The 57,553-nt window shown below is 66.9% G+C and carries 47 protein-coding genes and 1 pseudogene (2 of these 48 running past the window's edge); 31 read left to right on the top strand and 17 right to left on the bottom strand.

What is annotated here, in order from left to right:
• Window positions 1-177 carry the 5' end (the start) of a C40 family peptidase gene (locus tag A7X97_RS00565; protein WP_053497133.1) on the bottom strand. Its footprint begins 597 nt before the window's first position, so only the first 177 of its 774 coding nucleotides appear in the window; the start codon lies at window positions 175-177; the stop codon falls past the left edge of the window.
• Between the two features lie 131 nt (window positions 178-308).
• On the bottom strand, window positions 309-848 hold the full coding sequence (locus A7X97_RS00560; protein WP_005418044.1) for a C40 family peptidase: 540 nt from the start codon (window positions 846-848) through the stop codon (window positions 309-311).
• Between the two features lie 111 nt (window positions 849-959).
• On the opposite strand from A7X97_RS00560, the gene A7X97_RS00555 reads away from it, so the two are divergent.
• The 7 genes and pseudogenes from A7X97_RS00555 (at window position 960) to A7X97_RS00525 (ending at window position 6,512) form a co-directional block, all read left to right on the top strand.
• A complete protein-coding gene (locus A7X97_RS00555; protein WP_005418041.1) occupies window positions 960-1,442 on the top strand; it encodes an FKBP-type peptidyl-prolyl cis-trans isomerase in 483 nt (160 codons plus the stop codon).
• Window positions 1,443-1,541: 99 nt separating this feature from the next.
• Window positions 1,542-2,786, top strand: coding sequence for a DUF418 domain-containing protein (locus tag A7X97_RS00550; RefSeq protein WP_088497841.1), 1,245 nt, complete (start codon window positions 1,542-1,544; stop codon window positions 2,784-2,786).
• Between the two features lie 26 nt (window positions 2,787-2,812).
• Window positions 2,813-2,974 (top strand): annotated as a pseudogene (locus tag A7X97_RS00545) (amino acid dehydrogenase); the annotation flags it as partial.
• A complete protein-coding gene (gorA, locus tag A7X97_RS00540) occupies window positions 2,971-4,329 on the top strand; it encodes a glutathione-disulfide reductase (RefSeq protein WP_072168518.1) in 1,359 nt (452 codons plus the stop codon). The pseudogene A7X97_RS00545 and the gene gorA, both read left to right, overlap by 4 nt.
• 159 nt (window positions 4,330-4,488) lie before the next feature.
• A complete protein-coding gene (locus A7X97_RS00535) occupies window positions 4,489-5,409 on the top strand; it encodes a DMT family transporter (protein WP_061479639.1) in 921 nt (306 codons plus the stop codon).
• Window positions 5,316-5,744, top strand: a complete 429-nt coding sequence (locus A7X97_RS00530; RefSeq protein WP_404830527.1) for an MGMT family protein — start codon at window positions 5,316-5,318, stop codon at window positions 5,742-5,744. Before A7X97_RS00535 ends, A7X97_RS00530 begins: the two co-directional genes overlap by 94 nt.
• Window positions 5,745-5,837: 93 nt before the next feature.
• Complete coding sequence (locus A7X97_RS00525) at window positions 5,838-6,512, top strand: rhomboid family intramembrane serine protease (protein ID WP_005410509.1); 675 nt, start codon at window positions 5,838-5,840, stop codon at window positions 6,510-6,512.
• A gap of 90 nt (window positions 6,513-6,602) precedes the next feature.
• Here the strand turns inward: A7X97_RS00525 and A7X97_RS00520 are convergent, their stop codons facing one another.
• The 7 genes from A7X97_RS00520 to A7X97_RS00490 all read right to left on the bottom strand — a co-directional run bounded on the left by A7X97_RS00520 (window position 6,603) and on the right by A7X97_RS00490 (window position 21,648).
• Window positions 6,603-8,186 carry a phytoene desaturase family protein gene (locus tag A7X97_RS00520; RefSeq protein WP_088497840.1) on the bottom strand — a complete coding sequence of 528 codons (1,584 nt, stop codon included), beginning with the start codon at window positions 8,184-8,186 and terminating at the stop codon, window positions 6,603-6,605.
• Between the two features lie 73 nt (window positions 8,187-8,259).
• Window positions 8,260-8,754, bottom strand: a complete 495-nt coding sequence (locus tag A7X97_RS00515; RefSeq protein WP_088497839.1) for a VOC family protein — start codon at window positions 8,752-8,754, stop codon at window positions 8,260-8,262.
• Between the two features lie 123 nt (window positions 8,755-8,877).
• A complete protein-coding gene (locus A7X97_RS00510; protein ID WP_088497838.1) occupies window positions 8,878-10,887 on the bottom strand; it encodes a M13 family metallopeptidase in 2,010 nt (669 codons plus the stop codon).
• A 215-nt stretch (window positions 10,888-11,102) separates the two neighbouring features.
• Window positions 11,103-13,205 carry a M13 family metallopeptidase gene (locus tag A7X97_RS00505; RefSeq protein WP_072168541.1) on the bottom strand — a complete coding sequence of 701 codons (2,103 nt, stop codon included), beginning with the start codon at window positions 13,203-13,205 and terminating at the stop codon, window positions 11,103-11,105.
• Window positions 13,206-13,374: 169 nt separating this feature from the next.
• Window positions 13,375-15,402 (bottom strand): alpha/beta hydrolase family protein, encoded by a 2,028-nt coding sequence (locus A7X97_RS00500; protein ID WP_072168515.1) that lies wholly within the window; start codon window positions 15,400-15,402, stop codon window positions 13,375-13,377.
• Between the two features lie 94 nt (window positions 15,403-15,496).
• Window positions 15,497-18,472: a TonB-dependent receptor plug domain-containing protein gene (locus tag A7X97_RS00495; protein ID WP_005418015.1), complete on the bottom strand. Its 2,976-nt coding sequence runs from the start codon at window positions 18,470-18,472 to the stop codon at window positions 15,497-15,499.
• Window positions 18,473-18,858: 386 nt separating this feature from the next.
• Window positions 18,859-21,648, bottom strand: a complete 2,790-nt coding sequence (locus A7X97_RS00490; RefSeq protein WP_065185504.1) for a TonB-dependent receptor plug domain-containing protein — start codon at window positions 21,646-21,648, stop codon at window positions 18,859-18,861.
• Window positions 21,649-21,862: 214 nt separating this feature from the next.
• Here A7X97_RS00490 and apbC point away from each other — a divergent pair, with 214 nt between their 5' ends.
• Both apbC and dcd read left to right on the top strand, forming a co-directional pair.
• Window positions 21,863-22,717 (top strand): iron-sulfur cluster carrier protein ApbC, encoded by an 855-nt coding sequence (gene apbC / locus A7X97_RS00485; protein ID WP_005418013.1) that lies wholly within the window; start codon window positions 21,863-21,865, stop codon window positions 22,715-22,717.
• Window positions 22,718-22,795: 78 nt separating this feature from the next.
• The gene (dcd, locus tag A7X97_RS00480) at window positions 22,796-23,368 is read left to right on the top strand and encodes a dCTP deaminase (protein ID WP_005418012.1); all 573 of its coding nucleotides are present in this window, start codon (window positions 22,796-22,798) and stop codon (window positions 23,366-23,368) included.
• A gap of 106 nt (window positions 23,369-23,474) precedes the next feature.
• Here the strand turns inward: dcd and A7X97_RS21810 are convergent, their stop codons facing one another.
• The 3 genes from A7X97_RS21810 to A7X97_RS00470 are packed head-to-tail and all read right to left on the bottom strand — an operon-like array spanning window position 23,475 to window position 24,748.
• Complete coding sequence (locus A7X97_RS21810) at window positions 23,475-23,642, bottom strand: LiaI-LiaF-like domain-containing protein (RefSeq protein ID WP_005418011.1); 168 nt, start codon at window positions 23,640-23,642, stop codon at window positions 23,475-23,477.
• A 15-nt stretch (window positions 23,643-23,657) separates the two neighbouring features.
• Window positions 23,658-24,080 (bottom strand): HIT domain-containing protein, encoded by a 423-nt coding sequence (locus A7X97_RS00475; RefSeq protein ID WP_049414742.1) that lies wholly within the window; start codon window positions 24,078-24,080, stop codon window positions 23,658-23,660.
• A complete protein-coding gene (locus A7X97_RS00470; RefSeq protein ID WP_065179170.1) occupies window positions 24,077-24,748 on the bottom strand; it encodes a dienelactone hydrolase family protein in 672 nt (223 codons plus the stop codon). The genes A7X97_RS00475 and A7X97_RS00470 overlap by 4 nt, the downstream gene beginning before the upstream one ends.
• A 205-nt stretch (window positions 24,749-24,953) precedes the next feature.
• Between A7X97_RS00470 and rimO the strand changes: the two genes are divergently transcribed.
• Both rimO and A7X97_RS00460 read left to right on the top strand, forming a co-directional pair.
• Complete coding sequence (gene rimO, locus A7X97_RS00465; protein ID WP_072168513.1) at window positions 24,954-26,315, top strand: 30S ribosomal protein S12 methylthiotransferase RimO; 1,362 nt, start codon at window positions 24,954-24,956, stop codon at window positions 26,313-26,315.
• Window positions 26,312-27,136: a DUF3025 domain-containing protein gene (locus A7X97_RS00460; RefSeq protein ID WP_088497836.1), complete on the top strand. Its 825-nt coding sequence runs from the start codon at window positions 26,312-26,314 to the stop codon at window positions 27,134-27,136. The genes rimO and A7X97_RS00460 overlap by 4 nt, the downstream gene beginning before the upstream one ends.
• Before the next feature lie 86 nt (window positions 27,137-27,222).
• Here A7X97_RS00460 and greB read toward each other — a convergent pair whose 3' ends face one another.
• Window positions 27,223-27,729 (bottom strand): transcription elongation factor GreB, encoded by a 507-nt coding sequence (gene greB / locus A7X97_RS00455; protein ID WP_005418006.1) that lies wholly within the window; start codon window positions 27,727-27,729, stop codon window positions 27,223-27,225.
• An 86-nt stretch (window positions 27,730-27,815) separates the two neighbouring features.
• Window positions 27,816-29,321, bottom strand: a complete 1,506-nt coding sequence (locus tag A7X97_RS00450; protein ID WP_088497835.1) for a helicase HerA-like domain-containing protein — start codon at window positions 29,319-29,321, stop codon at window positions 27,816-27,818.
• A gap of 122 nt (window positions 29,322-29,443) precedes the next feature.
• On the opposite strand from A7X97_RS00450, the gene A7X97_RS00445 reads away from it, so the two are divergent.
• A complete protein-coding gene (locus A7X97_RS00445) occupies window positions 29,444-31,054 on the top strand; it encodes a transglycosylase SLT domain-containing protein (RefSeq protein ID WP_088497834.1) in 1,611 nt (536 codons plus the stop codon).
• A 23-nt stretch (window positions 31,055-31,077) separates the two neighbouring features.
• The gene (locus A7X97_RS00440) at window positions 31,078-31,425 is read left to right on the top strand and encodes a ribonuclease E inhibitor RraB (protein WP_111007446.1); all 348 of its coding nucleotides are present in this window, start codon (window positions 31,078-31,080) and stop codon (window positions 31,423-31,425) included.
• A 111-nt stretch (window positions 31,426-31,536) separates the two neighbouring features.
• Here the strand turns inward: A7X97_RS00440 and asd are convergent, their stop codons facing one another.
• Window positions 31,537-32,379, bottom strand: coding sequence for an archaetidylserine decarboxylase (gene asd / locus A7X97_RS00435; RefSeq protein ID WP_053501139.1), 843 nt, complete (start codon window positions 32,377-32,379; stop codon window positions 31,537-31,539).
• Window positions 32,376-33,026: an SCO family protein gene (locus tag A7X97_RS00430; RefSeq protein WP_072168509.1), complete on the bottom strand. Its 651-nt coding sequence runs from the start codon at window positions 33,024-33,026 to the stop codon at window positions 32,376-32,378. Before A7X97_RS00430 ends, asd begins: the two co-directional genes overlap by 4 nt.
• Window positions 33,027-33,148: 122 nt before the next feature.
• On the opposite strand from A7X97_RS00430, the gene prmB reads away from it, so the two are divergent.
• The 13 genes from prmB to A7X97_RS00365 all read left to right on the top strand — a co-directional run bounded on the left by prmB (window position 33,149) and on the right by A7X97_RS00365 (window position 51,537).
• A complete protein-coding gene (gene prmB, locus A7X97_RS00425; protein WP_069139585.1) occupies window positions 33,149-34,078 on the top strand; it encodes a 50S ribosomal protein L3 N(5)-glutamine methyltransferase in 930 nt (309 codons plus the stop codon).
• On the top strand, window positions 34,075-35,178 hold the full coding sequence (gene aroC, locus A7X97_RS00420) for a chorismate synthase (protein ID WP_088497832.1): 1,104 nt from the start codon (window positions 34,075-34,077) through the stop codon (window positions 35,176-35,178). The genes prmB and aroC overlap by 4 nt, the downstream gene beginning before the upstream one ends.
• The gene (locus tag A7X97_RS00415; RefSeq protein WP_088497831.1) at window positions 35,171-36,208 is read left to right on the top strand and encodes a 2-hydroxyacid dehydrogenase; all 1,038 of its coding nucleotides are present in this window, start codon (window positions 35,171-35,173) and stop codon (window positions 36,206-36,208) included. Before aroC ends, A7X97_RS00415 begins: the two co-directional genes overlap by 8 nt.
• Before the next feature lie 89 nt (window positions 36,209-36,297).
• Window positions 36,298-37,326 (top strand): aspartate-semialdehyde dehydrogenase, encoded by a 1,029-nt coding sequence (locus A7X97_RS00410; protein ID WP_019660602.1) that lies wholly within the window; start codon window positions 36,298-36,300, stop codon window positions 37,324-37,326.
• Between the two features lie 148 nt (window positions 37,327-37,474).
• A complete protein-coding gene (locus A7X97_RS00405; protein ID WP_088497830.1) occupies window positions 37,475-39,502 on the top strand; it encodes a FimV/HubP family polar landmark protein in 2,028 nt (675 codons plus the stop codon).
• Window positions 39,503-39,528: 26 nt separating this feature from the next.
• The gene (locus A7X97_RS00400) at window positions 39,529-39,891 is read left to right on the top strand and encodes a VOC family protein (RefSeq protein ID WP_049414720.1); all 363 of its coding nucleotides are present in this window, start codon (window positions 39,529-39,531) and stop codon (window positions 39,889-39,891) included.
• Between the two features lie 33 nt (window positions 39,892-39,924).
• Entirely contained in the window at window positions 39,925-40,695 is a 771-nt protein-coding gene (gene truA, locus A7X97_RS00395) for a tRNA pseudouridine(38-40) synthase TruA (protein ID WP_088497829.1), read from the top strand.
• Window positions 40,692-41,348: a phosphoribosylanthranilate isomerase gene (locus A7X97_RS00390; protein ID WP_072168503.1), complete on the top strand. Its 657-nt coding sequence runs from the start codon at window positions 40,692-40,694 to the stop codon at window positions 41,346-41,348. Before truA ends, A7X97_RS00390 begins: the two co-directional genes overlap by 4 nt.
• 168 nt (window positions 41,349-41,516) lie before the next feature.
• Complete coding sequence (locus A7X97_RS00385; protein ID WP_072168502.1) at window positions 41,517-42,191, top strand: DUF1449 family protein; 675 nt, start codon at window positions 41,517-41,519, stop codon at window positions 42,189-42,191.
• Window positions 42,191-44,209, top strand: coding sequence for a hypothetical protein (locus A7X97_RS00380; protein ID WP_005417967.1), 2,019 nt, complete (start codon window positions 42,191-42,193; stop codon window positions 44,207-44,209). Before A7X97_RS00385 ends, A7X97_RS00380 begins: the two co-directional genes overlap by 1 nt.
• Window positions 44,210-44,291: 82 nt before the next feature.
• Window positions 44,292-49,679, top strand: a complete 5,388-nt coding sequence (locus tag A7X97_RS00375; protein ID WP_111007445.1) for a DNA repair ATPase — start codon at window positions 44,292-44,294, stop codon at window positions 49,677-49,679.
• On the top strand, window positions 49,676-50,383 hold the full coding sequence (locus A7X97_RS00370; RefSeq protein WP_088497827.1) for a cell division protein FtsY: 708 nt from the start codon (window positions 49,676-49,678) through the stop codon (window positions 50,381-50,383). The genes A7X97_RS00375 and A7X97_RS00370 overlap by 4 nt, the downstream gene beginning before the upstream one ends.
• Window positions 50,384-50,427: 44 nt before the next feature.
• Complete coding sequence (locus A7X97_RS00365; RefSeq protein WP_088497826.1) at window positions 50,428-51,537, top strand: toxic anion resistance protein; 1,110 nt, start codon at window positions 50,428-50,430, stop codon at window positions 51,535-51,537.
• 71 nt (window positions 51,538-51,608) lie between these two features.
• On the opposite strand, the gene A7X97_RS00360 is transcribed toward A7X97_RS00365, so the two are convergent.
• Window positions 51,609-52,496 (bottom strand): LysR family transcriptional regulator, encoded by an 888-nt coding sequence (locus tag A7X97_RS00360; protein ID WP_072168498.1) that lies wholly within the window; start codon window positions 52,494-52,496, stop codon window positions 51,609-51,611.
• A gap of 97 nt (window positions 52,497-52,593) precedes the next feature.
• On the opposite strand from A7X97_RS00360, the gene trpB reads away from it, so the two are divergent.
• The 5 genes from trpB to glmM form a co-directional block, all read left to right on the top strand.
• Window positions 52,594-53,811 (top strand): tryptophan synthase subunit beta, encoded by a 1,218-nt coding sequence (gene trpB, locus A7X97_RS00355; protein ID WP_072168497.1) that lies wholly within the window; start codon window positions 52,594-52,596, stop codon window positions 53,809-53,811.
• Window positions 53,808-54,488, top strand: coding sequence for a hypothetical protein (locus tag A7X97_RS00350; RefSeq protein ID WP_072168496.1), 681 nt, complete (start codon window positions 53,808-53,810; stop codon window positions 54,486-54,488). Before trpB ends, A7X97_RS00350 begins: the two co-directional genes overlap by 4 nt.
• A 1-nt stretch (window position 54,489) precedes the next feature.
• Window positions 54,490-55,299 (top strand): tryptophan synthase subunit alpha, encoded by an 810-nt coding sequence (gene trpA, locus A7X97_RS00345; RefSeq protein ID WP_005417949.1) that lies wholly within the window; start codon window positions 54,490-54,492, stop codon window positions 55,297-55,299.
• Window positions 55,300-55,514: 215 nt separating this feature from the next.
• Window positions 55,515-56,390, top strand: a complete 876-nt coding sequence (gene accD, locus A7X97_RS00340) for an acetyl-CoA carboxylase, carboxyltransferase subunit beta (protein WP_005417947.1) — start codon at window positions 55,515-55,517, stop codon at window positions 56,388-56,390.
• Window positions 56,390-57,553, top strand: the 5' portion of a protein-coding gene (glmM, locus tag A7X97_RS00335) for a phosphoglucosamine mutase (RefSeq protein WP_072168494.1). Its footprint extends 198 nt past the window's final position; the window shows 1,164 of its 1,362 coding nt (coding positions 1-1,164); its start codon is at window positions 56,390-56,392; the stop codon falls past the right edge of the window. The genes accD and glmM overlap by 1 nt, the downstream gene beginning before the upstream one ends.

The following is a 57,553-nucleotide window of genomic DNA, read 5'->3' as shown; positions in this document are numbered from 1 at the left end:
GGCCGGTCGGGCGGCGCTCTCGGCCACCGGGGCCGGGGGCACATCGGAACGGTTCGGAGCAGTCTGCGACCAGGCCGGAAGGCTGGTCAGGCACAGTGCCAGGCCAAGCAACAACGGGCGGGCACTGCGTGAAGATACGGAAGTCTGGCCTTCGCTTTTCAGGTCGTCAGTCGTCACGCGTCGGTCACAGGAAAAAAACGATGGGGCATCATGCCCTGTAAAACCGCCGATAAGTTAAAAATTCCGTTAGTAAAACGTTATTTCAGTAGTGATTTACGTCACAGTTTTGAACATATCGCCTGTTCATTTTAGCGAAGGACGCGTTTCGCCCCTGTGTAGTGGTCTTTCCAGTAGGGGCCGCTGAGCGAGTCGAGGCGTACCGTCCCGCCGGTACTCGGCGCGTGCACGAAACGCCCCTCACCTACATAGATGCCGACATGGGTGACGCTGCCTCGGCTGCCAAAGAACACCAGATCGCCGGTGGCCAGGCGCTGCGGATCGATCTTCGGGCCCTGTACGGCGGCCAGGTCGCGCGAGGTGCGCGGCAGTCGCAGGTCCAGCATTTCGCGATAGACATAGGCGACCAGGCCGCTGCAGTCGAAGCCCGAATCCGGGGTGTTGCCGCCATAGCGGTAGGGCGTGCCGACCAGGCTGATGGCCCGCATCAGCACCGAGTTGGCGGCCTCGGGGTTGTCCGGCACGGTCTTCGGCCAGTTCGCCGTCGGCGGGGGCGGCGCCGGGCGGGTGGCCTTGCCGCCGCCACAGGCGGTCATCAACACGGGCAGGGCCAGCAGCAGGGCCGGGGCGAGAAACCGGCGCGGGCCGGACGAAACTGGCGTGATGTGCATGATCTCCGGATAATGCGCCACCTTGGATTGGCCGTCATGATGGCGGCGTCCCCGCCGGGCGACAACCCGCCCCAACCCGCCTGCCTCCGGCAGATCCAGACAGAGTTGCGCATGAAGATCGAAAAAGACCGCGTTGTCCGCTTCCACTACACCGTTTCCGAAGTCGGCCAGGAGCCGATCGAGTCGTCCAAGGACCGCGGCGAGCCGCTGGCGATCCTGATCGGCCACGGCAACATCATCCCGGGCCTGGAAAACGCCATGATGGACAAGGAAGCCGGCGCGACCTTCAACGTCGACGTCAAGGCGGCCGATGCCTACGGCGAGCGTCGTGAAGGTCTGTCCCAGCGCGTGCCGAAGAAGCACTTCGGCAACACCAAGCTGGCCCCGGGCCAGCAGGTCGTGCTGCAGACCAACTTCGGCCCGCGTGCGGTGACCGTGCAGAAGGTCGGCATGAGCGTCGTCGACGTCGACCTGAACCACCCGATGGCCGGCAAGGACCTGCACTTCGACGTCGAGATCGTCGACGTGCGCGAAGCCGGCAAGGAAGAGATCGACCACGGCCACGTCCACGGCGACGGTGGTCACCAGCACTGATCGCAGCGCGATCGTGATGGATGCAGCGGCCCGCTTCGGCGGGCCGTTGCGTTTCTGGAACACGGCGCGGCCATCCATGGCGTACGGGCCGGCGGCATAATGGCGGACCTGCCTGACGGACGCCCCGTGAACGCCGCTTCTCCTTCCCTGCAGCCGGTCGCTTCCGGCGAACGCATCGCCGTGCTGGACGTGCTGCGCGGTGCCGCGCTGCTGGGCATCCTGCTGATGAACATCGAGGCCTTCAGCGGACCGCTGGACCTGGCCTTCACCGGCATCGACGTACATTGGCAGGGCATCGACTACTGGGCCGATGCCTTTGTGTACGTGTTCGTGCAGGGCAAGTTCTTCACCCTGTTCTCGCTGCTGTTCGGCGCCGGCTTCGCGGTGATGGCGCAGCGCGCTGAGGCCGCCGGGCGCGACTTCACCCCGTTCTACCTGCGCCGCAGTGCTGGCTTGCTGCTGATCGGCCTGTGCCACGCGCTGCTGGTCTGGTCCGGCGACATCCTGGTGATGTACGCGTTGGTCTCGTTGCCGTTGCTGGCCTGCCGCGAGGCGCCGCGCAGCTGGCTGCCGTGGATGGGCGTAATCGTCTATCTGGGCGGCGTTGCGCTGATGCTGCTGGTGGGCGCGATGGTGTCGATGGCTTCGGCCGAAGAGGTGCGGGGCATGCTTGCCGAGGCGCAGCAGAGCATCGACCTGCAGCGGCAGGTGTACGGGCAGGGCAGCTGGGCGCAGGCCACTGTGCAGCGCCTGAGCGAGTTCGGCACCTCGATGGGCGCGCTGCTGATCACCGGCCCGGAAGTGCTGGGCATGTTCCTGATCGGCAGCTGGTTCGCCGCCAGCGGCGCGTTGGCGACGCCGGAGCGCTTTCCGCGGCTGTACGCGGTGCTGCGTTGGGGGGCACTGCCGCTGGGCCTCGTGGTCACGCTGCTGGGTATTGCCTGGAAGCCCTACCTGGCGCCGGGTGCCTACGGCCTGCCGGTGACAGCGGCGATGGCGCTGGTGACGATCGGTGGCCTGCCGATGTGCCTGGGTTACCTCGCGTGGATCGTGCATTGGCGTGCGCGGTTGGCCTGGCTGGCACCGGTCGGGCGCATGGCGCTGACCCACTATCTTGGTCAGTCGCTGCTGTGTACCTGGACCTTCTACCACTATGGCCTGGGCAGGTTCGAGATGATGCCGCGCAGCGTGCAGCTGTTGTTCGCGCTGCTGCTGTTTGCCGCGCAGGTGGTCTTCTCGCACCTGTGGCTGCGCCATTTCCGCTTCGGCCCGATCGAGTGGATATGGCGTGCGATGACCTATCGGCAGTGGCCACCGATGCGGCGCAGCACGGAGCAGGGGTGAGCGATGGGCACGCATGCGCTGTGCCGATCGGCCGCGCGCCCGCGCATCCTCACGTCTGGCTTGCAGCGGGGCATGGCATGCTCGGCATCAGCATGAGCGCCGGCACCGGCCAGCTGATCGCCGATCTCGTCTGCGGCCGCACGCCAGCGATCGATCCTGCCCCTTACCGACCCGAGCGATTCCGATGAGCACTGCACCTTATGATTACGACCTGATCGTCCTTGGCGGCGGTTCCGCCGGCCTGGCCGGTGCCATCCGTGCAGCGCAGCATGGCAAGCGCGTGGCGATGCTGGAACCGGGCGAACTGGGCGGTACCTGTGTCAATGTTGGCTGCGTGCCGAAGAAGGCGATGTGGCTGGCGGCCGACCTGCACGAGCGCATCGGCCTGGCCAATGCGATGGGCTTCGATGTCGAGGCACGCCCGGCGCTGTCGTGGAAGGAGCTGGTGATCCATCGCCAGGCCTACATCACCAACATCCACACCAGCTACCACAAGCGCCTGGATGAAACCGGCGTGGTGCGCATCCCTGCGCGCGGCCGTCTGCTTGATGCGCATACCGTGGCCTGCAGTGACGGCGTGCATTACAGCGCCGAGCACATCCTGATCGCCACCGGCGCGCATCCGCTGCGTCCGGATATTCCCGGCGCGGAACTGGGCCTGGTTTCCGATGACTTCTTCGATCTGCGTGCGGCACCGGCCGAGGTGGCGATCATTGGTGGCGGCTACATCGCGGTGGAACTGGCCGGGTTGCTGCAGGCGCTGGGCAGCAAGGTGAGCCTGCTGGTGCGGGGCAAGCGGTTGCTGGAGCGCTTCGACTACGAGCTGACCGACCAGCTGGCCGAGAACCTGAAGCAGCAGGGCGTGCGGATCCACTTCGACTATCGCCTGCGCGAACTGCAGCGCGATGGCGAGCGCGTGCGTGCGTTCGGCCATGACGGCCCGATCGACAGCGTGTTCGATGCGGTGTTCTTTGCCACCGGCCGCCGCGGCAACAGCCGTGATCTGGGCCTGGAAGCGCTCGGCATCGGCATTGGCGAGCACCAGCAGGTGCAGGTGGACGAATGGCAGACCACCTCTGTGCCGAGCGTGCACGCGGTCGGCGACATCGCTGGCAAGGTCGGCCTGACCCCGGTGGCGGTGGCCGCTTCACGGCGGCTGATGGACCGCCTGTTCGGTGGACGTCCGCAATCGAAGATGGATTACGAGAACGTGGCCAGCGTGGTGTTCTCGCATCCGCCGCTGGGTGCAGTGGGCATGAGCGAAGAGGAAGCGCGCGCGCGTTTTGACCAGGTGAGCGTTTACCACAGCCGTTTCCGCCCGATGCTGCAGGCGCTGGCCAACGGCACCCAGCGCAGCCTGTTCAAGATGGTCTGCGCGGGCCCGGAGGAGCGCGTGGTGGGTATCCACCTGCTGGGCGAAGCGGCCGACGAGATCCTGCAGGGCTTCGCGGTGGCGGTGAAGATGGGCGCAACCAAGGCCCAGTTCGACGACACCGTGGCGATCCACCCGACCTCGGCCGAGGAAGTGGTGCTGATGCGCTGAGCCCGCAGTTGTAGAGCCGAGCCCACGCTCGGCTGCTTTTCGCCCAGGCTTGGCGAAGCCGAGCGCAGGCTCGGCTCTACAGGGCACCGGGGGCGCCCGTGCGACAATGGGCGCCCCCACGCCTTACCGGGCCGCTCTGCGCGGCCCGCCGTCGTCCTGATGTCCACGCCCGCTTCCCGCATCGCTACGGCTTCCCCCCGCATCGCGCTGGGGGGTATCGGCCTGGCTGCGATCGGCGCCATTGCTGCTTCCGGCAAGGCCATCATCGTCAAGCTCGGCCTGCGCCACGGCGTGGATGCCACCACGCTGCTCGCCCTGCGCATGCTGATGGCGCTGCCCTTGTTCGCGTTGATGGCCTTGTGGGCCGCGCGCCGGGCCACACCGCTGTCCTGGGCCGACCGCGCCCGCGTGCTGTGGCTGGGCTTCACCGGCTATTACCTGTCCAGCCTGCTCGATTTCCAGGGCCTGCAGTACATCAGCGTGACGCTGGAACGGCTGATCCTGTACTTGAACCCGACCCTGGTGCTGCTGATCAACGTGCTGCTGGCGCGCCAGCGGCCGGGACGCTGGCAGATCGGCGCGCTGGTGCTGAGTTACCTCGGCGTGCTGCTGGCCTTCGGGCACGACCTGCAGCGCGAGGGCGGCCAGATCATCGTCGGCAGCCTGCTGGTGCTGGGCAGTGCGCTCAGCTACGCGCTGTACCTGTTCGGCAGCGGGCAGGTGGTCGCGCGCATCGGTGCAGTGCGGCTGACGGCCTATGCCAGCTGCGTGGCCAGCGTGCTGGTGCTGCTGCATTTCGCGGTGACCCATCCGCTGCCACTGCTGTGGCAGGCACCGGCGCCGGTACAGTGGCTGTCGCTGGTCAATGCCACTGTCTGCACGGTGCTGCCGGTGCTGGCGATCATGTTGGCGGTGCAGCGCGTGGGTTCGTCGCTGGCCGCACAGGTCGGTATGCTGGGCCCTGTTTCCACCATCGTGATGAGCCTATGGCTGCTCGACGAACCGATGGGGCCGGCACAGATCGCCGGCACCGTGCTGGTGCTGATCGGCGTTCTGCTGGTGACCCGCCTGCGGCGCTGACGCCGGAGCAGGCGCGTGCGCGCATCCTGGCGGTGATCCGCGCGATCCCGGCGGGGCAGGTGATGGGCTACGGCCAGGTGGCGATGCGCGCGGGCCTGCCCGGGCGTGCACGCCTGACCGCGCGCATCCTGGGCCAGAACGACGACCCGGACCTGCCCTGGCACCGCGTGCTGCGCTCGGATGGGCGCATCGCCATGGAAGAAGGGTCGGCGGGCTGGCGCGAGCAGTCGCAGCGGCTGCGTGCCGAGGGCGTGGTGGTTGAGAACGGCCGGGTGCAGATGCCCACGACCGATCCGGCGGTAGCGCTGGATGCTGCCGTATGGGGGCCGGGCTGAGCGCCGCTGGCGACTGAACAGGCCGGACCTGCGGGTCGCCAACAAGGCGCGGTGCTGCGGCTATGATGGAGGTCGTTCCATGCCGGTGCTCCCATGTTCCCGCGACTGCCAACCGTCACCAAGGCCCTGCTGATCGCCAACGCGATCCTGTTCCTGCTGCAGCAGCCGTTCCTGCTCGGCATGCAGACCTTTGAGCCGTTCATGCTGCAACCGCTGCAGCAGGGCTTCGATGCGTTCTCGCCGGGCGGCAACTTCCAGCCTTGGCAGCTGCTGACCTATGGCTTCCTGCATGGCAGCTTCGGCCACCTGTTCTTCAACATGCTGGCGGTCTTCATGTTCGGTGCGCCACTGGAGCAGACCTGGGGCGAGAAGCGCTTCCTGCTGTATTACCTGGTCTGCGTGGCCGGTGCCGGTGTCTGCCAGCTGCTGGTGGGTACGCTGCTGGAGAACCCGGCCACGGTGCTGGGTGCCTCTGGCGGCGTGTTCGGCCTGCTGCTGGCCTACGGCATGCTGTTCCCGAACCAGCGGGTGATGCTGCTGTTCCCACCAATCCCGATGAAGGCGCGCACCTTCGTGATCCTGTTCGGCGTGGGCGAACTGGTGCTGGGCATGACCGGCTGGCAGCCGGGCGTGGCCCACTTCGCGCACCTCGGCGGCATGCTGTTCGGCTGGTTGCTGATTCGCTACTGGCGCGGGCAGCCGCCGTTCAACAAGCGCCGACCGCCCGGCCCACCGAAGCGCCCGAACCATCTGCGCAGCGTCAAATGATCCGAAGGATCATTTGACGCTGTAGGTGCCGACCGTTGGTCGGCACGCCTTCTCCCACGCGGGTAGGTGCCGACCTTGGTCGGCACGCCCTCACAGATCCTGCAACACCACCTGCGCCGCATTGTGACCTGGCGCGCCGGTCACGCCACCGCCGGGATGCGTACCCGACCCGCACAGGTAAAGGCCGGGCAGGGCACCACGATAGCCAGCCTGGCCAACCATCGGCCGTGCCGAGAACAACTGGTTGGCACTGAGCGCTCCGTGGAAGATGTCGCCGCCGATCAGGCCGAAGGTGCGCTCCAGATCCAGCGGTGACAGCACCTGGCGGCCCAGTACGCTGCCAGCGAAACCCGGCGCATACCGTTCAACGGTGGCGATCATCAGATCGGCCACCGTTTCACGATGATCATCCCAGTGACGCCCGCCGGGCAGCACGGGCGCCACGTGCTGGCAGAACAGGCTGGCGACGTGCTTCCCCGGCGGCGCCAGCGAATCGTCCAGCGTGCTGGGAATGAGCATTTCCACGATTGGTTCGCGTGACCAGCCATTGCGACGCGCATCCAGCCAGGCACGGTCCATGTAATCCAGGCTTGGGGCCATGATGATGCCGGCGCTGAGGTGATCGCCGGGACCGGGCAGAGCGCGGAAGTCCGGCAGCTGCGACAGCGCGACATTCATCCGGAACGTGCCGGAACCGCAGCGCCAGTTCGCCATGCGTTCGCGCGTTGCGTCCGGTACCTGCTCCGGTGCCAGCATCTGCTCGTACAGCAGCTTTGGATTGACGTTGGCGATCATCGCGCGTGCGCGCAGGATTTCGCCGTTGGCCAGCGCCACGCCCACGACACGACCCTGCTCGATCAGCAGGCGTTGCACACCGGCATCCACGCGCAGCTCAGCCCCGGCCTCCCGCGCGGCAGTGGCGATGGCCTGGCTGATCGCGCCCATGCCACCGATCGCATGGCCCCACGCACCTTTCATGCCATTGCACTGGCCGAACACGTGGTGCAGCAGTACGTAGGCACTGCCCGGTGTATAGGGGCTTGCGTAGTTGCCGACGATGCCATCGAAGCCGAACAGCGCCTTGATCGGCTCGCTTTCGAACCAGCGGTCCAGGTACTCGGCCGCCGACAGCGTGAAAAGGTCCAGCAGCTCCTGCCGCAGCGAGGCATCCAGCGTGGCCAGTTCACGACCGAGGCGGCCCATCTGCCACAGGGCGGGCAGCGCACGCCAACCGCCTGCTGCACCCAGGTCCGGCGGCGCGCGCAGGGCCCAGGCGCGCAGCACATCAGCGAAGATCTCCAGGCGCGCTTCGTATTCGGGTAGCCGCTGTGCATCCCGCTCGGAGAACTTCGCGACCCCGGCCTGGGTGCGGCCCGGTGCGGACAGCAGGTAGCGGCCGTCCGGCAATGGCAGGAAGTTGTTGGCCGGGCGATTGATGATGCGCAGCCCATGCGCATGCAGCTGCAGGTCGTCGATCACCTTCGGCTGCAGCAATGACACCGTGTAGGACGCCACTGAGTTGCGGAACCCGGGGTGGAATTCCTCGGTGACCGCCGCGCCGCCGAGAACGCCACGACGTTCCAGCACCAGCACCTTCTTGCCAGCGCGTGCGAGATAGGCCGCGCAGACCAGGCCGTTGTGGCCGCCACCGATGATGATCGCATCCCAGGACATCAGCACCTCGGAAAAAGGGGACGGAGGGGATTAAGTCGCAATCCGCATCTGCGCACAGGGGGGAAGAAACGACTTAATCCCCTCCGTCCCCTTTTTTGATTGCCGCTTCGATGGTGGCGATGTCGATCTTCTTCATCGGCATCATCGCGTTGAAGGCGCGCTTGGCCAGTGCCTTGTCCTGGCTGGTCACCGCTTCGATCAACATGCGTGGGCTGATCTGCCAGGAAATGCCCCATCGGTCCTTGCACCAACCGCACTGGCTCTCCTGTCCGCCGTTGCTGACGATGGCGTCCCACAAGCGGTCAGTCTCGGCCTGGTCCTCGGTCTGGATCTGGAAGGAGAAGGCTTCGCTGTGCTTGAACGCGGTGCCGCCGTTGAGGCCGACGCAGGGGATGCCGCAGACCGTGAATTCGACCGTCAGTACGTTGCCTTCCTTGCCGTCCGGGTAGTCGCCCGGGGCGTGGTGGACAGCGGTCACCGCGCTGTCTGGCAGGAGGCTGGCATAGAAGGTGGCGGCCTCGAGCGCGCCGTTGTCGTACCAGATACAGATCGTGTTCTTGTGTGCCATGTCCGGCTCCGCGTTGGACGAAGCCGCAGCGATAGCACGCGCAGTGTTAACCCGGGATCGTGCTGCACCCGCAAAAAAAGAGCGCCCGAAGGCGCCCTTTGTACTACCAGTGCGGCCGCGGGCTCAGCGCCAGACCTTGATCTGGTCGGCTTCGCTGCGCTGCATCGGCTGCCCGGCCTTGCAACTGAAGGTGGCACCGAACGCCGGCAGGTTGGCCAGCGTGCCGTTGCTGCGCCACAGGCCCGGTGCGCGGATGTCGGCGGTCAGGCGGCGCGCGGCCTCGTTCGGCGACAGCTGCTGTGCCCACAGTGCCGACCAGGCGCGGAAGAAGCCCTGCTGCTGTGCCTGCTTGGCCTTCGGTTCCTGCGCGGTATACGCCGCCCAGGCCAGTTCCAGGCCGGCGATGTCGGCCAGGTTCTCTTCCTGGGTCAGCGTGCCATTGACCTTGGCACCCTTTACGCCCGGGAAGTCGTAGGCGCTGTACTGCGCGGCCACGCGATTGCCGAGCAGGGTCCAGGCGGTCTTGTCGGCCGGGGTCCACCAGCTGCGCAGCTCACCCTTGGCATCGACCAGCGCGCCCTTCGCATCGATCGCACGGGTCAGCTCATGGCCGACCAGGCCCCCGAAGCTGCCGAACTTGTCGGCGGTGTCGGCCTTGGCGTTGAACACCGGGCCCTGCAGGATCGCGGCGGTGACGATCAGGCGGTTCTGCGCCAGGTCGTAGGCCAGCGACGGCTGCTGCGGCAGCACGTCCCAGCGGCGGTCGGCATTGCCCTTGCCGATGCGCTTCATTTCCTCGCGGTGGCGCCAGGTCGATGCAATCAGCATGTTGCCACCAAACGAGCCGCGCCCCATCGGCTGCACGCTGTAGTCCAGGTCGCGCAGTGGCGTGCCGATCTCGATCTTCAGCGCAGCCAGCTTGGCCTGCGCTTCGGTCTTGGCTTCGGCACTCATCCAGCTGCTGTTCTTTACCGCCTCGATCTGTACTTCGCGCACCTTGTCGACGATCCATGCGGCCTGGCGACGATCTTCGGCCGACAGGTAGCGGGCGGCGTACTCGCGGCCGACCATCGGGCCGGCGGCCACATTGATTGCATCCAGCACGGATTCCCAGCGCTGCGGCGGCAGGGTCTGGCCACGCAGCACACGGCCACGGAATTCGAACTCGGCGTCGCGGTAGGCCTTGGACAGGTACGGCGCCATCGAGTCGCCCACGCGCCAGCGCAGGTAGGCTTTCCACTGGTCCGGCTTGAGCTTGGTGACCATGCCATCGAGCTGCTTGAACAGGCCCGGATCGGCCAGCGAGACCAGGTCGTCATCCACGCCCTGTGCCTTCAGGAACGCGTCCAGCTGCAGGTTGCGGTAGCGGCTGTTGAGCTCCTTTGTGGAGATCGGCGCGTAGTTGTTGAACGGGTTGTTGATGCCGGCCAGCGACTGCGCGTTGCGCGCCAGCTCGGTCTCCAGCGCGATCACCGCCTGCGATTCGGCATCCAGCTTGGCCGCCGGGGTGCCGGTCAGCGCCAGGATCTGCTTGACGTAGTTGCGGTAGCGGCCCATCAGCGCCACGGTATCGGCGTCGGTGCGGGTATAGAACGCCGGATCCGGCAGGCCCATGCCGCCCTGCATGAAGTAACCGATGTGGCGGTCCAGTGCCTTCAGGTCGACGTCAGGGCCAAAGTTGAAGGCGACCGGGATGCCCACCTGGTGCAGCGCGGCGATCGAGGCCGGCACATCCTTGGCCTTCTTGATGGCGTTGATGCGGGTCAGCAGCGGGGCGATTGGATTGGAACCGTCCGCTTCCACGGCGGCTTCGTCAAGGCCGCTGGCCCAGAAGTCACCCAGCAGCTTCTGCACGTTGCCCTGCGGCGACTTCATCGCGGCATCGAGCAGGTCGCGCTGCTGCTGGCGGCTGCGGTCGACCAGCTGGCCCAGTGCGGTAGTGGCGCCGGTCTGCGGAACCGGGTTGGCCTTCAGCCAGCCTGCATTGGTGGTGTTGTAGAAGTCGCTGCACTGGGCGCTGACGGCCGGGGCGCGTGCGGCCTTCTTCTTGGCGGCGGCAAACGCATCGTGGGTCGGGACCAGAGTCGCCAGGCTGATGCCCAGGGCGATGGCAAGCGGACGGAAGTTGGGCATGTGGAACGAATCCGTGATGGATTGAGGGCGCGCGCACTATAGCAAGCCGGGCATGGGCGCGGCATGCACGCATCACGGTGGTCCGCCGAGCCGTGCGCCGACCAAGGTCGGCATCTTCCAACGGCGTGGGCCATGCGTGGATGACGGGCGCTGTGAAAAACAAGGGCCCGGGAATTCCCGGGCCCTTGCAGGTACGCCGCAACGTCAGCCGTTGCTTACCAGATCACCACCTGCTGCTCGCCGGTGCGGGCCATCGGCGAACCGGCCTTGCACTGGAACGCGGCGGCGAAGGTCGGCAGGTTCGACGGCGCACCCATGGCACGGAACTGCGCCGGGGCGTGCGGGTCGGTGGCCAGGCGGACCTTGGCGTTTTCCGGGGTGTACTTGGTGCGCCACACGGTGGCCCAGTTGAAGAAGAAGCGCTGGTCTCGGGTGAAGCCATCGACCTTCGCATCTTCCTTGCCGGCGGAGGCCTTCTGCAGGGCGTCGTAGGCGGTGGCCAGGCCACCCAGGTCGGCGATGTTCTCGCCCAGGGTCAGGTGGCCGTTCACCGCCTGGCCGTCCACCTTGTACTGGTCGAACTGCTTGACCAGCTTGCCGGTCAGGCCTTCGAAGTTCTTCTTGTCGGCCGGGGTCCACCAGTCTTCCATGTTGCCGGTCGGCCCGAAGCGCGCACCCTGGTCGTCGTAGCCGTGGGTCATCTCATGACCGATCACCGCACCGATGCCGCCGTAGTTCAGCGCGTCGTCGGCCTTCGGATCGAAGAACGGCGGCTGCAGGATGGCGGCCGGGAACACGATCTCGTTCTGCAGCGGGTTGTAGTAGGCGTTGACGGTCTGCGGGGTCATGCCCCACTCGGTCTTGTCCACCGGCTTGCCGATCTTGGACAGGTTGAACTTGTAGTTGAACTCGTTGGCCGCGCGCACGTTGCCGAGGAAGCTGTCGCGCTGGGTCTGCAGGCCCGACCAGTCGCGCCACTTGTCCGGGTAACCGATCTTCGGGGTGAAGGTCTCCCACTTGGCGATGGCCTTGGCCTTGGTTTCCTCGCTCATCCAGCTCAGGCCCTGGATGCGGTCCTTCAGCGCGGCGGCCAGGTTCTTCACCAGTTCTTCCATCTTCGCCTTGGCTTCCGGCGAGAAGGCAACCTTCACGTACAGCTGGCCGAAGGCTTCACCGGCATCATTCTCGATGGTGCCCAGCACGCGCTTCCAGCGCGGCTTCTGTTCCTTCTGGCCGTTGAGGGTCTTGCCGTAGAACTCGTAGTTCTCCTGCACGAAGGCGTCAGCCAGGTACGGCGAGGCACTGTCCACGGTGTGGAAGCGCAGGTAGGCGCGCCACACCGACGGGTCGGTATCGCCCAGCGCCTTGCTCACTTCCTCATGGAAAGCCGGCATGGCCAGCGAGAACTTCTCCGGTGCGGCCACGCCCTGCGACTTGAAGAACTCGGTCCAGCTGAAGTTCGGGGTCAGCTTGTCGGCGTCGGCCAGGGTGACCGGGTTGTAGTACAGCTCGACGTTGCGCGACAGCTCGACGCGCGACTTGGAAGCCTTGGCCAGGCGGGTTTCGAACTTGACCACGTCCTCGGCCTGCTTGGCCGCGTCGGCCGCGGCGACGCCGGACAGCTCCAGCACCTTGGCGACGTGCGCCTGGTAGGCCTTCAGCTTGTCGGCGTTCTTGGCATCGGTGTAATAGGTGGTATCCGGCAGGCCCAGGCCGCCCTGGCTGGCGTAGGCCATGTTCATGGCCGAGTTCTTGAAGTCCGCTTCGGCACCGAAGCCGAACAGGACGTTGTCACCCTTGGCGGCGCTGGTGCGCAGGTAATTGGCGATCGCTGCCTTGTCCTGCAGGCCGTCGATCGCCGCCAGGTCCGCCTTCAGCGGCTCGATGCCCTGCGCGTTGATCTTCGCTTCGTCCATGCCGGTCGCCCACAGGTCGCCGACGATCTTCTCGATGTGGTTCGGGTTCTTGACCTGCGCGACCTGTTCGGCCAGCTGGTGCTGCACGGCCACCGAACGCTCGTCGAGGATGGTGAACGCGCCCCAGCTGGTGCGGTCGCCCGGGATTTCGTTGGCGGCCAGCCACTTGCTGTTGACGTAGTCGCCAAAGGCGGTGCAGGCGTCCTTGGTGGTGTCCAGGTCGCTCGGCTGGAAGGCGTTGTAGGCCGGCAGCTTGCTCTCGTCCAGCTTATAGGTGGTGGCTTCGGCGGTGGCCGGGGCGGAGGCGGCGGCGTCCTTGGCCGGGGTTTCAGTCTTGCCGCAGCCGACCAGCGCGGCCGAAACGGCCAGGGTCAGCAGCACGATCTTGGGAGTACGGGTCACTTGAATGGCCTCCGGGCCGAGTGAGTCAGGGAGTGGCCGCAGGTGCGACCGTGGGCCGAACGATACGCCGCCGGCCAGACCTGCAAGGGTGTCGAAGGTCATGTCCCCGCGCAAGGGCCAGAACGTGCAAGGGCGCCCGCCGGGCGCCCCTGCTGTAGGCCGGTAACGCTTACAGGCCGCCGCCGCCGCAGCCTTTGCCCAGGTAGTCGTCTATCAGCTGCAACTGGTCGGCCATGATGCGGCGCGTCCAGGCCGGCCCGTGGGCGTAGTCGGCGATGGCGTGGAACTCGACCGGCTGGCCGGAACCTTTCGCCTTGTTCACGAACCACTCCGACTGTTCGATCGGCACCGTGCGGTCGCGATCGCCGTGGTAGACCATCAACGGGATCTTCATCTCGCCGGCCTTGTCCACCGGGTTCAGGCCGGCCACCGTGGGGGCCTGGGCCTGGCGGAAGAATGGGTTGGTATAGAAGCGCGACCAGATCTTCTTGATATCCGAGACGCCGGCGCCGGCAATGGCGCATTTGTACAGGCCGTTGGGGCGCACCGAGGCCGCAAACGCCGAATAGCCGCCATAGGAGAAGCCGAACATGGCGATGTGGCCGGGGCGGGCGATCTTCTGGTCGATCATCCACTGCGCGCCGTCGTCCTTGTCATCCTGCATCTTCTGGCCCCACTCGGCGTCACCGGCCATCCACAGCTTGCGGCCCCAGTCGGCCGAGCCACGGAACTGCGGGCGCAGCACCGCCATGCAGCGCGATGCCATCAGCGGGACCCACATCGAGCCATCGAAGTCCATGCCATCGCGCGCCCAGGGCCCGCCGTGCGGATGCACGACCGCCTTCCAGGGGCCGGCGCCGCACAGCTCGGTGCTGGGCGTGGTGAGGAATGCAGGAATGTCCAGCCCGTCGCGTGCCTTGTAGTAGACCAGCCGGGTCTGGCCCAGCGCGGCAGGCTGGATCTGCGGGTAGGTCTTCGCCAGCAGGGTCAGCTTGCCGTCGTGCAGCAGGTGGTATTCGGGCGGATTGGAAGGCCCGGAGGTAACGACCAGCACGTTGGAAAGGTCCGCCGTGTAGTCGACGATGCGCAGGCTCACGCCGGTATCGTAGTTGGCGGTGAAGCGCTGGCCGTTGGCGGTATCGACCATCGCCAGCGGTTCCTGGGTGATGCCCAGGGCCTGGCGCAGGCCCTGGTCCAGCGCCTTCATGCGCGGCGAGGTCCACTGCATGTCGTCACCGCGCGGACCGGCGTAGCCGATGCCCATGATCTCGCCGAACGGCACCGCACCCTTGCGGAAGCGGTTGATCAGCATCGAACCGGCGTTGAACAGCTTGTGCTCGAACAGCACTTCCTTCTGCTTGCGCGCGCTGATGTCGTACTCATACACGATCGCCTTGTCGCGGCCGACATTGCTGAGCACGAAGGCGATGTTCGGGTCGTCGGCAAAGCCGATCACCTGGTTGACGTCGCGGTTCTTCACATAGGAGCGAAAGTGCTCTTCCCAGGTACCGGTGGCGGGCGACCGGAACTCGGTGGCGACGTAGGCACCGGTGCCGTCGACATCCTGGCGCAGGCGTGCGCGCAGCTCGCTGTCGAGGTCGGTGATGTAGCCGGCCACGCGCTCTTCGGTCTTCTGGATGCGCTGCGAGGTGAAGTTGCGCAGGTCGACCTTGTAGACGTCACCGGAGCTGCTGCCACTGCCGTTGACCACCAGGATGTGGTCCGGATCGTTGGGCAGGGTGTCCAGTACCGTGGCGTTGGCCAGGGCCTGCTCGAGCTCCTCGCTGCGGCTGCTGGCACGTGGCGGCGTGATCGGCTCCTTCCATTGCTTGCCTTCGATGTCGGTGATGAAGAACTTGCTGACGAAGGTCTTGGTCACCCGGTCCGCGCGCAGGTCGTAGGGCTGCCACAGCACCACCGCCAGCTGCCCGTTCTTGATGAACGACACGCTCTGGAACTTCATGCGGTTGGCGCCGATCACCGTTGGCGGCTTGTCCAGTGCATCGGTGCGCCACACCACGATCACGCGCTCTTCGCCATTGGCGCGCAGGCCGGCGATGTGCTGGCCATCCGGCGATAGCGACAGGCTGGAGATGGCGGGGAAGGCCGCCATCTGCTCAATGGTCGGAGCTTCGGGCTTGGCGTGCAGGGACGGGGAAACACTGGCCAGGGCCGCCAGCAACAGGGTTCGCTTCATTGCAACCTCGGAATGCAGCGGCAGCTGCCTGTGGAAAAGGCAGTGCCTGAAATGGAACCGCCGCCCCGAAGGGCGGCGGTTGCAGGGAGCAGGATCAGAACGAACGCGTGATGTTCAGGAAGTAGCTGCGACCGAAGTAGTCAAAGCCGCTGTACAACAGCGCGTTGCCGACGGTGCTGTAGACACCCTGGGAGATGGTCGGCGGCTTGCGGTCGGCGAAGTTGCGCACGCCACCGGTGACCGACCACTTATCCGCTTCATACTTCACCGAGATGGCCTGCAGGAAGTAGTTCGGGGTGTACAGCTTGTACGCCGAGGTAGCCGGATCGAAGTCACCCGGGTTGCGCTCCTCGTAGTACGCGTAGCTGTCCATCTTGTCGATCCAGTCCAGGCCGTAACGCACCTGCCAGTTCTTCCACTTGTAGCTCAGGTCCAGCGAGGCGGTGTTTTCCGGACGCGACAGCATGCCGTTGTAGTCCACCAGCGGATCGTCGGAGAAGACCTTGCTGGCCTGTTCCAGGTAGTGGGTGAACTGCAGCGTGGTGCGCAGGGTGCCCGGGCCGATTTCGCGGACATAGCGGGTGGTGAAGTCCAGGCCACGGACCTTGTCGGTGGACAGGTTGATGAAGCCGTTGGTCACCACCAGCTGGTTGTTGACCGGGTTGCGGGCCACCAGGCGGCACAGACCCGAACCGGAGGAGAAGTCGGCACTGCCGCTGTCATAGCAGCGCGACAGGATGTTCGCGCCGCCCGCGCTGTCGACGCCGTTCTTCACTTCGATGTCGAAGTAGTCGGCGGCGAAGGACAGGTCACCGAAGCCGCTGCCGAATTCTGGCTGGATCACCACGCCCAGGGTCTTGGCCTTGGAGGTTTCGGCTTCCAGGCCGGCCTCGGCACCACCCTGGGTGACCACGGTCACGCCCTGGGTGGCTAGGTAGTCCGGTGCCAGGCCCAGCGATGCGCAGTTCTGGTAGCGCGGCGAGCTCGGGTTGCGATCACCATACTCGTTGCAGGGGTCGGCACTGCTGCTCAGGAAGCCGGTGGTGCCGCCCAGGAACTGTTCGAACAGCGCCGGTGCGCGGTAGGAGGTGCCGTACGAAGCACGGAACGACAGCCACTTCACCGGCGTCCACAGCGCGCCGATCTTGTAGGTCTCATCCGAGCCGTAGGACTTGTAGTCGGTGTAGCGGCCGGACAGGTTGACCGTCAGTTCCTCGGCAGCGGTGACGCCGGACAGCAGCGGCAGTTCCAGTTCGCCGTAGGCCTCGAGCACCGAGTCCGAACCGCGGGTCGGGGTGGCGTTGGTCAGGTTGTACAGGTCGGCATTGATCGAGTACGGCGACGGGGTGTCGTCGATCCGTGCCTTGCGGTACTCGACGCCGAACGCGCCGCCGGCCGAGCCGTAGGGCATGTCGAACAGCGGGCCGTTGACGTTGAAGTTGACCGTGGTTTCCTTGTACAGCGTGTTGCCGGTGACCGGCACGAACACCCAGTCCTTCCAGTCTTGCGGCAGCTTGCCGCCGATGGTGTTGGTGTTCAGCGCCGGCGCGGCGATGCAGCCGTTGGAAGCGTCGCGGCAGACATAGCCACCCGCACCGTTGGAGACCACGTCCAGGCTCTGGCGCAGGCGGCTGGTCAGGAAGCTTTCAAAGGTGTAGTCGGCGTCGCTGCGGGCGTGCATGACGTTGAAGTCATAGTTCCACTCCGAGCTCAGGTGGCCACGCAGGCCGGCATTGAAGCGCAGGAAGTCGACGTTCTGCTTGTTGGTGTCGTTGCCGAAGCCGATGAACGCACGCACGCCCAGGTTCCTGCCGCTGGTCTGGTCGGTCGGGGCGCCGGCTACGCTGTCACGCAGGTTGGCCGGGATCAGCGGGCTGCCCACGGCGTAGTCCAGGGTCAGCTGGCGGTAACCGGTCTGGGTCGACTTGCGCTTGTTGCCCAGGAACTCGTAGTACAGCTCGGCATCACCCAGTGCATTGAGGTCGAAGCCGCCCTGGAAGTACAGGGTGTGGGTCTTGGTCGGCGAGATCAGCGACTCGTTGCGCATGGCCGGGTCGAAGGTGTCGCGGGTGTTCAGGTCCACGCCTTCGTAGCCGACCAGGCCGGTGGTGATCGCCGCGTTCGGGCGCCAGCGGTTGAAGCGGGTGCCGACGCCGCCCGGAGCGGCCACACCGGTACGGGTGTTGGTGCCGATGGTGTTCAGGGTGGTGCCGCCGGCATCGAGCGACCAGCACTTGGGCTTGCCGGTCAGCGGATCGATGAAGTCACCGCTGCCCCAGGAGTCGCCGGCCTCGATGTCACGGTACATGTCGGTCGGGCAGCCGCCTGCCCAACTGCGGTCGGCCAGGGTCAGTTCGTTGCGGGTGTAGTACTCATACGAACCGGAGAAGTGCGAGCGCTCGCCGGTGGAACCGAACATGATCGAGTAACGGCGCTCTTCACCGCCGCCACCGTCGGTGGCGTTGTGCTGCGCTTCGAAGGTGACACCGTCGACCTTGGTCTTGGTGATGATGTTGATCACGCCGGCCACGGCGTCGGAGCCGTAGATGGACGAGGCGCCGTCCTTCAGGATCTCGACGCGGTCGACGATCGAGTTCGGCAGCACGTTCAGGTCGGTCGAGCCGACCGAGCCGCGGGTACCGGCCGGCGATACGCGGCGGCCGTTGAGCAGGATCAGGGTGCGGGTCGGGCCGAGGCCGCGCAGGCCCAGGGTGTTGGCGCCCGGGCCGCCGTCGGTGACGTAGCCGCCGTAGGCGTTGTTGATCTGTGCCGCACCGGCGGTGACCGCCGTGCTCTGCAGGGCGGCGGTGGTCGAGTTGAAGCCGGCCAGGGTGGTTTCTTCACGGGTGACGACCTGCACCGGCGAAACCGAGTTGAACACGTCGCGGCTGATGCGCGAACCGGTGACGGTCACCGTGTCCAGGTTGGTGGCCTTCGACTTGGGCGCTTCCTCGGTCTGCGTCGTGCTGGAGGCGTCTTGGGCGATCGCCGGGGCGGCTGCGGCGAGCAGCACGGCAGAGGCGAGGGCGAAGCTCAGCGGATGCTTGCTGAGCGACTTGCGATTGATCATCTGAAATCCCCTTGAATCGAATGATTGCGTCGTACACCGGGACTGGTCCTTGTCGACGTCTCCGTGTGTCCCTTGCCCAGTGTCGGCAGCGTGCCGCCGCCCGGCGCTGGTACCGGCTTCACGTGCCGATGACTCGAGATTAACATCACATTAACCAAGGCTGTCAAGCATTCATGATGCAGTCATGGAGGTGTGATTCGTCAGCCGCGCTGACTGCGAGAACGCGCGTCGAAATCAACGTATCTGGTTGATCTGTATCGCATTGTCACCATTCCGTTCGAAAGTGACTTTTTTCTGAACGGGACGGTTCGGCCTGATCGTAGGCAAAAAAAAGGCCCCGCCGAAGCGGGGCCTGGTCCAGACACGCGGTCCGGAATACGACGGGATCAGAAGTCGTACTTGACCTGGGCCGAGATCTGACGGCCGTAGACGCTGTAGAAGCCGTCGTTGAACGGGGTCGATTCGTTGCCCGGGTAGTTGTAGCGCTGGCCTTCCGGCAGCTTGTTGAACACGTTGTTGACCATCAGCGACAGGGTCAGATCGTCCTGTGCCTGGTAGTTCAGGCTCATGTTGTACGTGGTGTACGAGCCCCACTTGCCGGCCTTGGCGCCGGAGGAGTGGACGTAGTCATAGCTGCGGCCGGTGTAGGCCAGGTAGTTCGGGGTGCTGCCGACGTAGTTGGCGTACACGGTGGTGGTGAACTTGGAGATGGCCCAGCCCACCGACACGTCGCCGCGTACCTTGGCGAAGTTGTCGTAGTACCACATGTTGTACGGATCGCTCAGCAGGTCCAGCTTCTGCGCACCCGGCAGGGCCACCACTTCACGCTTGAGCATGTTGGTGTAGTTGCCGGAGAACATCAGCGAACCGAAGCGGCCCAGGTCCTGCTGGTACTTGGCACCGACGGTCACCGCTTCCAGGTTCTGGCTGGCCACGTTGAGCTTCGGGGTGTACACGCGGGTCAGGTTGCCACCGGCGTCGCGGGTCACCCAGTCGGTCACGTTCTGGCAGCTGGCCGAGGTGTTGTTCGGCAGGCCGTTGTGGCACTGGTACTCGGCCAGCAGCAGCTGGTCGGTGCTCAGGGTCTTGACCTCGTTCTTGATCTTCCAGTTGTAGTAGTCGACCGACAGCGAGAAGTTGCTCACCGGGGCCCACACCACGCCTGCGCTCCACACGTCGGCGGTGATCGGCTTCAGGTCCGGGTTGCCGGACTTTTCGCTGTACACCGAGGTGGTCTTGTAGAACGAGCAGGCTTCGTCACGCAGCGCGTAACCCATCTGGCTGCAGCGGTAGTAGTCGTTCTGGCCGGAGGCGAACGAGCCGCTCATGCCCTGGAAGGCATCGGACAGGGTCGGCGCGCGGAACGCGGTGCCGTACTTGCCGCGCAGCAGCAGGCTTTCCACCGGACGGTATTCCAGGCCGATGCTGTAGGTGGCCTTGTCGACGGTCTTGTCGGCGATCTTGAAGGCGTCATAGCGGCCCGAGGCGCTGATGGTCAGCGACTCGAACACCGGCATGCGCAGTTCGCTGGTCACCGCGTAGTTGCTGCGGTGGCCGGCACCGGCCACGGCGCTGGCGCCCCACGCGTTGCCATCGACGAAGGCCTGGTCGGGCGAGTAGTCCCAACCTTCGCTGCCGCCTTCCAGCACGACGGCCAGGCCGGCGTCGCCGCCCGGCAGGGAGAACAGCGAACCGTTGGTCACCTGCACGCGACCGAGGTTCTGCCAGGTCTTGCTGCGGTGGGTGCCATAGCCGGTGAAGCTGGCGAACTGGTCCGGGGTGATCGGCGAGTAGAAGGCGGTGTAGTTCGGGTTGTAGATGCCGAAGCCATCAGCAGTGGTGCCCAGGCGCGGGCCCAGCACGGTGTCGCCGAAGAAGCCTTCGATCTTGTCCTTCCAGCGCGCGAAGCGGTTCTGGTCCAGACGGTATTCGCCGCGGGTGAAGCTGGCGCTGTAGTCCCAGTCGCCGACCATGCCCTTGCCGCCCAGGGTGACCTGGTAGGAACGGCTCTCATCGGAGTTCAGGATGTTGTTGTAGTGGCCCGGGCCGATTTCTTCCGGCGCGAAGGCGCGCTGCAGGTTCACGACCTTGCCCAGGCCCTGGTCGTAGAAGCCGCCCATCACCGACTTGGTGCCCCACCACAAGGCGCTGGAGCCGGAGGTGAATTCGGTCTTTTCCTTGCTGTACAGCACGTCGGCGAACAGCTGGAAGTTGTCGTTCACGTCGAAGGTCATCGACGAGTAGAACTGGCCGCTGTTCTTGCCGTTCTTCAGGGTCTTGTAGCCGGCGCTGTACACCGAGCCGCACGATTCGCCCGATGCACGCTTGCCGACGGTGGTGGTGCCGTCGTACAGGCCTGCCACGTTGGCGCAGCGGGTCGGGTCCATCATGTACAGCTTGTTGTCGGCGTTGCCGATGACAGCAAAGTCGTTCGACGGCAGCTGCGCGGTGTAACCGACCGGGTTGTTCTGCTTGGTGATGTCACGCTGGTAGCCCCAGATCGGGCTGCCGTTTTCGATCTGCACGTTGACCAGCGCGTGGAAGCGGTCGTCGAACGCGTTGAAGCCCTTGGCGGCGCTGAAGCGGATGTTGCTGCCACCACCTTCGGTGTAGGTACCGCCACGGATCGACATCGTGCCGCCGTCCATGCGTTCCTTCAGGATGATGTTGACCACGCCGGCGATCGCGTCCGAGCCATACAGCGACGACTGGCCGCCCGGCAGGACTTCGATGCGCTCGACGATGTCGATCGGAATGCCGCTGATGTTGTTGAACGACTCGCTGCCGTTGTACAGCGCCGGATACGAGAGCATCGGGCGGCCGTTGATCAGGTACTTGGTGTAGCCCGGATTCAGGCCGAACATGCCGGCGGCTTCGGCGCCCTGGGTGAACGCACCCGAGGTCTGGCCACCCTGCAGGCCGCCGGTGGTCAGCGATGACTGCTGCAGCACTTCAGCAACACTGCTGAAGCCGCGGGTCTGGATGTCTTCGGCGGTGATGGACATCACCGGGGTCTGCGTTTCGACCTGGGTCTGCGGGATCAGCGAACCGGTGACGGTGATCTTGTCCAGGTTGGTCGCCTTGTCCTGGGCCATTGCCGGGGAGGCGGCCATCAGAGCGGAAATCAGGGCGACGGCGAGCGTGTTGCGACGTGCGGTATTGCTGACGTGTTTCATGTAGTTCCAATGGAGAGCAAAAAACAAAAACGGCACTGCGCATGCGCCATCGCGCGGGCCGGAACAACGGGCTCCGCAGCTCAAAACAGTGCTGATCGAACGTAACATGAACTTAACAATCTGTGCACGAATCCGTCGCAATCCTGAATTTCAGTCAGGTTACGTCCAGCTTGTATGATGTCGGGTTATCCCCCTGACTCCGCCGGTGCTCGTTGTGAACAGTTCTCCCCGCCGTCCCCATGCCAGCCAGGTCCAGAAGGGACTTACGCCGCATGCCCGCATCCGCAATGTCATCGCGGTCGGTTCGGGCAAGGGCGGCGTCGGCAAGTCCACCACCTCGGTGAACCTGGCCGTGGCGCTGCAGCAGCTCGGTGCGCGGGTGGGCGTGCTCGACGCCGACATCTACGGCCCCAGCGTGCCGGCCATGCTGGGGCTGTCCGGCCGCCCGGAAAGCCCGGACAACAAGAGCATCGAGCCTCTGCGTGCGTTCGGCGTGGACACCATGTCGATCGGCTACCTGATCGAAGAAGACACCCCGATGATCTGGCGCGGCCCGATGGCCACCTCGGCGATGACGCAGCTGTTCAACGATACCCTGTGGGACGACCTGGATTTCCTGCTGATCGACCTGCCGCCGGGCACGGGTGACATCCAGCTGACCCTGACCCAGAAGATTCCGTTGGCCGGTGCAGTGATCGTCACCACGCCGCAGGACATCGCCACGCTGGATGCGAAGAAGGCGCTGAAGATGTTCGAGAAGGTCGAGGTGCCGGTGCTGGGCATCGTCGAGAACATGGCGGTGCACACGTGCAGCAGCTGCGGGCACATCGAGCACCTGTTCGGCGAGGGCGGCGGCGAGCGCATGGCCGCGCAGTACGGCGTGCCGCTGCTGGGGTCGCTGCCGCTGCAGATCGGCATCCGCGAGCAGGGCGATGCAGGCACGCCGATCACCGTGGCCCAGCCGGATTCGGCACCGGCCCAGGCCTACCGCCATGCCGCGCAGCGCCTGATCGAGGAAGTCGGCAAGCGCCCGCGGGCCTCGATCCCGATCCTGTCCTCGCTGCTGTAAGTGCTGGGGCAGGGGCCGCCGGCGCAGGCCGGCCCCCTGCTAGAATCCTCGCGCCCCCTCGTACCCCCAGGACAAAGCATGAGCATCAAGAGTGACCGTTGGATCCGCCGCATGTCCGAGCAGCACGGCATGATCGAGCCGTTCGAGGCCGGGCAGGTCAAGCAGGCCAACGGCCAGCGCATCGTCAGCTACGGCACGTCCAGCTATGGCTATGACGTGCGCTGCTCGCGCGAGTTCAAGGTGTTCACCAACATCAACTCGACGATCGTCGATCCCAAGCACTTCGATCCGGGCAGCTTCGTGGATATCGTCGGCGATGAGTGCATCATCCCGCCCAACAGCTTCGCGCTGGCGCGTACCGTGGAGTACTTCCGCATTCCGCGCGATACCCTGGTGGTGTGCCTGGGCAAGAGCACCTACGCGCGCTGCGGCATCATCGTCAACGTGACGCCGCTGGAGCCGGAATGGGAAGGCCACGTCACCCTGGAATTCAGCAACACCACGCCGCTGCCGGCGCGCATCTACGCCAACGAAGGCGTGGCGCAGATGCTGTTCTTCCAGGCGGCCGCCGATGACATCTGCGAGACGTCGTACCGCGACCGTGGCGGCAAGTACCAGGGCCAGACCGGCGTGACCCTGCCGCGGACCTGAAGATTGCAGGCGATTTGTAGAGCCGAGCCATGCTCGGCTTCAAGGCAGGGCAGCCGAGCATGGCCCGGCTCCACATGAAGGAAGGCGGCGCAATGCGCCGCCTTTCTTATTTGCCGCGACCGAACAGCATCGCGATGCCGACACCCACCAGGGCCACCGGCCACCAGGTCAGCAGCAGCTTGGACAGGTTCAGGTGCGTCCAGCCGAGATTGCTGGCGAGCATGAACAGGCCGATCAGGATCAGCAGGACGGCGGCAACGAGGTTGAATCGCATCGGGTCGGCGAAGGCTCAGGACAGGGCCGGATATCCTAGCCGTTCCTTCCAGTAGGCGACATGCTGGTCCAGCGCCGCCGGCTCGTAGCGGTGCGCTGGGCCGCTGCCCCAGACCGGGCCCGGCCAGGCCGGATCACCGTCATGGCGGCCGATCACATGGAAGTGCAGCTGGCGCACGATATTGCCCAGCGCCCCGATGTTGATCTTTTCCACCCCGTCGGAGCCCTTCAGGGCCTTGCAGGCGCGGTTGAGCTCGGTGCGCAGCTTGTCCTGCTGCTCGCCGTCCAGCTCGATCCACTCGGTGACCCCGGCCAGGCGCGGTACCAGCACCAGCCAGGGGAATCGTTCGTCGTTCATCAGCCGCACTTGCGACAACGGTCCTTCCGCCACCAGCACGCTATCGGTGGCCAGGCGTGAATCGAGTTCGAATTCGCTCATCCAAGATGCTCCGAGAAGAAGTCCAGGGTGCGTTGCAGCGCCAGGGCGGCGCTGTCTGGATCATACGCATGTCCGACCTCCCGGTTGAAGGCATGATCGGCCGGATAGACGTAGGTGGCCATCTGCGGCAGCTTCTCGCGGTGGGCCTGCACGGCTTCCGGTGGGATGCTGCGGTCCTGGGCGCCGAAGTGGAAGATCACCGGCGCCTTGGGTGTCTCATCAAGGAACTGGACGTTGCGGGCGCCGTAGTAGCTGACCGACGGCAGCCCCAGGCGCACTGCGGACAGCATCGCCACCGTGCCGCCCCAGCAGTAGCCGACGGTGCCCACCTTGCCGTAGGGGGCCAGCCGGGTGGCCGCCGCGCGGACCACTTCCAGCGCCCGCTCCATGCCCAGCGCGCCGACCCGTTCCAGGCCCTGCTTCACGCCGTCGGCGTCGTAGGGCAGCGCGTCCGGATCGGCGTCGGGGCCATCGAGCAGGTCAAAGAACGAGGGCGCCAGCACCGCATAGCCTTCCGCCGCGAAGCGCTCGGCCACGCTGCGGATATGCGGATTGGCGCCGAAGATTTCCTGCACCACCACCAGGCCGCCGCGCGCGGTGCCTTCCGGCAGGGCCTGCCAGGCCCGTACCGGGCCGTGATGCGTATCCAGGGTGATCCACTCGGCCATCGTCATCTTCCTCGTTGCTGGAAACAGAACTGCATTGTCGGTGCTGCGCCGGTTAGCGCGGCGTCAGTGGCTGTGCCGTATCGGTCGGCTGGGCATTCAGAGCGCGGCCGCCAACCCCGGTATACTGGCGCCCTTTCAGGCCCCGGCCCCCAGGAACCCCTGCCATGGCGGCAGGGGCCCAGGCCCCCAGAGTCCCGCGATTTCCATGTCCCAGCTGAACCCCAAAGTCGGCTTCGTCAGTCTTGGCTGCCCGAAGGCCCTCGTCGATTCCGAGCGCATCCTCACCCAGCTCCGCTCGGAAGGCTACGACATCGTCCCGTCCTACGATTCGGCCGACGTGGTGGTGGTCAACACCTGTGGCTTCATCGATTCTGCGGTGACCGAGTCGCTGGACGCGATCGGCGAGGCGATGAACCAGAACGGCAAGGTGATCGTCACCGGTTGCCTGGGCAAGCGCCCGGAGCAGATCCGCGAGGCGTACCCCAACGTGCTGGCGGTGTCCGGCCCGCAGGATTACCAGAGCGTGATGGAAGCGGTGCATGAAGCACTGCCGCCCAAGCACGATCCGTTCGTGGACCTGGTGCCCGACTACGGTATCAAGCTGACCCCGCGGCACTACGCGTACCTGAAGATCTCCGAGGGCTGCAACCACAAATGCAGCTTCTGCATCATTCCGTCGATGCGCGGCAAGCTGGTTTCGCGCCCGGTCGACGAGGTGCTGCGTGAAGCCGAGCGCCTGGTGCGTGGCGGCGTGCGCGAGCTGCTGGTGGTTTCGCAGGACACCTCGGCCTACGGCGTGGACGTGAAGTACGCCGAAAAGATGTGGCGCGACAAGGCCTACCAGACCCGTTTGAAGGCGCTGTGCGAAGGCCTGTCGGAGCTGGATGCGTGGGTGCGCATGCACTACGTCTACCCGTATCCGCACGTGGATGAAGTGGTGCCGCTGATGGCCGAGAACCGCATCCTGCCGTACCTGGATATCCCGTTCCAGCACGCCAGCCCGCGCATCCTGCGCCTGATGAAGCGCCCCGGCGCGGTGGAGAAGACCCTGGAGCGCGTGCAGAACTGGCGCCGTATCGCGCCGGACATCACTGTGCGTTCGACCTTCATCGTCGGCTTCCCGGGCGAGACCGAAGCCGAGTTCGAGGAACTGCTGTCGTTCCTTGACGAAGCGCAGCTGGATCGCGTCGGTGCGTTCGCCTACTCGCCGGTCGCGGGTGCCACCGCCAACGACCTGCCTGACGCCGTGCCGGAAGAGGTGAAGCAGGAACGCCTGGCCCGTTTCATGGAGAAGCAGGCGCAGATTTCCGCCGCGCGCCTGGAGGCCAAGATCGGCACCGTGCAGCAGTGCCTGGTCGACGGCATCGAAGGCGACATCGCCGTGGCCCGCTCCAAGGCCGATGCCCCGGAGATCGACGGTCTGGTGCACATCCAGAATGCCGACCAGGTGCCGCTGCGCGTGGGCGAATTCGTCGACGTGGAGATCACCGAGAGCGACGAGCATGACCTGTACGGTGACGCGCTGGCGGCCGCCCCCCGTCCGGCGTTCGACCTCAAGGTGCTGTGATCGCAGCGACGGCCGCCACCGGCAACGGCGGCGGTTCACGGCGCTTCGTACCGCCGCCACGTGCGGCGGTAGCTGCACGGCGGTTCGAGCACCCGCTGTTTGCCGGGCTTCAGGACTTCCGTGACCTGCTGGACGGCACCGCATGGCCGTCCATCGCGGCGCTCGATGCACGCCTGGCCGTGCCTGGCAAGCGCCTGGTTGAACAGGACGCCGCGCTGCTGGCCGATGGCCTGCACTACGAAGTGCGTATCGCGCAGGGACGCATCGCCACCCGTGCCGGCAACTGGCACGACCTGTTCAATGCGCTGGTGTGGGCCTCACAGCCGCAGCTGAAGCGCGCGCTCAACGTGCGGCAGTGCCTGCATATCGAGGCGATGCCACCCGGCCAGCGCAACCGCGCGCAGGCCGCCTTGACCCAGTTCGACGAAACCGGCGTGATCGTGCGTGTGCGCGATGACTCACTGCTGGCTGCCTGGGATGCACACGACTGGCCCGCGTTGTTTGAGCCGGTGAACTGGCAGAGCGGTGACATCGCCATCACTGTGGTATTCGGGCATGCGCTGATGGAACAGGCACTGCTGCCGGGGCGATTGCTGGTCGGCAAGTGCGTGGTGGTGCAGGGTGATGCCGATGCTGCCTGCGTTGACGTGATGACTGCGGCCATTGCCGAGGGCAGGGCAGTGACCGATCCGCTGCAGCTGCGTCCGCTGCCGTTGGCTGGAATCCCAGGCTGGCACGACGTGCAGGATTCCGCCTTCTACCGCAATGCCGACTATTTCCGCCCGCTGCGTGCAGGGCGCACGTACCCGCCACCGTTGTAGAGCCGAGCCCATGCCCGGCTGCGCGGCGCTTCAGCCGAGCATGCGCTCGGCTCTACAACGGCGGCGAGGTCGGGCATGGCTCGACGCTACACAGGCTCGTACTCCACGCCGATCACTGCAAAGGTGAACTGCCCGCCGGGCAGCTCCACCGAGAACTCATCATCCAGCCGCTTCTTCAGCAGCGCACGCGCCAGGGGGGAATCGATGCTGATCCAGCCCAGGCCCGCATCGGTCTCATCCGGGCCGACAATGCGGTAGCGGCTGGTGTCGCCGCTGTCCACGTTCTCCAGTTCCACCCACGCGCCGAAGAACACTGCCAGCGGATCGGTTGGCGTGGTATCGACCACGCGCAGCGATTCCAGCCGCTTGGTCAGGTAGCGCACGCGGCGGTCGATCTCGCCCAGTTGCTTCTTGCGGTAGGTGTACTCGGCGTTCTCGGAACGGTCGCCTTCTGCGGCAGCGGCGGCGAGCGCTTTCACCACCTCCGGACGGCGCACGCGCCATAGCTCATCCAGTTCGGCCTTCAGTCGCGCATGCCCGGAAGCGGTGATCAGGGCGGTGCTTTTTTCTGCGGGGGGACGCCAACGGGACATGCAATACGACTTCTTTTCTGGATGACGAATGGGGAGCGGGGTCGGAGCCCTCCCTTGCGGGAGGGCTCTGACCCCAGCAGGGGTATCTAGCGCTTGCCGCCGAAGATGCCACCGAGTATGCCACGCACGATCTGGTTGCCCAGCTTGGTGCCGACGGTGCGCGTGGTCTGCTTGGCCATGGTCTCGATCATGCCCTGGCGGCGCTTGGTGCCGAAGATCGCGTCCTTGATGGCCTGGCCGAAACCCCCTTCCTGAGCTTCGTCCTGCTCGCGGCTGCGCGCGGCCGGCGCCTGTGCCTGCTCGATGCTCTTCTGCGCGCGCTGGGCCAGCAGTTCGGCGGCCGATTCGCGGTTGATCGCGGTGTCGTAGCGGCTGCCGACCGGGCTGCCGGCGCGTACCTGTGCACGCTCGGCCTCGGTGATCGGTCCCATCCGGCAGCGCGGCGGCGCGATCAACGTCTGCTGCACGGGCATCGGCACGCCCTTGTCCTGCAGCGTGGATACCAGTGCCTCGCCGGTGCCGAGCTGGCTCAGCACCTTGGCCACGTCCAGCTTGGGATTCGGCACGAACGTCTCGGCCGCGGTTTTCACCGCCTTCTGGTCGCGCGGGGTGAACGCACGCAGTGCGTGCTGAACGCGATTGCCCAGCTGGCCGAGAATGTTGCCCGGCACGTCGTCGGGGAACTGCGAGCAGAAGTAAACGCCCACGCCCTTGGAGCGGATCAGGCGCACCACCTGCTCGATGCGCTGCACCAGCGACGGCGGTGCATCATCGAACAGCAGGTGCGCCTCGTCGAAGATGAAGACCAGCTTCGGCTTGTCCAGGTCGCCCACTTCCGGCAGCTGCTCGAACAGTTCCGAAAGCAGCCACAGCAGGAAGGTGGAATAGAGCTTGGGCTTGAGCACCAGCTGGTCGGCGGCGAGGATGCCGATCATGCCGCGGCCGTCGTGGTTGACCCGCATGATGTCGGCCAGTTCCAGCGCCGGTTCGCCGAAGAAATGCTCGCCACCGTCCTGCGCCAGGCGCAGCACCGAACGCTGGATCGCCGCGATCGACTGCGCACTGACCAGGCCGTACTCGGTGGAAATGTCCTTGCGCTCCTCGGCAACCAGGCCGAGCAGGGCGCGCAGGTCGTCCATGTCCAGCAGCAGCAGGCCGCGGTCGTCGGCCAGCTTGAATACGATGTCGAGTACCCCGGCCTGGGTGTCGTTCAATTCGAGGATGCGCGACAGCAGGGTCGGGCCCATCTCGCTGACCGTGGTGCGCACCGGGTGGCCCAGCTTGCCGTACAGGTCCCAGAAGATGGTGGGGCTGGCGGCCGGCGCATAGTCGGCCACGCCGATCTCGACGGCACGCTCGAGCAGGTTCTCGGCGCCGCTGCCGGGCACGGCCAGGCCGGAGACATCGCCCTTCACATCGGCCAGGAACACCGGCACGCCCCGTCGCGAGAAGCCCTCGGCCAGGGTCATCAGGGTCACGGTCTTGCCGGTACCGGTGGCGCCGGCCACCAGACCGTGGCGGTTGCCGAGTTTCGGCAGCAGGGTGACGGCAATATCGTCGGTAATGCCTTTGCCGAGCAGAATCGGATCCATTGTCCAGCCCTTGTGATGAATAGCCCAATGTTAACCGCCGGCAGTGACGGTCCGAAGGTCGGCTTGCCCGGACCTTGGCGGCGCCGCTACTCTGCCTGCCTGTTTTGCACACAGTGCCATCAATGCCCGTTCCTGTCCTGATTTCCCGCGGTTGGCCGCTGCTGGCCCTGGCCGGCCTGGTTTCCCTGGCGCCCGACGCCCACGCACAGCGGGTTTCGGCCCGGGACAAGGTGAAGGTGGATGCGCTGCAGCAGCGCATGACCGCCGCCGAAAAGCGCTACGGCGATGCCCTGCTGCTGGTCGCCAATGCCGACCCCAAGGGCAGCAACGAGGCCGATGCCGCGCTGGAGGACATGGAAGATGTCCTCAACGACTGCGTGAAGCAGAAGGGCTGCCAGATGGGGACCCTGCTGGCCAGCTACAAGCGGCTGCTCAAGCACGACGCCGATGCCGCCGCCAGCGATGACGTGGCCGACGAGAGCGGTGACCGCCTGGAAGCCGACCCGGATCACATCGGCCCGCTCACCGCCGACGTGCCCGAGGCCGCACGCGCTGCCGCGCTGCTGAACGACAAGCGGCACGCCTTCGACACGATGGTCGAGTACAACCCGGCGGTGCAGGCCGGCATCCGCCGCTGGCTGACCGACATGCGCCCGGCGCTGCTGACCAGCTACGAGAATTACCAGAACCTGCGCGCGGTGATGTGGCCGGAGTGGGAAAAGCGCGGCCTGCCCGAGGCGCTGCTGTTCGGGATCATGGCCAAGGAATCCAATGGCCGTGTGCATGCTTCCTCGCGCGCCGGCGCCGCCGGCCTGATGCAGTTCATGCCAGCCACTGGCCGCCGTTTCGGCCTGGGCCCGGACGGCACCGGCTTCGATACCCGCTTCGACGCGCGCAGCGCCGCCGAGGCCAGCGCCAGCTACCTCAACGAGCGCCTGCGCGAACTGAACAACAACGTGGAAATGTCGGTGGCCGCCTATAACGGTGGCGAAGGCCGTGCTGCGCGCGTGTTCAAGCAGAGCGGTGGGCAGAGCTTCTGGACCGACAGCGTCTACAACCAGTTCCCGGGCGAGACCAAGGACTACGTGCCGATGGTGATTGCCGCGGCATGGATCTTCCTGCACCCGCAGCAGTACGGCGTGGAGTTCCCGAAGATCAGCGCGCAGCCGGCCACGCTGCGGCTGGCCAAGTCCACCACCATCTATGAACTGACCATCTGCCTGGGCAGCCACGGTACCCGCGATGGCTACATGCGTGCGTTGCGCAACCTCAACCCGCGCTATGAGGCCGATGGCTGGATCCCGGCCGGCACGCTGATCAATGCCACCACCCGCATCGCCGGTCTGTACCAGCGCAACTGCGTCAGTGGCCCGCGTGCCGACCTCGCCCGCACGCTGATCACCGCTGATCTCAACGCGGCGATCAAGCGCCCGGCCGCGTCGAGCTATACCGGCAGCGTGGCGGTGGGCGGCGTGGTGCCGGTGGCCGACGCGGCTGCATCCACCAGCGTGCCGACCGCACCGGTGGCTGCAGTGGCGGCACCGCGCCCGGCGCCGGCCGCCCGGCCGAAGCCGGCGCGCAGCCACAAGGTGGGCCGGGGGGAGACCCTGGGCGCCATCGCCGCCAAGTTCCAGTGCGACCTGCCGACCCTGGCCCGCGCCAACGGCCTGAAGGCGCCGGCCTACAGCCTGCGCCATGGCCAGACGCTGAAGCTGCAGGGCTGCGACAAGTAATTCCCAAGACCACTGGAATCCGTATGGACCTCGAAGCCACCCGCAACCTGTTCGCCAACCTCCGCGAAAACACCGACTGGGACATCACCGGCCCGTTGCTGTGGGGGTACTTCTTCGTGCACTCCACTGCCGAGCCGCTGCAGGCGCTGGCCCAGCACCTGCAGGCACAGGGCTACACCTTCGTGGAACTCTTCGAGCAGGAACCGGAAGAGGGCGACGCGCCGTTCCACGTGCTGCACGTGGAGCGCGTGGAAATCCACGACGAAGCCTCGCTGGACCGCCGCAACCAGGAATTCGCGGCGCTGGCCGCGGAGCACGGCGTGGAAGACTACGACGGCCTGGACGTCGGACCGGCCCCGGTCCTGCAGTAACGCGCGACCGGTAGTGCCGGCCGCTGGCCGGCATTCCGTTGTGGAAAAAGGGGACGGAGGGGATTAAGTCGTTTATGCATAAACGACTTAATCCTCTCCGTCCCCTTTTTGTCAGCGCAGCTTTGCCAGGGCCTGGCCCAGCTGCACCGGGCTTTCGGCGCCCAGCTGCGGTGCGAACTCGGCCACGCCCGGCGGCAGCAGCACCACCACGGTCGAGCCGTAATTGAAGCGTGCCATCTCGGCGAAACGCTCCAGCTTGATGCCTTGGCCGCGGTAGTCCTTGCGGGTGATGCGATCGCCGTAGGCCGGGATCTCCTCGCCGCTCCACACGGTTTCCACGCCGGACACCAGCAGCGCGCCGACCATCACGCTGACCATCGGGCCGAAGCTGGTGTCGAAGTGGCAGACCAGGCGCTCGTTGCGTGCGAACAGGCGCGGTACGCCGTTGACGGCCGCAGGACCGACACTGAACAGGCGTCCTGGCACGTGCACGGTTTCACGCAGGGTGCCGGTCCACGGCATGTGCACGCGGTGGTAGTCGCGCGGCGACAGGTACACGGTGGCGTACAGGCCATCGTTGTACGGCTTGGCGTCCTCGTCGCTGCCCAGCAGCTCGGCGGCGGTGAATGACTGGCCCTTGGCCTGGAAGATGCGGCCGGCCTCGATCTTCCCCAGCTGGCTGATGCGGCCGTCGGCCGGCATCACCAGGCTGCGCGGATCGGCATCGGCCACGCGCGCGCCCGGCTTCAGCGCGCGGGTGAAGAACTGGTTGAAGGTTGCGTAGCTGCGCGGGTCCGGGTTGGCCGCTTCGTCCAGATTGACGTTGAACTTGCGGGTGACGGTGTCGATCAGCCAGCGCGACACGCGCGGATCGTCCGAGTACGCCAGCGAGCGTGCCATCGAGGACAGCAGGCGATGGGGCAGGGCGTACGTCAGGGCGGTGGTGAGGCTCATGGGGCGGTTTTCTCGGTCAGCTTGTGCAGGTCGCGGGCGATCGCCGGCGCATTGAACGGGGGGCGCACCAGGCCGGCAAGGCGGCCCTGCGGGTCGAGCACGGCCAGGCTGGCCGAATGCTCGACGGTGTAATCCTCGGGGTTTTCGTCGAAATGCTTGCCCGGCACTTTCTGGAACACGAACCCCAGCGAGGTGGCGAAGCGCTCCAGCGAGGGGATATCGGCGGTGGCGGCCAGGGTGTCCTTGTGGAAGCCGTGCACGTACTCGCCAAGGCGGGTGGCGCTGTCGCGGTCCGGGTCGACCGAGATGAACAGCACGCGTGGGCGCAGGCTGTCGGGCAGGGCTTCCCACTGGTTCTGTGCGCCGGCCAGCTCGGCCAGGGTGGTCGGGCAGACGTCCGGGCAGAAGGTGAAACCCAGGAACACCAGGGTCCAGTGGCCCTTCAGTTCGCCCGGGATCAGGCGGGTGCCGTCGGACTGGGCCAGGTTGAAGTCGGGCAGTTCACGCGGCTGCGGGTACAGGGTGATCGCTTCGGTGGCCGGGGCGTTGGCCGGCGGCTTCGGCGCGAACACCTGCTGGGCGGCGAGCAGGCCGAGCCCCGCGGCCAGGGCGATCAGCAGGATGATGCCGGCGTTGCGATTGAACATGGGGGCTCCCGCGCGAAATGGGCTCCATCATACCGGCTGCGGCCCGATCGTTTCCGCCGCAACGGATGCCGCCGCGGGCGCCAGCCCCTATAATCGGGGGCCACTTTGCCCGCAGTACCGCCATGACCGCTGAAACGGCCGCCGAACTCCACACGATCATCGATCTGATCCGCTACGGCACCAGCCGTTTCAACGAAGCCGGGCTGACCTTCGGGCACAGCTACGACAATGCGCTGGACGAGGCCACCCAACTGGTGCTGCACAGCCTGCACCTGCCGCACGACCTCGGCCCGGCCTACGGCCAGGCACGCCTGCTGCAGGCCGAAAAGCTGCGCGTGCTGGAACTGTTCCAGCGTCGCATCGACGAACGCATCCCCGCTGCGTACCTGACCGGTGAGGCCTGGTTCGCCGGCCTGAGCTTCAAGAGTGACACGCGCGCGCTGGTGCCGCGCTCGCCGATCGCCGAACTGATCGAATGTGGTTTCGAACCGTGGCTGGCCGGCCGCGATGTCAGCCGCGCGCTGGATCTTTGCACCGGTTCGGGCTGCATCGCCATCGCCATGGGCCACTACTACCCGAACTGGGAAGTGGACGGCGTCGACCTGAGTGACGACGCACTGTCGCTGGCCGAGGAGAACAAGGAGCGCCTGCAGGCGCACAACGTCACCCTGATCAAGTCGGACCTGTTCAATGGCCTGACCGGCCGCCACTACGACCTGATCGTCACCAACCCGCCGTACGTCACCAACGACGAGACTGATGCCCTGCCGCAGGAATATTCCTACGAGCCGGAAATGGGCCTGCGTGCCGGTGACGATGGCCTGGACCTGGTGCTGAAGATCCTGCGCGACGCCCCGCTGCACCTGAGCGAAGACGGTCTGCTGATCTGTGAAGTGGGTGAGTCCGAACAGCATCTGGTCAAGCTGCTGCCGGAAGTCGATTTTTCCTGGATCGAGTTCAAGGTTGGCCAGATGGGCATCTTTGCGGTCGAATGCCGCGAGCTGATCGCCCACAGCGCACGCATCACCGAACTGGCGGCGCAGCGCCCGTGAGCTCCAATTCGTTCGGCAAGCTGTTCACCGTCACCACGTTCGGCGAGTCGCACGGGCCGGCCATCGGCTGCGTGATCGATGGTTGCCCTCCGGGGCTGGCGCTGGACGCGGCCGAATTCGCCCACGACCTGCAGCGCCGTGCGACCGGCAAGAGCCGGCACACTTCCGCGCGGCGCGAGGCCGACGAGGTCGAGATCCTGTCCGGCGTATACGAGGGCTTGACCACCGGCACCCCGATCGCGCTGCTGATCCGTAACACCGACCAGCGCAGCAAGGATTACGCCAATATCGGCCAGCAGTTCCGCCCGGGCCATGCCGACTACAGTTACTGGCACAAGTACGGCATCCGCGATCCGCGTGGCGGTGGCCGTTCCTCGGCACGCGAGACCACCATGCGCGTGGCCGCTGGCGTGGTCGCCAAGAAGTGGCTGGCCGAGCGTTTCGGCGTCACCGTGCGTGGCTACCTGTCGCAGCTGGGCGACATCACCCCGGCCGGTTTCGACTGGTCGGCGGTGGAAGACAATCCGTTCTTCTGGCCGCACGCCGCACAGGTGCCGGAACTCGAGGCGTACATGGATGCGCTGCGCAAGTCCGGTGATTCGGTCGGTGCGCGCGTGGACGTGGTCGCCGACAACGTGCCGCCGGGCTGGGGTGAGCCGATCTACGGCAAGCTTGATGGCGAACTGGCCGCTGCGCTGATGAGCATCAATGCGGTGAAGGGCGTGGAGATCGGCGACGGATTCGCCAGCGCCGCGCAGAAGGGCACTGAACACCGCGACCTGCTGACCCCGCAGGGCTTCGCCAGCAACCATGCCGGCGGCATCCTCGGTGGCATCTCCACCGGCCAGCCGGTCGTTGCGTCGATCGCCCTGAAGCCGACGTCCAGCCTGCGCCTGCGGGGCCCGTCGCTGGATACGGACGGCAACGTGGTCGAGGTGGTCACCACCGGCCGCCACGATCCCTGCGTCGGCATCCGCGCCACGCCCATCGCCGAAGCGATGGTGGCGCTGGTGCTGATGGATCAGGCGCTGCGTCATCGCGCGCAGTGCGGCGATGTCGGCACGATCACCCCGCGCATTCCCGGGCAGATCGATGGCTGACACGCGGCCGACCGTGTGGGTGAGCCAGCCGCTGATCGAGGCGGCCATCGCGCCGCTGCGCGATCGCGTGCAGCTGCGCAGCACCGACACCGTCACCGCCTGGTCGCCGGACCAGATCGCCGCACAGCTGGCCAGCGCCGACGGCGCGATCATCACCCTCAACGAGCGCATCGGTGCGGCGCAGGTGGCCGATGCCACCCAGCTGCAGGTGATCGCCAATGTCGGCGTCGGCTACAACAACCTGGATGTCGACGCGCTCAGCGCGGCCGGCATCCTGGCCAGCAACACGCCGGACGTGTTGACCGAAACCACCGCCGATCTCGGTTTCGCGCTGCTGATGGCAACCGCGCGCCGGATCACCGAGTCCGAGCGCTGGCTGCGTGACGGGCAGTGGCAGCAGTGGTCGTTCCAGACCATGCTGGGCGCGGATGTCCATGGCAGCACGCTGGGCATCCTTGGCATGGGCCGCATCGGCCAGGGCATCGCCCGCCGCGGCGCGCACGGTTTCGGCATGAAGGTGCTGTACCACAACCGTTCACGGTTGCCGGCCGACACCGAGGCGTCGCTCCGCGCGACCTACGTGGACCTGGATACACTGCTGGCACAGTCCGACCATCTGGTAACGGTGCTGCCCTACACGCCGGCCTCGCATCACATCATCGACGCAGCTGCGCTGGCGAAGATGAAGCCGACGGCAACCCTGGTGAACATCGCCCGCGGCGGCATCGTCGACGAACTGGCGCTGGCCGACGCACTGGCCAACGGCCACCTGGCGGCCGCTGGCCTGGATGTGTACGAGGGCGAGCCGAAGGTGCGCCCGGAGCTGCTGGCGCTGCGCAACGTGGTGCTCACGCCGCATATCGGCAGCGCCTCGCTGGCCACGCGCACGGCGATGGTACAGCTGGCCGTGGATAATCTGGCTGCCGGGCTCGGCCTGGACGGCGGCCCGTCGCGCATGCCGAGCTCGATCAACGCTGACGCGGCGATGGCCGCGCGCGTGATGCTGGGCAAAAAAACCGGGAAACGATAGGGAACCTCCGCGCGCCCCGCTTGAGGAGGTTCCCCGAACCCAGCTGTCGTGCGTGTTTTCCCCCATTCCCGTTTTCGTGAGAGTTCCCCATGAGCAATGCACAGCGCAGTTTCCACGTCGCCGTCGTCGGTGCCACCGGCGCCGTTGGCGAGACCATGTTGTCGATCCTGGCCGAGCGTGATTTCCCGGTCGGCACCCTGAGCGTCCTCGCCTCCGAGCGTTCGGCCGGTGGCGAGATTGAATTCAACGGCCAGAAGGTCAAGGTCCAGGACCTGGCCACCTTCGATCCGACCGGTGTCGAGATCGCGCTGTTCTCGGCTGGCGGCAGCGTGTCCAAGGAATACGCACCGAAGTTCGCCGCCGCCGGTGCGGTGGTGATCGACAACTCCTCGGCCTTCCGTTACGACGATGACGTGCCGCTGGTGGTGTCCGAGGTCAACCCGGAACAGGTCGCCAACCGTCCGCGCGGCATCATCGCCAACCCTAACTGCTCGACCATGCAGATGCTGGTGGCGCTGGCGCCGCTGCACCGCAAGTACGGTATCGAGCGCATCAATGTGTCCACCTACCAGTCGGTGTCCGGCGGTGGCCGCTCGGCGATGGAGGAACTGGGCAAGCAGACCGGCCAGTTGCTCAGCTTCCAGGAGATCGATCCGCAGCGCTTCCCGGTGCAGATCGCCTTCAACCTGATCCCGCACATCGATGACTTCCAGGACAATGGCTTCACCAAGGAAGAGATGAAGCTGATCTGGGAGACCCGCAAGATCCTCGGTGACGACAGCATCCTGGTGAACCCGACCGCGGTGCGCGTGCCGGTGTTCTACGGCCACTCCGAGTCGGTGGCGATCGAGACCCGCGACAAGGTCACCGTCGCTGAAGCGCGCGCGCTGCTGGAGCAGTCGCCGGGCATCGAAGTGGTGGATCGTCACGAGGCCGGTGGCTATCCGACTCCGGTTACCCATGCTTCGGGGACCGATGCGGTGTATGTCGGCCGTATCCGCGAGGACCTGTCGCACCCGCGTGGCCTGAACCTGTGGATCGTGTCGGACAACGTGCGCAAGGGCGCTGCCCTGAACGCCGTGCAGCTGGCCGAGCTGGTCGCCGCCGAGCAGCGCTGATCACAGCGGTTGCCTCACCGGTAGTGCCGGCCGCTGGCCGGCATTGCCGTGATGTGTGGACGTGCGTGTCTGCTGGCCAGCGGCCGGCGCTACCGAAGGTCCCCTCGGTGGGTGCGGACCCCGGTCCGCACGCTTTATAGTGTCGCCCATGAATAAACGGGCCAGGGGCGCGAAGCGCCCGCTCCTCTATCTTTCCACCGCGCTGCTGGCCCTGGCCAGCAGTTCGGCGCTTGCCCTGGGCTTGGGTGACATCCGTGTCCTGTCCAAGCCGGGCCAGCCCCTGCTGGCCGAAATCCCGGTAGTCTCGGCCGATCCATCCGAACTGGAGAACCTGCGCGTCGCGCTGGCCTCTGCGGTCACCTTCGAACGCGTCGGCCTGCAGCGGCCGGCCGGGCTGGTCAGCGAGCTGCAGTTCGAACTGACCCGCAATGCGCAGGGCAGGGCGGTGGTGCGGGTGACCTCGCAGACGCCGGTCGAAACCCCGTCGCTGAGCTTCCTGATCGAGGCCGACTGGGGCCAGGGCCGCTTGGTGCGCGAATACTCGGCACTGGTTGATGCGCCCTCCAGCGCACTGGCGGTGGCCGAACCGGAAATCGTCGCGCCGGCCGGTACCCTCTCCAACACCATCGTCCGTGACGTTGCACCGGCACCGGCCGCTGCGGAGAGCGCAAGCGCACCTGCGCCGTCCACTGCGGCAGCGCCGGCACCTGCATCGGCTCGCTCGCGTGCAGGGGCTGCACCCGCTGCCGCGCAGGCAGCCGATGGCAGCGTCATCGTCCAGCGTGGGCAGACCCTGTCGCAGATCGCCAGCGCGGTGGCCCGCGGCAACCAGGTCAGCCGCGACCGCGCGATGATCGCCCTGCTGCGGGCCAACCCGGAGGCCTTCATCCGCGGCAACGTCAACCTGCTCAAGCAAGGCGCCGTACTGCGCATGCCCGGCAGCGATGCACTGGCGGCGGTCGATGCCGCCGAGGCCGCAGCGCTGGTGCGCGAGCACGCCGCGCAGTGGCGGCAGGCGCGCACCGTGCCGCAACCGGCGGGTACCGTCGCCCCGGTGGCCGCGGCGGCAACCACGAACGCTTCTTCCCCGGCCGCGGCCAATGGGGCACGACTTGAAATCGCTCCGGCGCTGGCTTCCGACGCCGCGCGCGCGGGCACAACCACCGGCACTGGAGCCGGCAGCGAGGGTGACATGCTGGGCAACGAACAACTGCGCCAGGCACGCGAGGACATCGCGACCCGCGATGCCGAGATTGGCGAGCTGAAGCAGCGCGTCGCCGACCTGGAAAAACTCAAGGAACAGCAGCAGTCGCTGATCGCGATGAAGGACAACGACCTGGCCGCCGCGCAGCAGCGACTGGCGCAGGCACCGGATACCCGCGATGCGGCAACGCCGTGGTACTGGCTGGGGCTGCCGGTGCTGCTGCTGGCGGCCGGTGCAGCCTGGCTGCTGCGTCGTCGCAAGCCATCGCCGCTGCCGCCGCTGCGCGACGAAGACGATGCCGCCGGCCTGACCGCTGCGGTACCGGCGGGCGCGGCGCTGGATACGCTGGCCGAGCAGTCCTCATGGTCGTCTGTGGTGCCCGAAGCGGGCCGCCAGGAGCCGGCGATGCCGGCTTGGGCGAGCGAAACCGGGGGGCAGGATGACGTGGCTGCCGAACCGGTCGCCGACGTCGCCGCCCAGGCTGACTGGCAGGCGCAGACGCTGCGCGATGACGAAGTGATGGAGCTGCCCGAGGCAGTGACCGACCTGCCGCGCTGGGACGAGCCGGTGGTCACGCAGGAGGATTCCGCGCCGGCCGCCGCCGCGCAGGATGAGCCGCTCGCGCAGGCGGCCCCTGGCGAGGTGGCAGTGCCGGACTACGCGCTGCACGCCGAACAGCAGCCGCAGTTCCGCGGCGTGTTCGACCTGCCGGCCGAGCACCATGACGGCGAGGCTTCGGGCGCAGCGCCGCATGACGCGCTGGCCGCGGCGGCGCATGAAGACGGTACTGCGCCGCCGGCCAGCGATGCCGGCTGGGCGCCGCGCGCCGGCCAGGAACGCCTTGAGCTGGCCATCGCCTACCTCGACCTGGGCGATGCCCAGACCGCGCGTACGTTGCTGCAGGAAGTGGCCGAGGGCGGCGACCTGCACTGCCAGGCCCAGGCCCGCGAACTGCTGGCCCGCCTGCCGTGATCGAACCCGCCGACAAGGACCCCGTCATGAGCCGCGAGCGCCGCATCGACTACGTTGAATTCGCTTCCACGGATCCTGCAGCCAGCCGCGCCTTCTTCGAGAAGGCGTTCGGCTGGTCGTTCGTAGACTATGGCAGCGACTACACCGCGTTCGACGACGGCCGCCTGCAGGGCGGCTTCTTCCGCGGCCAGCCGCTGCGTGCCAGCGATGCCGGTGCCCCGCTGCTGGTGCTGTACGCTGACCAGCTGGCACCGATCGAAGCGGCGGTGCTTGACGCTGGCGGTGAGATCGTGCGGCCGGTGTTTTCCTTCCCCGGCGGCAGCCGTTTCCAGTTCGTCGAGCCTGGTGGCAACGAACTGGCGGTGTGGTCCGAACGCGATCCGGCCTGAGCGCCGCCCCTCCCGCAACATCTGAGGTAGCACATGCGTTACGCGCTTGGCGTCGAGTACGACGGCAGCGATTTCAGGGGCTGGCAGAACCTGGGCGAGGGTGGCCCGAGCGTGCAGGCCAGCCTTGAGCAGGCCCTGTCGTCGGTGGCCGATGCGCCGCTGCAGGTGGTCTGTGCCGGCCGCACCGATGCCGGCGTGCACGGCCAGTGCCAGGTCGTGCATTTCGATACCGACGTGGTGCGCGATCCGCGCGCGTGGATGCTGGGCACTACCACCCGCCTGCCGCGCTCGATCGCAGTGCGCTGGTGCGTGCCGGTGGCCGAGGATTTCCACGCGCGTTTCTCCGCGCGCGCACGCCGCTACCGCTACCGCCTGCTCAACCGCGAAGTGCGGCCCGCGCTGGACCGGCAGACCTTGAGCTGGGAGCGCCGCGCGCTGGACGAGACCCTGATGCACGCCGCCGGCCAGGCCCTGCTCGGTGAGAACGACTTCAGCGCGTTCCGTTCGGTGCAGTGCCAGGCGCTGCACGCCCGGCGTGAGCTGCAGTCACTGCAGGTCAGCCGCCAGGGCGAGGTGATCGAGGTCGCCGTGCAGGGCAATGCATTCCTTCATCACATGGTCCGCAATATCGTCGGATCGCTGATCCTGGTGGGCAGTGGCGAGAAGCCGGTGGAATGGATCGCCGAACTGCTGGCCGGGCGCGATCGCACCGTAGCCGGTCCCACCGCACCGCCGCAGGGCCTGGTGTTCCTTGGGCCCCTGTACCCCGACAACTGGCACCTGCCCGCCGAGGTCACGCTATGAGCCGTTCCTACTACCGCACACGCATCAAGTTCTGTGGCATGACCCGGGCCGGCGACGTCCGCCTGGCCGGTGAGCTGGGCGTGGACGCGGTGGGTTTCATCTTCGCCCGTGAAAGCAGCCGCCGGGTCGCTCCGGCCGAGGCACGCGCGATGCGCCAGGCGATCGCGCCCATGGTCGACGTGGTGGCGCTGTTCCGCAACAACAGCAAGGAAGAAGTGCGCGAGGTGCTGCGCACGGTACGACCGACCCTGCTGCAGTTCCACGGCGAGGAAGACGAGAGCTTCTGCCGCAGCTTCAACATGCCGTACCTGAAGGCGATCGCCATGGGCGGCCGTGAAGAGATCAACGCCCGCACCCTGCAGCTGCGCTATCCCAGCGCCGCCGGCTTCCTGTTCGACAGCCACGCGCCGGGCGGCGGTGGCGGCACCGGCGTGGCTTTTGACTGGGGCCGGATCCCGACCGGCCTGCATCGCCCGTTCCTGCTGGCCGGTGGCCTGAACCCGGAAAACGTCTACGACGCGGTGCTGGGTACCCTGCCGTGGGGCGTGGATGTCTCCAGTGGCATCGAACTGGAGCCGGGCATCAAGGACGGCGACAGGATGCGCACCTTCGTCGAGGAAGTGCGCCGAGCCGATTGCACGGTTCTCGAGTGATTGGCGTCATTATTTGCCGTGATTTGGACCTGGATTTGAGCCTGCACGCATTCTTCACATAGGATGGTCCCAAGCGCGCCTGCCATGAGGGCTGGCGCGGGGATCGACGGGACGCACTCGGCGCGCCCCGAACGGGCGGCCGCAGCCCACAGCCCAGGAGGGCAAGCGATGCAGGAGTTCCTCACCGTCGTGTTCGGTTTTCCGACCCTGCCGTACAGCATCGTGCTGGCGGTGGCGGCGCTGTATTGGGCACTGGCGGCCTTCGGTCTGGTCGACGACGGGTTTGGCGATGCCGGCGCCGATGGGGCGCTGCATGGCGACCCACAAGATCTGCAGGGACTGTCCGCACTGCTGGCGCGTTGGGGCCTCGGTGGGGTTCCCCTCATGCTTGTGGTGACGCTGCTGGGTTTCTTCGCCTGGATCGTCACCTATTTCGTCCATCTGTTCGTGCTGTTGCCGCTGCCGGACCTGCTGCGCTGGGCGATCGGTGCGGTCGTGGCCCTTCTGGCGCCGTTGCCGGCGGTTCCGTTCACCGCGCTGCTGCTGCGCCCCGTCCGCAGGTTCCTGCTGCGCCTGCGCCCGGTGGCGCAGGCCTCGCTGCTGGGGCGTACCGGCGTGGTTGCCTCGCCGAAGGTGGATGCCCGCGGCGGTCACGCCACCTTCGACGATGGCGGCGCCGGACTGGTGCTGCAGGTGCGCAGCGAGATCGAACTGCAGCGTGGCGAGCGCATCGTGCTGGTCGAACACGTGGCTGATCAACACCATTACCGGGTGGTCCGCGCCGACGCGGTCGCCCTCGACTTCCAGGACAACCTGCTTCCGGGCAACAAGGAGAATCACTGATGACGTTGGCAACCATGGCCCCCTTCCTGATCGGCGTAGCCGTGTTGCTGGTCGCACTGCTCGGCCTGGCCGGCCTGTTCAAGGCCTTCTACCGCAAGGTCGACCAGGGCGTGGCCCTGATCGTCAACGACATGAGCTCCACGCCCAAGGTGCACTTCACCGGTGCGCTGATCATCCCGGTGCTGTACCGCGCCGAGCTGATGCGGATCAGCCTGATCACGCTGCAGATCGACCGCCGCGGCAAGGAAGGCCTGATCTGCCGCGACAACATGCGTGCCGATATCGCCGTGGCTTTCTACCTGCGGGTCAACGAGACCCAGGCCGACGTCCTGCGCGTGGCCAAGGCCATCGGTGCCGACCGTGCATCGGACAAGCATGCCGTCGACGAGCTGTTCAACGCCAAGTTCTCCGAAGCGCTGAAGACGGTCGGCAAGAAGTTCGACTTCACCGAACTGTTCGAGAAGCGCCAGGAGTTCCGCGACGAGATCATCGCGGTGATCGGCAATGATCTGAACGGCTACGTCCTTGAGGACGTGGCGATCGACTACCTGGAGCAGACCCCGAAGTCGCTGCTGGACCAGTTCAACATTCTCGATGCGCAGGGCATCCGCAAGATCACCGAATTGACGGCCGCGCAGAACGTGGTGACCAACGAGCTGGAGCAGAACGAGAAGCTCGCCATCACCAAGAAGAACGTGGAAGCGCGCGAAGCGCTGCTGGCCCTGGAACGCCAGCAGGCCGAAGCCGAAGCACGGCAGAAGCGTGAGATCGAGACCATCCGCGCACGCGAGGAGGCCGAGACCGCCAAGGTGCAGGAGGAGCAGCGCCAGTTGTCCGAGAATGCCCGCATCGAAGCGCAGCAGCTGATCGAGATCCGCGACCAGAACCGCCTGCGCGAAGTGGAAGTGGCCGAGCAGAACCGCCAGCGTGCCGTGGCCATCGAGGCCGAGCGCGTGGAGCGCGCACGCCAGCTGGAGCAGGTCACCACCGATCGTGAAGTGCAGCTGCAGGGCGTGGAGCGTGACAAGGTGGTCGAGCAGGGCAAGATGGACGTGGCCAACATCACCCGTGAACGCATCTCCATCGACAAGACCGTGGCGCAGGAAGAGGAGCGCATCAAGGAAGTGCGCGAAGTCTCCGAGGCCGACCGCCAGAAGCAGGTGCTGATCCTGGAAGCCGAGGCCAAGGCGCAGGAAGCGCTGGTGCGCGAAGTCAAGGAAGCGCAGGCGCGCGAGACCGCTTCAAAGCATCGCGCGGTGGAACTGACCACGCTGGCCCAGGCCGAGCATGAAGCGGCCGGCAAGCAGGCCGAAGCCAAGCGCCTGTTGGCCGATGCCCTGCGTGCCGAACAGGCAGCGCCGGGCCTGGCCGAAGCGCAGGTGCGTGAAGCTTCGGCGCTGGCCATCGAGAAGGTCGGCATTGCCGAAGCGCGCGTGATCGAAGCCAAGGCCGAAGCCAGCCTGAAGCAGGGCAGCAACGAAGCCCGCGTTCTGGCCGAGACCCTGCAGGCGCAGGCGCAGGGTGAGGAAAAGATGGGCCTGGCCCGTGCCACCGCCACCGAGTCGCTGGGCAATGCCGAAGCCGGCGTGGTGCAGAAGAAGCTGCTGGCCGAGGCCGAGGGCCTGGTGCGCAAGTTCGAAGCCATCGCCTCGCTGAGTGACCAGGCACGTGGCCATGAAGAGTTCCGCATGATGCTGGACAACAGCCTGAAGCAGGCGCTGGCCTCGATCGAAGCCGGCAAGGAAGTCTCGCGCGAGAACGCCAATGTCATCGCCAGCGCGCTGCGCAACGCCGATATCGACCTGGTCGGCGGCGACGGCGGCATGTTCGAGAACCTGGTCAAGGCGGTGTCGCTGGGCAAGTCGATCGAAGGCTTCGCCGGCAAGAGCCCGATCGTGCAGGAGCTGATGCAGCGCTACCTGGGCGTGGCCGTGGCCGAACCGGCGCCGCGCCAGATCGCCGAGGATGCCGAAGCGGTACCGACCGTGTCGGCTACCGTGGTCGACAGCGCCCGTTGATGCATCGGGCGATGGCCGCCGCCATCGCCCGCCCGCGCCGGCCGCAACCGCGGCCGTCCGCCCGTGAGCCGGAAACCTGCTGATGTCTGAAACCCATCCGTCCGCCGAATCCACTGCGCCGGAGGCCGGCGGCAGCACCGTCGACCAGGCTGTCGCCCAGGGCGGCGCCTACGAAGTCCTGCGCCGCCGCCTGGCCGAGCAGGGCCAGCGCCTGCAGGGCCTGGCCGAAACACTCAACCGCCAGCGCCTGGCCGAGTTCGGCGATAGCCGCCTGGAGGTGGTCGGGCGCTTCCGCATCCGCAGCGACAACAACTGCGTCGGCCGTGACATCGTGCAGGTGGGCCCGGACCGCCTGCTGTTCGGCTACAACGTGTTCATCGGGTTGAAGACCCAGACCCGCATCGAGGATGTGTTCGGCCTGTACCGGCTGGTGCAGGGCAGCGATGGCTACGACGTCGCTGCCCTGGAGCTGAAGGGCAGCTTTCTCGACCAGCCCGGCTTCGTGCACGATTTCAACGAGCTGTATGCCTACTACAAGCACGCGCGCCTGCTGCAGCTGATCGTGGTCGGCGACAAGCTGCTGGCCTCGTTCCAGATCGGCGAGCGCAGCAGCGACGTGCGCGTGTTCCGCTGGGCGCTGTCGCGCGAGGGCGAGCTGACCTACCTGGATGCGCGCGGTGAGCGCGATATCGCACTGCCGCCACCATTCGACTTCGAATGGACCCGGGCGACCCGCGACCTGGCGGTCAACGGCCGCCATTCGCACCTGAACATCCTCGACACCCTGTTCGTGGAGACCACCGGCGGCGACCTCACCATCAAGGTCGAAAACAACACCGAAACCGGGCAGGGCATCTACAGCGAACCCGTGGAGGACAGCACGCAGTCGCTGGACGACGCCCAGTTCGAGTTCGCCCGGGTCGGCTCGCTGGTATTGCTGAAGGTGCTGCCGTACCGCGAGACCGAATGGCGCGGCCTGATCTACAACACGCTGACCGGCGGCATCGTGCGCAATGATGCGATCGTGCAGGCCTGCGTGCAGCTGCCCGAAGACCATGGCGTGATCTTCCCGGGTGGCTATTACCTGCAGGGCGGCGAGCACAAGGCATTTGATGCCTCGATGGCCGGCATGCAGTTCAAGCGCAGCATCCGTTCGCCAAACGGCGAGGACGTGCTGTACATCTTCTACGAGCGCGAAGGCGGGCGCTCGGCGCTGTTCGTCTACAACACCATCCAGCGCGTGCTGCAGAACCCGGTGTTCGGCCATGGCTACGCCTTGATGCAGGACGGGCGCATGGTGCTGTTCCATGCCGAGGGCAGCGAACCGACCCGCATCCATCCGATGCAGGTCTGGCAGACGCCGTTCAGCAGTGACGAGTTCGCCGCCAACCGGCCGCCCGGCAACACGTTCATGGGCCGCATCGGCAACGCCGAGCTGGTGCGCGGCATTTCCAACCTGTTCAACCTGGCGCGCGAGATCGATGGCCAGGACGTGTCGGTACAGCGCTACCAGCGCCTGGTGGCCGATACGCGGCGTCTGTTCGATGCGCACCACTGGCTGGGTGACGCGGCCTGCGATGGCGCCGAGGCGCTGCTGCGGCAGATCAGCGCGACCGGCGAATCGGTGCTGGACGAGTACGAGAAGGTGCAGTCGATCCGTCAGCAATCGGCACAGGCGATGCGGGAGGCCGAGGCCGCGCACAAGGCGCTGCTGGGCCGGCTGCAACCGCAGAACTGGAGCGAGGTGCAGGCCTTCGTCGAGGCCCTCAACGCGATCACCGCATTGCGCGGGCGGCTGCTGACCCTCCGCGAGCTGCGCTACATCGACACCGCGCGCATCGAGGCGATGACCGTCGAACTGGTGGAGGCACAGGACCGTGTTGGCGCCGCCACCGGTGACTTCCTCGCTGGCGAGGAAGCGCTGGCGCCGCTGGCCACGCGCCTGCAGGCGCTGGATGATGCCGCGCAGCAGGCACAGACGGCGCGCCAGCTGGACGAGCAGTTGGAAGGCCTGCGTGGCATGGCGTCCGACCTGGACATGCTGTCCGAGCTGATGGCCGGCCTGAAGGTGGACGATGCCACTGCCCGCACCCGCGTGGTCGAGTCGATCTCGGTGCTGTACGGTCGCCTCAACCAGGCGCGCGCGCGTGCTGACCAGCGCCGCAGGTCACTCGGTTCGGCCGAGGCCGTGGCGCAGTTCGCCGCCCAGTTCGCGCTGTTCTCGCAGTCGATCACCAGCGCGCTGGCGCTGGCCACCGATCCCGAACGTGCCGACGAGCAGTTGTCGCGCCTGCTGGTGCAGCTGGAGGAACTGGAGAGCCAGTTCGGCGAACACGAGCAGTTCCTCGGCGACATCCTGAGCAAGCGCGAAGAGCTGGTCGAGGCCTTCGAAACGCACAAGCAGGCGTTGCTGGATGACCGCCAGCGCAAGGCGCGCTCGGTACTGGATGCGGCCAATCGGATCCTCGACGGCCTGGCCAGGCGCACCGAGCGCTTCGCCACCGCCGATGAGCTCAACGCGTTCTTTGCCGGTGATCCGCTGATCCTCAAGCTGCGTGAGCTGGCCGAGCGCCTGCGCACGCTGCACGACAACGTCAAGGCCGACGACATCGAGGCGCGGCTGAAGGGCGTGCGTGACCAGGCGGTGCGCCAGCTGCGCGACCGCAGTGACCTGTACGAAGCCGGCGGCAACGTGGTGCGGCTGGGCCCGCGCCATCGCTTCAGCGTCAATACGCAGGCACTGGACCTGACCCTGTTGCCGCGTGGCGACACGTTGGCCATCCATCTGACCGGCACCGACTTCCTGGAGACCCTGCACGATCCGGAGCTGGACGCACTCAAGCCGTTCTGGCCGGTCACCCTCGACTCGGAATCGCCCACGCTGTATCGCGGCGAGTATCTGGCCGGCAGCCTGCTGCTGGCCGCGCAGGAGGGGCGCGATGGCCTCGATCTGGCTGCGCTGCAGCACGACGTCGCCAACCCGGAAGCGCTGGATCAGCGTGTGCGTGCGTTCGCCGCACCACGCTATCGCGAAGGCTACGAGCGTGGCATCCATGACCACGATGCGGCACTGATCCTGCGTGCGCTACTGCCCTTGCAGCAGGCGGCCGGCAGCCTGCGTCACGCACCGCGGGTGCGTGCGCTGGCGTTGCTGTTCTGGGCCGCTGAGCAGCGGCGCGAAGCGGTGGCGCAATGGCCGGCGCGGCAGGTGGGCGCCGAGGCGCTGGCACGCCTGCTGGGGTCCGACGAAGGGCGCCTGGCGTTGCGCACAGAAATGGCCGAGGCGCTGCTGGGGTATGCGCAGTCCCACGCGTTGCCGTTCGATGCCGATGCCGCGGAGGCTGCAGCCGCCTATCTGGGCGAAGAACTGGCGGCGGGCGATCCGGTGTTCAGCAGCAGCCGCCACGCGGTGGCGCTGCTGGAGGCATTGGCCGAGCAGCTGGAACAGGCGGGGCAGCGTGAGGCGGTCGAGCGTGCCCTGCAGCGCGGCCAGGATCCACTGGCTACGCGTTGGTCATTGGCTGGGCAGTGGCTGCGCGCAGTGGCGCGGATGCCGGCGCATGCGCAGCATGCCGGCTATGTCGACGAAGCCGCCGCGTTGCTGCTGGTGCAGCGCCAGTTGCGCACCCGTGCCAGCGATGCCGCACTGCAGGCGGAGGTCAATGGCCTGCTGGGTGAACACGCACGCATCAGCAATGGCGCGCTGGTGGTATCGCTGGATGATTTCCTCGCGCGCCTGCAGCAGCACCTGCGTCATTTCGTGCCAGCGTTTCATGCCTACCAGGCGCTGCGCCAGGGCATCATCGGTCGCGAGCGCGAGACCCTGCGGCTTTCCGAGTTCAAGGCGCGGCCGCTGTCCTCGTTCGTACGCAACAAGCTGATCAACGATGTCTACCTGGGCGTGATCGGTGACAACCTGGCCAAGCAGATGGGCACGGTCGGCGAGAACAAGCGCAGCGACCTGATGGGCCTGCTGATGATGATTTCGCCCCCGGGCTATGGCAAGACCACGCTGATGGAATACGTGGCGCACCGCTTGGGCCTGGTCTTCATGAAGATCAACGGCCCGGCGCTGGGCCACGAGGTGCGCTCGCTGGACCCGGCCCAGGCACCGGACGCGACCTCGCGGCAGGAGCTGGAGAAGCTCAACCTGGCGCTGGAAATGGGCAACAACACCATGCTGTATGTGGACGACATCCAGCACACCCATCCCGAGTTCCTGCAGAAGTTCATCTCGCTGTGCGATGGCACCCGCCGTATCGAGGGCGTGTGGCGCGGTCGCACCCGCACCTACGACATGCGCGGCAAGAAGTTCTGCGTGGTGATGGCCGGCAACCCGTACACCGAGTCCGGCGAGGTGTTCAAGATTCCGGACATGCTGGCCAACCGTGCCGACATCTACAACCTCGGTGACGTGCTCGGTGGCATGGAGGCCGCCTTCACCCTCAGCTACATCGAGAACAGCCTGACCTCCAATCCGGTGCTGGCGCCGCTGGCCACGCGCGACATGGCCGACCTGTATGTACTGGTCGACCGCGCGATGGGCAAGGAGGTCTCGACCAACGGCCTCAGCCACGCCTACAGCAGCGCGGAGATCAACGAGATCACCGCCACCCTGCAGCGCATGCTGCGTGTGCGTGACGTGGTCTACCGGGTCAACCAGCAGTACATCGCCAGCGCCGCACAGGACGACCGCTACCGCACCGAGCCGCCGTTCCGCCTGCAAGGCAGCTACCGCAACATGAACAAGCTGGCCGAGAAGATCTCCCCGGTGATGAACGAGGACGAACTGCAGCAGTTGATCTCCGACCACTACCTGGGCGAGGCGCAGCTGCTGACCACCGGTGCCGAAGAGAACCTGTTGAAGCTGGCCGAACTGCGCGGCGTACTGGATGACACGCAGGCGCAGCGCTGGGCACAGATCAAGCGCGACTTCCTGCGCAACAAGGCCATGGGGGCCGACGACAGCGATGTCGGCGGGCGCGTGGTGGCGCAGCTGGCCGATATCGCCACCGCGCTGCAGCTGCCACCGCCCGCGCCGGAAGCGATCGCCGTTGCGGACCCGGCGCCGTGGCCGGCGCTGCTGGAGGCCCTGCATCGCCTTTCAGAGGCGCGTCCGGCCGCTGCGCCGGCGCCGGTCGCGGCAGCCCCCGGCGTGCCGGCCACGGCCTTGGCCGACGACCTGCAGGCGGGCCTGGCGCCGCTGGTGGAGCTGCTGGCGGCATCGCAGGCGCAGCAGGTGCAGGTGTCGCAGACCCTGGCCGCGTTCGCCGGCTGGGCGCGACAGCAGGTCGAGCGGGGCACGCCGAGCGCTGTGGTGGCGCAGCGCGCGCGCGTGCGCCGCGCCGCGACGCCGGAGGAGCGGGCGCTGGATGAGGCGCTGATGCGCCACTTCTACGGCGAGTCATTGCCACCGGAAGACGGCGATGGCATGCCGGCATCCACGCCGAAGCCGCCGCCGCTGCCGTGACCACGCGCGTGCCACTGCCGCCACCGATGCTGCCGGATACGGTCGATGTCGCTGAGCTGGCCGACTATGGTGCGCCGTTGCTGCAGGCGCTGGCGCGGCGCGAAACGCCGTTGCCACCGGGTGCGGGCGAGCGCCTGGTGGCTGCGCTTGCGCGCATCGCGCTGGCCCTGCAGGCCGGCAACCCGGCGCAGATCCGGCAGCAGGAAGGCTGGTGGGGACGGCTGCTGGGGCGCGATGTCGCTCGCGAAGCAGAAGGGCACGCGCTGCAGTCGCAGCTGGGCGTACTGGCCCTGCAGGCGCGTGAGCAGGCCCAGCACCTGAAGCAGCACATGCAGCTGCGGGCCATGGCCATCGTTGAGCATTCCGCGGCGGCCGCGGCGCTGGACGGCTGGGCCGAACTGGCTGCGTCGCGGCTGACGACGCTGGATATCGCCGGTCAGGCCGCGCTGTCGCACCGGCTGGATCATCTTCGCCGGCTGGCCTCGCTGCGCCGCCTGGAAGCCGGCCAATGGCAGCTGCTGCAGGACCAGGACAACATGCTGCTGCAACGCTTCGCGCGCATCCATGACGTGCTGCTGCCTGCCTGGCGGCAGGCTGCACTGGCGGGCCAGGCCGCTGCGGGCGCTGCGTTGGCCGGCAAGGCTGCCACGTTGCACGCACAGATCGATGACGAGGTGGCCGCGGCTCAGGCTAGACTGCCTTGAGCCGGCCGCCGCTGCCGCTTACCCAACTGCAAGGAGACTGCCCGATGACCCAGGACAGCCGGACCCCCGGTGCCCTCGTACCCGGCACGACCACCGCCACTGCGCTCGACGAAGGTGCACTGCAGGCGCTTGGGCTGGTCCGCGAGGATCTGCCGCGCATCGCCGAGATCCGTCTGGAACTGGACGATCTGCGCCCGGGCAACCTGCAGGTGTTCGGCCGCGAGGCGGCCACGCGCACCGCCGCGTTCTCCAGCCAGTTGCTGGACCAGGTGCGCAATCGTGACCTGGATGCCAGTGGCGAGAAGCTGGGCGAGGTGGTGCGCATCGCGCGCAGCCTGAAGCTGGATGGCTTCGCCCAGCGTTCGAAGGTGCCGGTGATCGGTGGCCTGATCGACCGCATGCGCGCCTCCAAGGGCGAGCTGGTGCAGAAGTTCAGCGACACCAACGCGCAGATCGAACAGCTGCTGGCCGACGTCGGCGTGCAGCAGGCGTTGATGGGCAAGCGCGTGGGCGAGTTCGACCGCATGCACGATATCGTCCGCGAAGAACGTCGTGCGCTCGGCCTGTATGCGGCAGCGGGCAAGCAGCGGCTGGCCGAACTGCAGGCCGAACAGCTGGCCGGGCAGGCCAGCGAGGACCCCCAGCAGCGCATCCGCCAGGGCGAGATCGACAATGCGATCCGGTTGATCGAGAAGCGCGTGTCCGACCTGCAGCTGATGCAGCACGCCGCCGATCAGTCGCTGCCGATGATCCGCCTGATCCAGGCCAACGCGCTGCAGCTGATCGAGAAGTTCAACACCGTCCGCGACATCACCATTCCGTCATGGAAGCGCCAGTTCGCCATCCAGCTCTCGCTGGGCGAACAGAAGGCTGCGGTCGAACTGTCCACGGCCATCGATGACGCCACCAACGAACTGATGCGCCGCAATGCCGACCTGCTGCGCCAGGCCTCGGTGGATACCGCGCGCAGCAACCAGCGCGGCGTGATCGACGTTGCCACGCTGCGCCATGTACACGACCAGCTGATCGCCACGGTGGAAGAAGTGCGCAGCATCCATCGCGAAGGGATGCAGCAGCGGCAGCAGGCGGAAGCGGAGCTGTCGCGCCTGCGCGAAGACCTGCAGCAGCGCCTGGCCACACCGACCGCCAGCTGAAAAAAGGGGACGGAGGGAATTAAGTCGTTTGTGCCACTTGCGACTTAATTCCCTCCGTCCCCTTTTTGTTGTCATCGGAGTTGCTGGCCCAGCCAGTCGGCGAGCGCATCCACGCGCGCATCAGGTGGTCCGTCCGGTTGCGCCAGCACCCAGAAACCACCAGTGGCGGCAAACCCCCACGGCGCGACCAGTCGTCCGGCGGCCAAGTCCTCGGCCACCAGTGGCTCGGGTGCGATCGCCGGGCCCAGCCCGGCCACCGCTGCCTCCAGCAGGTAGTACAGATGCTCGAAGGCCGTGCCCAGCTGCAGCTTCGCGGGGTCCAGAGAGTGCGCCTGCGCCCACGCCGGCCACGCCTGCGGCCGTGAGCTGGTGTGCAGCAGCGTCTCCTGCAGCAGCGCCGAGGGCGGTACATGCCGCAGGCGCTGCGCGGCCGGATGCGAGGGGGCCACTACCACGCCGACCCGTTCCGGGGCCAGCTCACGCACCTGCCAGCCCCGGGGCCACGGCCCCTGTGCCAGCAGCAGTACCGCATCCAGTGCCGCCTGTGCCTCGGTGAAGCTGCCATCCAGCGCTGACCACTGCAGGCGCACGCCGGGCAGGGCGGCCTGCAGCGCAGGCAGGCGCGGGATCATCCAGCGCGCCAGCACGCTGCCGCTGCAGCCCAGTACCAGCGCCGGGGCCGCCGCCGGCCGCCGCAGTTCGCGCACGCAGTCTTCGATGCCGCCGAAGGCCTCGCTGCACGCTGCCTGCAGCCGCGTGCCCGCAGCGGTCAGGCGCAGGCCGCGACCGGCACGCTGGAACAGCGCCAGGCCGAGATGGTCTTCCAGCAGCTTCAGCTGCCGGCTGACCGCACCGTGGGTGACATGCAGGTCGTGTGCGGCGCGGCCGACGCCGCCGAGACGGGCGGTGGCCTCGAACGCACGCAGCGCATTGAGTGGCGGCAGCAGGGAACGGCTCATGTGAGATTTCCTGACGATATGCGCCAGATAATATCCATTTTCCGGTCAAGACCCGTGCGCTAGAGTATCCACCTGTCTCGAACCAGCGGTCGCTTCCATGTCTGCCTCCCCCATTGCCGACTACCACGCCTTCCCGGATGCCCAGGGCCATTTCGGCCGCTACGGCGGCAGCTTCGTTGCCGAAACCCTGGTGGGTCCGCTGCAGGAACTGGCCCAGGCCTATGACCAGGCCCGCCAGGACCCGTCATTCCAGGCTGCCTACGACCGCGACCTGGCCCACTACGTGGGCCGGCCGAGCCCGATCTACCACGCCCAGCGCCTGAGCGACCATGTCGGCGGCGCGCAGATCCTGCTCAAGCGCGAAGACCTGAACCACACCGGCGCGCACAAGATCAACAACACCATCGGCCAGGCGCTGCTGGCCGCGCGGATGGGCAAGAAGCGCATCATCGCCGAGACCGGTGCCGGCCAGCACGGTGTTGCCAGTGCCACCGTTGCCGCCCGCCTGGGCCTGGAATGCGTGGTGTACATGGGCGCCACCGACATCGAGCGGCAGAAGATCAACGTCTACCGCATGAAGCTGCTTGGCGCGACGGTGGTGCCGGTCACCTCCGGCTCGGCCACCCTGAAGGACGCGCTCAACGAAGCGATGCGCGACTGGGTGACCAACGTGCAGGACACCTTCTACATCATCGGCACCGTGGCCGGCCCGGATCCGTATCCGCGCATGGTCCGTGACTTCAACGCCATCGTTGGCCGCGAGGCACGCGAGCAGATGCTGGCCGAGTATGGCCGCCTGCCCGATGCGATCACCGCGTGCGTCGGCGGCGGCAGCAACGCCATCGGCCTGTTCCACGCCTTCCTCAACGATCGCCAGGTCGAGATCGTCGGCGCCGAAGCCGCCGGCGACGGCATCGGCACCGGCCGCCACGCCGCATCGATCGCCGCCGGTCGGCCGGGCGTGCTGCATGGCAACCGCACCTATGTGCTGTGCGACGACGACGGCCAGATCATCGAGACCCACTCGGTGTCGGCCGGCCTGGACTATCCGGGCGTCGGCCCGGAGCATGCTTTCCTGGCCGATACCGGCCGTGCGCGCTACCTCGGCATCACTGATGAAGAAGCGCTGCAGGCCTTCCACCTGCTGGCGCATACCGAGGGCATCCTGCCGGCACTGGAGTCCAGCCACGCACTGGCACAGGCGATCAAGCTGGCGCGTGAGCGTCCGCGTGACCAGATCGTGCTGTGCAACCTGTCCGGCCGTGGCGACAAGGACGTGCACACCATCGCCGCTCGCGAAGGGCTGGTGCTGTGAGCGCGCTGCTGCGGAACAGCGGGGTGCTTCTGCTGGTGCTGGGCCTGGCCGCGTGCCAGCCGCCGGAACCGCCAGTGCTTGCGCCGGCTGCCAAAGCCACCGCGCAGCCCGCACGGCAGCCGGCCGCCAACGATGACCTCGACCCGATGGCGCGTACGCCGATCGTCGATCCGCCGTCTGCGGAAGAGAGCAACGGCGACAACGCCCCCGCCGTCGCCTCGGTTGCACTGGACCATGCCGGCGAAGTGCTGGTTGGCCAGCACATGGGGGACCTGAAGTCACTGGGGCCGTGGAAGGCACAGGGCGCGAAAGAGTTCTTCGAAGGCGACTGCGAGTACTACGACGGCAGGGGGTTGCCGCCGGGCGTGTCGATGATGACTGACGACGACCGCGTGGTCCGATTTGATCTGAAGCCGGGCGACGACCCGGAGCTGCCGGTTGAACAGCCCGGTCCCTTCGGCCTGCGCATCGGCATGACCCGTGCCCAGGCCATGGCGCAGTTCCCGAAGCCGCCGGTATCCAGCCCGCATGCCTACGACGGTGACCAGGGCGAGTACCTCACCTGGCAGGACCCGGGTTCGGACCTGGGCATCCGCCTGGAACTGTTTGAAGGGAAGGTCACCCGGATGTACTGGGGAACCAGCGATGCGATTGAACTGATTGAAGGATGTGCCTGAAATGCCCGTATCCCGACTCGATGCCTGTTTCCTGCGTCTGCGCGAACAGCAGCGCAAGGCGCTGATTCCCTTCGTCACCGCCGGTGATCCCTCGCTGGAGGCGACCGTGCCGGTCATGCACGCACTGGTCGAGGCCGGCGCCGACGTGATCGAACTGGGCGTGCCGTTTTCCGACCCGATGGCCGATGGCCCGACCATCCAGCGCAGCTCCGAGCGCGCGCTGGCACGCGGCGCCGGCAGCCGCTACGTCCTGCAGGCCGTGGCGCAGTTCCGCGAACGCGATGCGCAGACCCCCGTGGTGCTGATGGGCTACCTCAACCCGGTGGAGATCCATGGCTACGCGGCCTTCGCCAAGGCCGCCGTCGACGCCGGCGTGGACGGCGTGCTGCTGGTCGACCTGCCGCCGGAAGAAGCGGGCGATGCCCAGCAGGCGTTCGACGCAGCCGGCCTTGCACTGGTCCTGCTGGCGTCGCCGACCACCAGCGAGGCGCGAGCCGACAAGCTGCTGGCGCTGGCCCGTGGCTATCTCTACTACGTCAGCTTTGCCGGTGTCACCGGCGCGTCCGAGCGCCTGGACAGCGATGCCGCCAGTACCCGCCTGCAGGCGTTGCGCGCGCGCGCATCGGTGCCGGTGGTGGCGGGCTTCGGTATCAAGGATGCCGCCAGTGCCGCGGCCATGGCCCGCCAGGCCGATGGCGTGGTGGTCGGAAGCGCGCTGGTGGCGGCGCTGGCGGAAGCGGGCTCGGCGGAAGACGCGGTGCAGCGCGCCCGGGCCTTCCTCGCCCCGCTGCGGCAGGCGCTGGACGCGTAACAGGACTGCCGGCCGCTGGCCGGCGTCCTCCTGATGGCTGGCGTGCAAAGGCTGCCGGCCGGCGGCGGGCACCGTCCAGCACCTAAACGTACGTCCCAGCATGGTTTTTTCCCGCTGCCCCGCGGCTGGCAAGGGGGTGCACGGGCGGGGAAAGCGGAGCTAGACTGTCCGCCTTTGCGGCCCCAGGGCCGCCCTGAACGGAAGTGTCCTCCCGCATGAGTTGGCTCAGCAAGTTGATGCCGTCCGGCATCCGCACCGACAACACCCCCAGCAAGAAGCGCAGTGTCCCCGAGGGCCTGTGGGAAAAGTGCAGCAACTGCGGCAGCGCGTTGTACCGTCCGGAACTGGAAGAGAACCTGGAAGTCTGCCCGAAGTGCGGCCATCACATGGCGATCCGCGCGCGCGCGCGCCTGGCCGCCCTGTTCGACGCCGACAGCACCACCGAGATCGGTGCGCGCCTGGGGCCGACCGACCTGCTCAAGTTCAAGGACCAGAAGAAGTACAGCGAGCGCATCAAGATCGCGCAGAAGAATACCGGCGAGTACGACGCGCTGATCGCCATGCGCGGCCTGCTCAAGGGCCGTGCGCTGGTGGCATCGTCTTTCGACTTCGCCTTCATGGGCGGCTCGATGGGCTCGGTGGTCGGCGAGCGTTTCGCACTGGCCGCAGAAACCGCAGTCGAGATCGGGGCGCCCTACGTGTGCTTCTCGCAGAGCGGTGGCGCCCGCATGCAGGAAGGCCTGTTCTCGCTGATGCAGATGGCCAAGACCTCGGCCGCGCTGGGCAAGCTGCGTGAAGCCGGGCTGCCGTACATCTCGGTGCTGACCCATCCGACCACCGGGGGTGTCTCGGCCTCCTTTGCGATGCTGGGCGACATCAACATCGCCGAACCGCAGGCGCTGATCGGCTTCGCCGGCCCGCGAGTGATCGAGCAGACCGTGCGCGAGAAACTGCCGGAAGGCTTCCAGCGCTCGGAGTTCCTGCTCGAACATGGTGCCATCGACCAGATCTGCGATCGCCGCGAGCTGCGCGACCGCCTGTCCGACCTGCTGGCGATGCTGGGCCGTCAGCCGGCGCCGGAGGTGGCTTGATGGGAGGCCGCAAGTACTTTGGTACTGATGGCATCCGTGGCCGGGTCGGCCAGGGCGTGATCTCGGCCGACTTCGTGCTGCGCCTGGGCAACGCCCTGGGCCGTGTCCTGGTCGCCCAGCGCGGCCAGGACGGGCGCCGGCCGATCGTTGTGATCGGCAAGGACACCCGCATTTCCGGCTACATGTTCGAGGCGGCGCTGGAAGCCGGCCTGGTGGCCGCCGGTGCCGACGTGCAGCTGCTGGGGCCGATGCCGACGCCGGCGGTGGCGTTCCTGACCCGTACGCTGGGCGTGGATGCCGGCATCGTCATCAGTGCCTCGCACAACCCGCACTACGACAACGGCATCAAGTTCTTCTCCGCCCAGGGCGAGAAGCTCGACGATGCCACCGAGCTTGCCCTCGAAGCGGCGCTGGACGTTCCGTTCACCACCGTCGAATCAGAGAAGCTGGGCAAGGCGTCGCGTGGCCGCGAGGCGGTCGGCCGCTACATCGAGTTCTGCAAGGCCAGCGTGCCGCGCGCGTTCGACCTGCGTGGCGTACGCCTGGTGCTGGACTGCGCGCACGGCGCCACCTACCAGATCGCACCGCTGCTGTTCCGCGAGCTGGGTGCCGAGGTGATCGGCATTGGCGCCGAGCCAAACGGCGTCAACATCAACGCCGGCGTGGGCTCCACCCATATCGACAATCTCGCGGCCAAGGTCCGCGAAACCCGCGCCGATCTCGGCATTGCCTTCGACGGCGACGGCGACCGCGTGCTGATGGCCGACGACCAGGGCAACCCGGTCGACGGCGACGACCTGCTTTACATCCTGGCCCGGGCATGGAAAGCCGAAGGCCGCCTGCGCGGCCCGGTGGTCGGCACGCTGATGAGCAACTACGGCGTGGAGAAGGCCTTCGCCGATCTGCAGATTCCGTTCGTGCGCAGCAATGTCGGTGATCGCTATGTGCACCAGGCGCTGATCGAAGGCGGTGGGGTGCTCGGCGGCGAAGCCTCCGGCCACCTGCTGTGCCTGGATCGGGCCACCACCGGTGACGGCATCGTCAGTGCGCTGCAGGTGCTGGTGGCGTTGCGCAACAGCGGGCAGACCCTGCGCCAGGCATTGAAGGGGCTGGTGCGGGTGCCGCAGAAGACGGTCAACGTGCGGCTGGGCAATGTCTCGGCC

The organism is Stenotrophomonas sepilia, from assembly GCF_003244875.1.
GTDB classification, from domain to species: domain Bacteria; phylum Pseudomonadota; class Gammaproteobacteria; order Xanthomonadales; family Xanthomonadaceae; genus Stenotrophomonas; species Stenotrophomonas sepilia.
This window is presented reverse-complemented; position numbering and strand designations above follow the sequence as displayed.

Excerpts from the sequence above, each read along its gene's own strand:
- A7X97_RS00490 (WP_065185504.1), bottom strand. The coding sequence starts at position 21,648 with ATGAAACACGTCAGCAATACCGCACGTCGCAACACGCTCGCCGTCGCC.
- A7X97_RS00500 (WP_072168515.1), bottom strand. The coding sequence starts at position 15,402 with ATGAAGCGAACCCTGTTGCTGGCGGCCCTGGCCAGTGTTTCCCCGTCC.
- A7X97_RS00385 (WP_072168502.1), top strand. The coding sequence starts at position 41,517 with ATGCAGGAGTTCCTCACCGTCGTGTTCGGTTTTCCGACCCTGCCGTAC.
- A7X97_RS00550 (WP_088497841.1), top strand. The coding sequence starts at position 1,542 with ATGGCGGACCTGCCTGACGGACGCCCCGTGAACGCCGCTTCTCCTTCC.
- A7X97_RS00440 (WP_111007446.1), top strand. The coding sequence starts at position 31,078 with ATGGACCTCGAAGCCACCCGCAACCTGTTCGCCAACCTCCGCGAAAAC.
- A7X97_RS00375 (WP_111007445.1), top strand. The coding sequence starts at position 44,292 with ATGTCTGAAACCCATCCGTCCGCCGAATCCACTGCGCCGGAGGCCGGC.
- A7X97_RS00525 (WP_005410509.1), top strand. The coding sequence starts at position 5,838 with ATGTTCCCGCGACTGCCAACCGTCACCAAGGCCCTGCTGATCGCCAAC.
- A7X97_RS00415 (WP_088497831.1), top strand. The coding sequence starts at position 35,171 with ATGGCTGACACGCGGCCGACCGTGTGGGTGAGCCAGCCGCTGATCGAG.
- A7X97_RS00390 (WP_072168503.1), top strand. The coding sequence starts at position 40,692 with ATGAGCCGTTCCTACTACCGCACACGCATCAAGTTCTGTGGCATGACC.
- rimO (WP_072168513.1), top strand. The coding sequence starts at position 24,954 with ATGTCCCAGCTGAACCCCAAAGTCGGCTTCGTCAGTCTTGGCTGCCCG.
- A7X97_RS00555 (WP_005418041.1), top strand. The coding sequence starts at position 960 with ATGAAGATCGAAAAAGACCGCGTTGTCCGCTTCCACTACACCGTTTCC.
- truA (WP_088497829.1), top strand. The coding sequence starts at position 39,925 with ATGCGTTACGCGCTTGGCGTCGAGTACGACGGCAGCGATTTCAGGGGC.
- greB (WP_005418006.1), bottom strand. The coding sequence starts at position 27,729 with ATGTCCCGTTGGCGTCCCCCCGCAGAAAAAAGCACCGCCCTGATCACC.
- A7X97_RS00410 (WP_019660602.1), top strand. The coding sequence starts at position 36,298 with ATGAGCAATGCACAGCGCAGTTTCCACGTCGCCGTCGTCGGTGCCACC.
- trpA (WP_005417949.1), top strand. The coding sequence starts at position 54,490 with ATGCCCGTATCCCGACTCGATGCCTGTTTCCTGCGTCTGCGCGAACAG.
- A7X97_RS00520 (WP_088497840.1), bottom strand. The coding sequence starts at position 8,186 with ATGTCCTGGGATGCGATCATCATCGGTGGCGGCCACAACGGCCTGGTC.
- asd (WP_053501139.1), bottom strand. The coding sequence starts at position 32,379 with ATGAGCCTCACCACCGCCCTGACGTACGCCCTGCCCCATCGCCTGCTG.
- A7X97_RS00405 (WP_088497830.1), top strand. The coding sequence starts at position 37,475 with ATGAATAAACGGGCCAGGGGCGCGAAGCGCCCGCTCCTCTATCTTTCC.
- A7X97_RS00365 (WP_088497826.1), top strand. The coding sequence starts at position 50,428 with ATGACCCAGGACAGCCGGACCCCCGGTGCCCTCGTACCCGGCACGACC.
- A7X97_RS21810 (WP_005418011.1), bottom strand. The coding sequence starts at position 23,642 with ATGCGATTCAACCTCGTTGCCGCCGTCCTGCTGATCCTGATCGGCCTG.
- A7X97_RS00470 (WP_065179170.1), bottom strand. The coding sequence starts at position 24,748 with ATGGCCGAGTGGATCACCCTGGATACGCATCACGGCCCGGTACGGGCC.
- accD (WP_005417947.1), top strand. The coding sequence starts at position 55,515 with ATGAGTTGGCTCAGCAAGTTGATGCCGTCCGGCATCCGCACCGACAAC.
- A7X97_RS00510 (WP_088497838.1), bottom strand. The coding sequence starts at position 10,887 with ATGCCCAACTTCCGTCCGCTTGCCATCGCCCTGGGCATCAGCCTGGCG.
- A7X97_RS00495 (WP_005418015.1), bottom strand. The coding sequence starts at position 18,472 with ATGATCAATCGCAAGTCGCTCAGCAAGCATCCGCTGAGCTTCGCCCTC.
- trpB (WP_072168497.1), top strand. The coding sequence starts at position 52,594 with ATGTCTGCCTCCCCCATTGCCGACTACCACGCCTTCCCGGATGCCCAG.
- A7X97_RS00360 (WP_072168498.1), bottom strand. The coding sequence starts at position 52,496 with ATGAGCCGTTCCCTGCTGCCGCCACTCAATGCGCTGCGTGCGTTCGAG.
- A7X97_RS00430 (WP_072168509.1), bottom strand. The coding sequence starts at position 33,026 with ATGTTCAATCGCAACGCCGGCATCATCCTGCTGATCGCCCTGGCCGCG.
- A7X97_RS00400 (WP_049414720.1), top strand. The coding sequence starts at position 39,529 with ATGAGCCGCGAGCGCCGCATCGACTACGTTGAATTCGCTTCCACGGAT.
- A7X97_RS00535 (WP_061479639.1), top strand. The coding sequence starts at position 4,489 with ATGTCCACGCCCGCTTCCCGCATCGCTACGGCTTCCCCCCGCATCGCG.
- A7X97_RS00515 (WP_088497839.1), bottom strand. The coding sequence starts at position 8,754 with ATGGCACACAAGAACACGATCTGTATCTGGTACGACAACGGCGCGCTC.
- A7X97_RS00445 (WP_088497834.1), top strand. The coding sequence starts at position 29,444 with ATGCCCGTTCCTGTCCTGATTTCCCGCGGTTGGCCGCTGCTGGCCCTG.
- gorA (WP_072168518.1), top strand. The coding sequence starts at position 2,971 with ATGAGCACTGCACCTTATGATTACGACCTGATCGTCCTTGGCGGCGGT.
- A7X97_RS00450 (WP_088497835.1), bottom strand. The coding sequence starts at position 29,321 with ATGGATCCGATTCTGCTCGGCAAAGGCATTACCGACGATATTGCCGTC.
- A7X97_RS00475 (WP_049414742.1), bottom strand. The coding sequence starts at position 24,080 with ATGAGCGAATTCGAACTCGATTCACGCCTGGCCACCGATAGCGTGCTG.
- dcd (WP_005418012.1), top strand. The coding sequence starts at position 22,796 with ATGAGCATCAAGAGTGACCGTTGGATCCGCCGCATGTCCGAGCAGCAC.
- A7X97_RS00560 (WP_005418044.1), bottom strand. The coding sequence starts at position 848 with ATGCACATCACGCCAGTTTCGTCCGGCCCGCGCCGGTTTCTCGCCCCG.
- A7X97_RS00530 (WP_404830527.1), top strand. The coding sequence starts at position 5,316 with ATGGCTGCTCGACGAACCGATGGGGCCGGCACAGATCGCCGGCACCGT.
- A7X97_RS00380 (WP_005417967.1), top strand. The coding sequence starts at position 42,191 with ATGACGTTGGCAACCATGGCCCCCTTCCTGATCGGCGTAGCCGTGTTG.
- prmB (WP_069139585.1), top strand. The coding sequence starts at position 33,149 with ATGACCGCTGAAACGGCCGCCGAACTCCACACGATCATCGATCTGATC.